Origin of the sequence: Nocardia sp. NPDC020380 (assembly GCF_044386975.1) — a bacterium.
GTDB lineage: Bacteria > Actinomycetota > Actinomycetes > Mycobacteriales > Mycobacteriaceae > Nocardia.
The window spans coordinates 56167-113837 of the sequence record NZ_JBIRVQ010000023.1 but is presented as its reverse complement, the minus strand read 5'-3'; the positions used below and the strand labels follow the sequence as shown (position 1 = coordinate 113837).

43 protein-coding genes and 1 tRNA gene (2 of these 44 only partly in view) are annotated in these 57671 nt (G+C 67.4%); 15 read left to right on the top strand and 29 right to left on the bottom strand.

All coding sequences use genetic code 11. From position 1 onward, the window contains the following. The 12 genes from ACH438_RS42380 to ACH438_RS42325 all read right to left on the bottom strand — a co-directional run. Positions 1-3897 carry part of the coding region annotated (locus ACH438_RS42380; protein WP_397016194.1) for a type I polyketide synthase on the bottom strand (this coding region is incomplete at its 3' end). The annotated region extends 5586 nt beyond the left edge of the window, so 3897 of the 9483 annotated nt are shown. Continuing rightward, positions 3894-10394, bottom strand: a complete 6501-nt coding sequence (locus ACH438_RS42375) for an SDR family NAD(P)-dependent oxidoreductase (RefSeq protein ID WP_397016192.1) — start codon at positions 10392-10394, stop codon at positions 3894-3896. The genes ACH438_RS42375 and ACH438_RS42380, both read right to left, overlap by 4 nt. 47 nt (positions 10395-10441) lie before the next feature. Continuing rightward, positions 10442-15928 carry an SDR family NAD(P)-dependent oxidoreductase gene (locus ACH438_RS42370; protein WP_397016190.1) on the bottom strand — a complete coding sequence of 1829 codons (5487 nt, stop codon included), beginning with the start codon at positions 15926-15928 and terminating at the stop codon, positions 10442-10444. A gap of 319 nt (positions 15929-16247) precedes the next feature. Next, positions 16248-16550 carry an Lrp/AsnC family transcriptional regulator gene (locus tag ACH438_RS42365; protein ID WP_397016188.1) on the bottom strand — a complete coding sequence of 101 codons (303 nt, stop codon included), beginning with the start codon at positions 16548-16550 and terminating at the stop codon, positions 16248-16250. A 177-nt stretch (positions 16551-16727) separates the two neighbouring features. After that, complete coding sequence (locus tag ACH438_RS42360) at positions 16728-18194, bottom strand: aldehyde dehydrogenase family protein (RefSeq protein WP_397016186.1); 1467 nt, start codon at positions 18192-18194, stop codon at positions 16728-16730. Between the two features lie 50 nt (positions 18195-18244). Then, positions 18245-19411 (bottom strand): DUF711 family protein, encoded by a 1167-nt coding sequence (locus tag ACH438_RS42355; protein WP_397016184.1) that lies wholly within the window; start codon positions 19409-19411, stop codon positions 18245-18247. Next, complete coding sequence (locus ACH438_RS42350) at positions 19408-20592, bottom strand: cytochrome P450 (RefSeq protein ID WP_397016182.1); 1185 nt, start codon at positions 20590-20592, stop codon at positions 19408-19410. Before ACH438_RS42350 ends, ACH438_RS42355 begins: the two co-directional genes overlap by 4 nt. Further along, positions 20589-21323 carry a thioesterase II family protein gene (locus ACH438_RS42345; RefSeq protein WP_397016180.1) on the bottom strand — a complete coding sequence of 245 codons (735 nt, stop codon included), beginning with the start codon at positions 21321-21323 and terminating at the stop codon, positions 20589-20591. The genes ACH438_RS42350 and ACH438_RS42345 overlap by 4 nt, the downstream gene beginning before the upstream one ends. Further along, positions 21320-23101 (bottom strand): non-ribosomal peptide synthetase, encoded by a 1782-nt coding sequence (locus ACH438_RS42340; protein ID WP_397016178.1) that lies wholly within the window; start codon positions 23099-23101, stop codon positions 21320-21322. The genes ACH438_RS42345 and ACH438_RS42340 overlap by 4 nt, the downstream gene beginning before the upstream one ends. Further along, positions 23070-23777, bottom strand: a complete 708-nt coding sequence (locus ACH438_RS42335) for a ubiquinone/menaquinone biosynthesis methyltransferase (protein WP_397016176.1) — start codon at positions 23775-23777, stop codon at positions 23070-23072. The genes ACH438_RS42340 and ACH438_RS42335 overlap by 32 nt, the downstream gene beginning before the upstream one ends. Before the next feature lie 37 nt (positions 23778-23814). Then, complete coding sequence (locus tag ACH438_RS42330; RefSeq protein WP_397016174.1) at positions 23815-24801, bottom strand: UbiA family prenyltransferase; 987 nt, start codon at positions 24799-24801, stop codon at positions 23815-23817. 10 nt (positions 24802-24811) lie between these two features. Then, on the bottom strand, positions 24812-26119 hold the full coding sequence (locus ACH438_RS42325) for a cytochrome P450 (RefSeq protein ID WP_397016172.1): 1308 nt from the start codon (positions 26117-26119) through the stop codon (positions 24812-24814). Between the two features lie 245 nt (positions 26120-26364). Between ACH438_RS42325 and idi the strand changes: the two genes are divergently transcribed. The 6 genes from idi to ACH438_RS42295 are packed head-to-tail and all read left to right on the top strand — an operon-like array spanning position 26365 to position 33156. Continuing rightward, positions 26365-27867, top strand: a complete 1503-nt coding sequence (gene idi, locus ACH438_RS42320) for an isopentenyl-diphosphate Delta-isomerase (RefSeq protein WP_397016169.1) — start codon at positions 26365-26367, stop codon at positions 27865-27867. Between the two features lie 55 nt (positions 27868-27922). Continuing rightward, entirely contained in the window at positions 27923-28981 is a 1059-nt protein-coding gene (locus ACH438_RS42315; protein WP_397016167.1) for a hydroxymethylglutaryl-CoA reductase, read from the top strand. Then, positions 28978-30153 carry a hydroxymethylglutaryl-CoA synthase gene (locus tag ACH438_RS42310; RefSeq protein ID WP_397016165.1) on the top strand — a complete coding sequence of 392 codons (1176 nt, stop codon included), beginning with the start codon at positions 28978-28980 and terminating at the stop codon, positions 30151-30153. The genes ACH438_RS42315 and ACH438_RS42310 overlap by 4 nt, the downstream gene beginning before the upstream one ends. Continuing rightward, positions 30150-31106, top strand: a complete 957-nt coding sequence (mvk, locus tag ACH438_RS42305; RefSeq protein WP_397016163.1) for a mevalonate kinase — start codon at positions 30150-30152, stop codon at positions 31104-31106. The genes ACH438_RS42310 and mvk overlap by 4 nt, the downstream gene beginning before the upstream one ends. Continuing rightward, positions 31103-32104 carry a diphosphomevalonate decarboxylase gene (mvaD, locus tag ACH438_RS42300; protein WP_397016161.1) on the top strand — a complete coding sequence of 334 codons (1002 nt, stop codon included), beginning with the start codon at positions 31103-31105 and terminating at the stop codon, positions 32102-32104. The genes mvk and mvaD overlap by 4 nt, the downstream gene beginning before the upstream one ends. After that, the gene (locus ACH438_RS42295) at positions 32101-33156 is read left to right on the top strand and encodes a phosphomevalonate kinase (RefSeq protein WP_397016159.1); all 1056 of its coding nucleotides are present in this window, start codon (positions 32101-32103) and stop codon (positions 33154-33156) included. The genes mvaD and ACH438_RS42295 overlap by 4 nt, the downstream gene beginning before the upstream one ends. Here ACH438_RS42295 and ACH438_RS42290 read toward each other — a convergent pair. From ACH438_RS42290 to ACH438_RS42275, 4 genes are all read right to left on the bottom strand, one after another. After that, positions 33115-33426 (bottom strand): hypothetical protein, encoded by a 312-nt coding sequence (locus ACH438_RS42290; RefSeq protein WP_397016157.1) that lies wholly within the window; start codon positions 33424-33426, stop codon positions 33115-33117. The genes ACH438_RS42295 and ACH438_RS42290 overlap by 42 nt on opposite strands. A 1059-nt stretch (positions 33427-34485) precedes the next feature. After that, positions 34486-34562, bottom strand: a tRNA-Pro gene (locus ACH438_RS42285). A gap of 93 nt (positions 34563-34655) precedes the next feature. Continuing rightward, the gene (locus ACH438_RS42280) at positions 34656-34937 is read right to left on the bottom strand and encodes a hypothetical protein (protein WP_397016155.1); all 282 of its coding nucleotides are present in this window, start codon (positions 34935-34937) and stop codon (positions 34656-34658) included. Positions 34938-35147: 210 nt separating this feature from the next. Further along, positions 35148-35693, bottom strand: coding sequence for a hypothetical protein (locus tag ACH438_RS42275; protein ID WP_397016153.1), 546 nt, complete (start codon positions 35691-35693; stop codon positions 35148-35150). A 96-nt stretch (positions 35694-35789) separates the two neighbouring features. Here ACH438_RS42275 and ACH438_RS42270 point away from each other — a divergent pair, with 96 nt between their 5' ends. Further along, positions 35790-36176 carry an acyl-CoA thioesterase gene (locus tag ACH438_RS42270; protein WP_397016151.1) on the top strand — a complete coding sequence of 129 codons (387 nt, stop codon included), beginning with the start codon at positions 35790-35792 and terminating at the stop codon, positions 36174-36176. Further along, positions 36176-36544, top strand: a complete 369-nt coding sequence (locus tag ACH438_RS42265) for an acyl-CoA thioesterase (RefSeq protein WP_397016149.1) — start codon at positions 36176-36178, stop codon at positions 36542-36544. Before ACH438_RS42270 ends, ACH438_RS42265 begins: the two co-directional genes overlap by 1 nt. A 23-nt stretch (positions 36545-36567) precedes the next feature. Here the strand turns inward: ACH438_RS42265 and ACH438_RS42260 are convergent, their stop codons facing one another. The 3 genes from ACH438_RS42260 to car all read right to left on the bottom strand — a co-directional run bounded on the left by ACH438_RS42260 (position 36568) and on the right by car (position 41189). Further along, positions 36568-37089 (bottom strand): ester cyclase, encoded by a 522-nt coding sequence (locus tag ACH438_RS42260; RefSeq protein ID WP_397016147.1) that lies wholly within the window; start codon positions 37087-37089, stop codon positions 36568-36570. A gap of 29 nt (positions 37090-37118) precedes the next feature. Continuing rightward, entirely contained in the window at positions 37119-37574 is a 456-nt protein-coding gene (locus tag ACH438_RS42255; protein ID WP_397016145.1) for a DUF6636 domain-containing protein, read from the bottom strand. Between the two features lie 114 nt (positions 37575-37688). Then, positions 37689-41189 carry a carboxylic acid reductase gene (gene car, locus ACH438_RS42250; RefSeq protein WP_397016143.1) on the bottom strand — a complete coding sequence of 1167 codons (3501 nt, stop codon included), beginning with the start codon at positions 41187-41189 and terminating at the stop codon, positions 37689-37691. A gap of 478 nt (positions 41190-41667) precedes the next feature. Between car and ACH438_RS42245 the strand changes: the two genes are divergently transcribed. Together ACH438_RS42245 and trpS are read left to right on the top strand one after the other, a co-directional pair. Continuing rightward, complete coding sequence (locus ACH438_RS42245) at positions 41668-42972, top strand: MFS transporter (protein WP_397016141.1); 1305 nt, start codon at positions 41668-41670, stop codon at positions 42970-42972. Positions 42973-43170: 198 nt separating this feature from the next. Further along, complete coding sequence (trpS, locus tag ACH438_RS42240) at positions 43171-44211, top strand: tryptophan--tRNA ligase (protein ID WP_397016138.1); 1041 nt, start codon at positions 43171-43173, stop codon at positions 44209-44211. Here trpS and ACH438_RS42235 read toward each other — a convergent pair. Both ACH438_RS42235 and ACH438_RS42230 read right to left on the bottom strand, forming a co-directional pair. Further along, positions 44208-45422, bottom strand: coding sequence for a serine hydrolase domain-containing protein (locus ACH438_RS42235; RefSeq protein ID WP_397016136.1), 1215 nt, complete (start codon positions 45420-45422; stop codon positions 44208-44210). The two genes, trpS and ACH438_RS42235, sit on opposite strands and share 4 nt — an antisense overlap. Positions 45423-45541: 119 nt before the next feature. Further along, positions 45542-46543 (bottom strand): AraC family transcriptional regulator ligand-binding domain-containing protein, encoded by a 1002-nt coding sequence (locus ACH438_RS42230; RefSeq protein WP_397016134.1) that lies wholly within the window; start codon positions 46541-46543, stop codon positions 45542-45544. 95 nt (positions 46544-46638) lie between these two features. Between ACH438_RS42230 and ACH438_RS42225 the strand changes: the two genes are divergently transcribed. Genes ACH438_RS42225 through ACH438_RS42215 form a run of 3 tightly spaced genes read left to right on the top strand, consistent with a single transcriptional unit; the run spans position 46639 to position 48354 of the window. Further along, positions 46639-46770, top strand: coding sequence for a hypothetical protein (locus tag ACH438_RS42225; protein ID WP_397016132.1), 132 nt, complete (start codon positions 46639-46641; stop codon positions 46768-46770). Positions 46771-46792: 22 nt separating this feature from the next. Continuing rightward, entirely contained in the window at positions 46793-47455 is a 663-nt protein-coding gene (locus tag ACH438_RS42220) for an NADPH-dependent F420 reductase (protein ID WP_397016130.1), read from the top strand. Positions 47456-47499: 44 nt separating this feature from the next. After that, positions 47500-48354 (top strand): LysR family transcriptional regulator, encoded by an 855-nt coding sequence (locus ACH438_RS42215; RefSeq protein WP_397016128.1) that lies wholly within the window; start codon positions 47500-47502, stop codon positions 48352-48354. Positions 48355-48422: 68 nt separating this feature from the next. Here the strand turns inward: ACH438_RS42215 and ACH438_RS42210 are convergent, their stop codons facing one another. Next, a complete protein-coding gene (locus ACH438_RS42210) occupies positions 48423-49559 on the bottom strand; it encodes a lipase family protein (RefSeq protein ID WP_397016126.1) in 1137 nt (378 codons plus the stop codon). A gap of 121 nt (positions 49560-49680) precedes the next feature. Between ACH438_RS42210 and ACH438_RS42205 the strand changes: the two genes are divergently transcribed. Next, complete coding sequence (locus tag ACH438_RS42205) at positions 49681-50298, top strand: TetR/AcrR family transcriptional regulator (RefSeq protein ID WP_397016124.1); 618 nt, start codon at positions 49681-49683, stop codon at positions 50296-50298. Between the two features lie 5 nt (positions 50299-50303). Here the strand turns inward: ACH438_RS42205 and ACH438_RS42200 are convergent, their stop codons facing one another. From ACH438_RS42200 to ACH438_RS42175, 6 genes are all read right to left on the bottom strand, one after another. Beyond that, a complete protein-coding gene (locus tag ACH438_RS42200) occupies positions 50304-51170 on the bottom strand; it encodes a GNAT family N-acetyltransferase (RefSeq protein ID WP_397016122.1) in 867 nt (288 codons plus the stop codon). Positions 51171-51248: 78 nt separating this feature from the next. Then, positions 51249-52115, bottom strand: a complete 867-nt coding sequence (locus ACH438_RS42195) for an ABC transporter substrate-binding protein (protein ID WP_397016120.1) — start codon at positions 52113-52115, stop codon at positions 51249-51251. A 34-nt stretch (positions 52116-52149) separates the two neighbouring features. Beyond that, entirely contained in the window at positions 52150-52899 is a 750-nt protein-coding gene (locus tag ACH438_RS42190; RefSeq protein WP_397016117.1) for an SDR family NAD(P)-dependent oxidoreductase, read from the bottom strand. Further along, a complete protein-coding gene (locus ACH438_RS42185) occupies positions 52896-53297 on the bottom strand; it encodes a hypothetical protein (RefSeq protein WP_397016115.1) in 402 nt (133 codons plus the stop codon). The genes ACH438_RS42190 and ACH438_RS42185 overlap by 4 nt, the downstream gene beginning before the upstream one ends. Positions 53298-53325: 28 nt before the next feature. Beyond that, entirely contained in the window at positions 53326-54735 is a 1410-nt protein-coding gene (locus ACH438_RS42180) for an acyl-CoA synthetase (RefSeq protein ID WP_397016113.1), read from the bottom strand. Between the two features lie 12 nt (positions 54736-54747). Continuing rightward, on the bottom strand, positions 54748-56076 hold the full coding sequence (locus ACH438_RS42175; protein WP_397016111.1) for an MFS transporter: 1329 nt from the start codon (positions 56074-56076) through the stop codon (positions 54748-54750). Between the two features lie 100 nt (positions 56077-56176). Between ACH438_RS42175 and ACH438_RS42170 the strand changes: the two genes are divergently transcribed. Further along, positions 56177-56920, top strand: coding sequence for an IclR family transcriptional regulator (locus ACH438_RS42170; protein WP_397016109.1), 744 nt, complete (start codon positions 56177-56179; stop codon positions 56918-56920). Here the strand turns inward: ACH438_RS42170 and ACH438_RS42165 are convergent. Next, positions 56917-57671, bottom strand: the 3' portion of a protein-coding gene (locus tag ACH438_RS42165) for a PrsW family glutamic-type intramembrane protease (RefSeq protein WP_397016107.1). It continues 292 nt past the right edge of the window; the window shows 755 of its 1047 coding nt (coding positions 293-1047); its start codon lies off the right edge, out of view; its stop codon occupies positions 56917-56919. The genes ACH438_RS42170 and ACH438_RS42165 overlap by 4 nt on opposite strands.

Sequence of the window (57671 nt, the reverse complement as noted above, 5' to 3'; positions counted from 1 at the left end):
CAGCCACTGCTGGAGCAACGTCAGCGTGTTCTCGGCGACCTGATGCGCCGCCGGCACGGGGTCACCGGACGGGGTCGCAAGCGAGGCGACGACCACCTCGGGTACCGCGGCGCCGCCGGCGACGGCCTCGTCCAATGCCGCCAGATTCGCATAACGGTTGTCGCCGCCGGTTTCACCGCCGCCGAGGTGGGCGATTCGCACCGGCTCGGTGGGGGGCTCGGTCGCGACCTCGGCCCACTCGAGGGCGAGCAGGGATCGACTGCTCGCACCGGGTGAACTCGCGAGGTGCTCCCGCTCCACCGGGCGGACGACCAGGGAACCGACCGACACGACGGCCGCACCGGCGTCGTCGACCGCATCGAGGCGCAGTGACGACTCGCTGGTCGCGACGGCGCGGACGCGCAGGCGAGAGACACCCCGCCGATCGAGCCGAACGCCGGTCCAGCTGAACGGCATTCGATGCCCGCCGTCGACCCGATCGGTCAGCAGAATGACCCCGCTCTGCAGAGCAGCATCGAACAACGCCGGATGGACCCCGAATCCGTCGCCTCCGGCACCATCGGGCAGCGCCACCTCGGCGTAGGTCGCGTCGCCGTCGCGCCAGGCGGCCTGCACGCCTTGGAAGACGGGACCGTAGTCGTAGCCGAGCTCGGCCAGGCGGGAGTACAGCGCGTCGACGGCGAGTGGTTGCGCGCCGGCGGGCGGCCATTCGACCGGCCAGGGCACCGCGAGTTCGGTGTCATCCGCGAGTGTGCCGCGGGCGTGGCAGATCATGTCCTGTGCGCCACCGGTTTCCGGGCGCGAGTAGATCGCCACCGTGCGGCGACCGCTATTGTCCGGCTCGCCGAGCATGACCTGCAACAGGCGGGTGATATCGGGCTCCAGCAACAGCGGCGCGGCGAGTACCAGCTCCTCCAGCGCGGGGCTCGCAGCATGGCGTCCGGCTGCCAGCGCCAGCTCCACCAGCCCCGTACCCGGCACCACGATGGTACCGAGCAACATGTGCTCCTCGGCCCAGGGATGGGTGTCGGTGGACAGTTTGCCGGTGAACAGCCATTCGTCGCGATCACCCAACCGGACGGCACCGGACAGGATCGGGTGGTCGATGGAGGCGAGACCGGCCGCACTCACCTCACCCGCACCGGTATTCGGCGACAGCCAATACCGCTGCCGCTGAAACGCATACGTCGGAAGGGGAACGCGTTCGGCACCCCGACCGGCATAGAACGCCGGCCAATCCACCACTACGCCCGCCGCCTGCAACCGGCCCAGGCAGCCCGCAAAAGTCTCCGCCTCGGAGAACCCCGTCCGCAATGCCGGCACGAGCAGCACACCCTCGCGCCCTTCCAGACACTGACCTGCCAACGCCGTCAACACCGCATCCGGACCCAACTCCACAAAACGCCGAACACCCAACTCGAACAACACATCCACGCCCGCGGCAAAACGCACCGCCCGTCGCACATGCTCGACCCAATACCCCGGATCCGCATGCTCACCGGTCCCTGCGACCGCACCGGAAATATTCGATACCAGCGGAATTCGCGGCGGCGCATAGTTCACAGACTCCGCCACCGCCCGGAACTCGGTCAGCATCGGCTCCATCAACGGTGAATGAAACGCGTGGCTCACCCGCAGCCACGACGTCTTGACCCCCTCCCACAACGGCAGCCACTCCCGCAGCGCCTCTTCATCTCCCGAAACCACCACCGCGGCAGGACCATTCACCGCGGCAATATCCAGACGACCCTCGAAGCCGGTCAGCGATGCCACCACCTGCGCCTCGCCCGCTTGTACGGCGATCATCGCCCCACCCGACGGCAGAGCACCCATCAAACGACCACGCGCCACCACCAAACGAGCCGCATCCCCCAGCGAAAACACCCCCGCCACACACGCAGCAGCAATCTCACCCACCGAATGCCCCATCACATAATCCGGACGCACCCCCAACGACTCCACCAACGCGAACAACGCCACCTCGACCGCAAACAACACCACCTGAGTGAACTGCGTCGACCCCAACAACCCCGCCTCAACAGAACCCTCCCCCGCCTCCAGCAAACCCCGCACCGAACGACCCACCAACGGATCCAACTCCGCACACACCTCATCCAGCGCCCGACCGAACACCGGGAACACCCGCGCCAACTCCACACCCATCCGAACCCGCTGCGAACCCTGACCACTAAACAAAAACGCCGTCTTACCCCCCACCACACCCACACCCACAGCCACACCACCGGCCAACGCCGACAACCCCTCCAGCAACTGCTCACGATCAGCAGCCACCACCACACCCCGACGCTCCAACAACGCCCGCGACATCACCTGCGAAAAACCCACATCCCGCACCGAAACATCAGGCCGCCCAACAACAAACGACCGCAAACGCGCCGCCTGCTCCCGCAACGCCACCTCACCACGCCCCGACAACACCACCGGAACCGGCACCGAAACCGCCACCGGCACCGGCACCCGGTCCTCGCTCGGTGCTTCTTCCAAGATCACGTGCGCATTCGTCCCACTGATCCCGAACGACGACACACCCGCACGACGCGGACGCTCCGAAACCGGCCACGCCCGCGCCTCGGTCAGCAACTCCACCCGCCCCGACTCCCAATCCACATGCGGCGACGGCGCATCCACATGCAAAGTCGCAGGCAACATTTCGTGCCGCAACGCCTGCACCATCTTGATCACACCCGCCACACCCGCAGCCGCCGACGTATGCCCGATATTCGACTTGATCGACCCCAGCCACAGGGGCCCGTCCATCCGCTCCCGCCCGTAGGTCGCCAGCAGTGCCCGCGCCTCGATCGGATCACCGAGCTGTGTTCCGGTACCGTGCCCCTCGACCGCATCGATCTCGGCCGCGCTCAGTCCGGACCCGGCCAGCGCCTGCCGGATCACCCGCTCCTGAGACGGACCATTCGGCGCAGTCAAACCATTACTCGCACCATCCTGATTCACCGCACTACCGCGCACGACCGCCAGCACCCGATGCCCATTACGCTGTGCATCCGAAAGACGCTCCAGCACAAGCAGACCGAGACCATCGGCGAACCCGGTGCCGTTCGCGGCCGCCGCGTACGCCTTGCATCGGCCGTCGGGCGCGAGCCCCCGCTGCCTGCTGAACTCGACGAACAGGAACGGGCCGGCCAGCACGGTTACGCCGCCGACCAGTGCCAGCGAACATTCGCCCGCACGTAATGCCTTGGCGGCCAGATGCATTGCCACCAGCGACGACGAGCACGCGGTGTCCACCGTTACCGCGGGTCCTTCCAGGCCTAGGCTGTAGGCGATCCGGCCGGACACGACGCTGCCCTGGGTGCCGGTGAGCCGGAAGCCCTCCAGCTCCGGCAGCATCGTGCCGCCGTAGTCCGAGGTCACCGCACCGGTGAAGACACCGGTATCACTGCCCCGCAACGAGGTCGGGTCGATGCCCGCGTCCTCGAACGCCTCCCACGCCGCCTCCAGCATCAGACGCTGGGCCGGATCGATCGCCAGCGCCTCACGCGGGCTGATTCCGAAGAATTCCGCATCGAAGCGATCGACGCCGTCGACGAAGCCGCCGTGGCGCGCGGTCGAGGTCCCGAGCCGGTCCGGGTCGGGGTCGTACAGGCGCTCCACATCCCAGCCGCGGTCCTGCGGCAGTGACGTCATCGCGTCGCGACCTGCCGCCACCAATTCCCACAGCTCGTCCGGTGAGGTGACACCGCCGGGGTACCGGCAGCTCATGCCTACGATCGCCAGCGGTTCCGTATCACGCTGTTCCAGCTCACGCACGCGTCGATTCGCGGTACGCAGCTCCGTGGTCACCTTCCGCAAATAGGTGCGGAGTTTCTGCTCGTCGTTCATCGATCGCTCCCGCGCAGCATCGGTGTTGTCGGTCATGCGGATCCGAGCTCCTTGTCGATCAGGTCGAACATGTCGTTGTCGGAGACCAGGTCCAGGTCGTCGCCGACCGGGTCGTCCGGGTCGTTCGGGGTGCCGCTCGTGCCGCTGAGGACAGTCCGCAGCCGATTGCCGAGCGCGCGTAGACGGGGCTCGATCTCGGCGAGTTGCCGGTCGTCGCTCGCCACCGTGATCAGCAGGGTCTCGAGCATCCGCAATTCGTCATCGAACGGCGTACGGCTGACGTCCCCACCGCTGCTATCGATTTCGGTGAGCAGCAACCGTGCGACCGCCAGCGGGGTCGGATGGTCGAAGACCAGCGTCGCGGGGAGCCGCACGCCGGTGGCCTGTGTCAGTCGGTTCCGCAGCTCGACCGCCGCGAGGGAGTCGAACCCGAGTTCCTTGAATGCGCGCCCGGATTCGATCACCGCACCGGACTCGTGTCCCAGCACGGCTGCCACCTGCGCCTGCACCACTGTGAGGACGGTCTGCTCCCGATCGGCCGGATCCACGCCCGCGAGCCGCTGCGCCAGCGACGCACCGCCGGTTCCGCGGCGGCGCACCGGTTCACGCACCAGGCCGCGCAGCAGTGCCGGCAGCGTACCCGCCCGCGCCTGGGTCCGTAGTGCGGCGAGATCCAGCCGCACCGGGGCCAGCAGGGCCGAGTCCGATCCGAGAGCCTCGTCGAACAGCTCGAAGCCCAGTTCGGTGGAGAGCGCGCCCACGCCGGTCCGCTCCATGCGGGCGATATCGGCCGCATCGAGTTCGCTGGTCATGCCGGTGGCATCGGCCCACAGGCCCCACGCCAGCGAAATCGCGGGCAGACCTGCGGCGCGCCGCCGGGTCGCGAGTGCGTCCACGGCGGCGTTGGCGGCGGCGTAGTTGGCTTGGCCGGGGTTGCCGAGCAGTGCCGCCGCGGAGGAGAACAGCACGAAGGCCGACAACTCCATGCGCGCGGTCAGTTCGTGCAGATGCCACGCCGCGTCGAACTTCGGGCGCATCACCTTGTCGACCTGCGCTGCCGTGAGTGATTCGATCAGGCTGTCGTCCAGCACACCGGCGGTGTGCACGACCGCCGTCAAAGGCCGCGGCAGTGAGCCGATCAGCCTGGCGATCTGATCGCGATCACCGACGTCGCATGCCACGACGGTGACGTTCGCACCGAGGGCTTCCAGCTCGGCGACCAGCTCGGCGGCGCCGTCCGCGGCCGGACCGCGCCTGCTTACCAGCACCAGCTCTCCGGCGCCGTATCGCTCGGCCAGATGTTTCGCGAAGAGTGCACCCAAACCGCCTGTACCACCGGTGATGAGGACTGTGCCCCGCGGATCCAGTGGTGCCGGCACCGTCAGCACGACCTTGCCGACATTGCGGCCCTCCCGCAGGAACCGGAACGCCTCGCCGCCGCGGCGCACGTCCCACGTCCGGATCGGCGCGGGAACGAGCACGCCCTGCTCGAAGAGTGCGGCAATCTCGCGCAGCATCTGCTGGATTCGCGCCGGCCCCGCTGCCGTAAGCATGTCGAACGACTGATAGCGGACGCCCGGATACTGCTGTGCGACAACACCGGCGTCGCGGAGGTCCATCTTGCCCATCTCGATGAACCGGCCACCGCGTGGCAGCAACTCCATGGTGGTGTCGATGAACTTTTCGGTGAGCGAGTTCAGCACCACATCGACTCCGGCTCCACCGGTCGTCCCGAGGAACGCGGTACCGAATTCGAGATCTCGTGACGAGGCGATCCGCTCGTCGGGGATGCCGAGTGCCCTCAGCACGTCCCATTTCGACCGGCTCGCCGTCGCGAGCACCTCGGCCCCGAGGTGGCGGGCCAGTTGGATCGCAGCCATTCCCACACCGCCGGCCGCAGCATGCACCAGCAGTCGCTCACCCGCGCGCAGATCCGCGAGGTCGACGAGACCGTAGTAGGCCGTCAGGTACACCACCGGCACGGCGGCCGCCTCCACGAAGGTCAGGCACTCCGGCATCGGGGCGATCAGCTGCCGGTCCGCAACCGCCACCGGACCGAACGAATCGATCACCAGTCCGAACACCCGGTCACCCGGGACGAGATCCGTTATGCCCGAACCGACTTCGAGCACGATACCCGCCGCCTCACTGCCGAGTGGCGCCTCGCCCGGATAGAGACCGAGCGCGATCAGGACATCGCGGAAGTTCAGGCCCGCCGCCCGCACCCCGATGCGCACCTCACCCACGCCCAAGGGGCGGTTCCCCTCGGAGGCAACGATTGTCAAGCCCTCCAGCGAGCCCTTCCGCGTGGTCGACAATCGCCACGCCTCGCCTCCCGGTCCCGCCTGGACCCGCCCGAGCCGCGGCGCGAACAGACGGCCATCGCGCACCGCGAGCTGTGGCTCCTCGACATCGGCCAGCGAACCCCATTCCAGCGCAACGGCTTCGGCGGCAGCATCGACATCGACCAGCACGAACCGACCGGGGTGCTCGGTCTGCGCACTGTGCACCAGGCCCCATACCGCGGCCTGCGCCACATCGAGCGCTGCGTCACCGAGAGCGACCGCATTGCGGGTCACCACGATCAGCCGCGCTTCGGTCAGCCACTCGCTCGCGAGCCAGCTCTGCACCAGCTGGAGCGCTGCTCCTGCGGTCGCGCGCGTGTTCTCCGGTGTTACCCCGCAAGGGGTTTCGAAGGTGACGAGTACCGCACCGGGGACCGGCGCGCCGCCGGCCAGTGCCTGTTCCAATGCCGCCAGATCGGCGAAGCGTGGACCGGTGGCCACCGGCTCACCGAGGCTCACCACCTGCACCTGCCGCGCCGATTCGACGGTCACCGCAGCCCAATCGACCTGGAACAGCGAATTGCCTCCGCCGCGCTGCGCGCCGCCGAGCCGTGACGGCTCGACCGGACGGACGGCGAGCGCACCTACCGCGGCGACCATCGCGCCCTCCGTATCGGCGATGTCGATGCGGAGCGCGGACTCGCCCGCCGTGCCGATCCGTACCCGCACCTGTGAGAGTCCGGTCCGCCCGAGATGCACGCCCGTCCACGAGAACGGCAGGTCCGGAACGGATTCCGCATCTTTGTCCAGCATGGCGCCGTGCAGCGCGGCGTCGAACAGCGCCGGATGGATCGCGAAGTTCTCACCGCCGACGTCGTCGGGCAATGTCACCTCGACGTACACGTCGGTGGCGGTGCGCCACGCGGCCTGCACTCCTTGGAACAGCGGCCCGTAGTCGAGGCCGATATCGGCCAATCGCTCGTACAGTGCGTCGACAGCGACCGCTGTGGCTCCGGCCGGTGGCCAGTGCGCCGGAAACCGTGCCGGCGGGGGCACATCCGCAGTCAGCCAGCCACGCGCGTGGCAGGTCGATTCCTGTGGTCCGCCGTCACCGCGGTTTTCCGGGCGCGAGTAGACGGCGACTTCGCGGCGGCCATCGTCCGCGGCCCCGCCGACAATAATCTGAACCTGCTGTGCGACATCGTCTTCCAGGATGAGCGGCGCTTCGAGGAGCAGTTCGTCGATCACCGTGCAGCCGACCTCACGACCCGCTGCCAGGGTCATCTCGACCAGGGCTGCTCCGGGCACGATCACGGCGCCGAGCACCACATGGTCACGGGTCCACGGCTGGGAGTCCCGCGCCATCCGGCCGGTGAAGATCCATTCGTCACGGCTACCGATCTGCGCCGCCGCGGCCAGGACCGGATGCTCGACCCGGCCCAGTCCGGCCGCTGCCACGTCACCCGTGCCGGAAGTCGGCAACAGCCAGTACCGCTCTCGCTGAAAAGCGTAGGTGGGCAAGGCCACCGGCCTGGCACCGGTCTCCGAGTAGAGCGGCTCCCAGTTCACCCCGATGCCGGCCACATGCGCCTCGGACAGCGAGGTCACGAACCGTGGCAGACCGCCCTCGTCCCGGCGCAGGGACCCGACCACCCCGACCCGATCCGCGTCGGACTCGGCCGCGATCGTCTCCGCCACCGCCATCGTCAGCACCGGATGCGGTGACACCTCGATGAAGCAACCCACACCGTCGTCGATCAATGCTCGTACGGCAGGCTCGAAACCCACCCGATTACGCAGATTTCCGTACCAGTACCCGGCGTCCAGCAGGGCCGTGTCGGCATACCCTCCGAGTGCGGTGGAGTAGAACGGGATTCGGCCCGAGCGCGGCGCGATCGGCGCGAGCAGCTCCAGCAGCTCGGCTTCGATGATCTCGACGTAAGCCGAATGCGACGCATAATCCACCGCAATCCGGCGCGCCCGGAGTCCCTCTCGCTCGCATTCCGCCACCAGGTCGTCGAGCGCTCCGGTTTCACCGGCGACCACCACCGAAGCGGGACCGTTCACCGCCGCGACGGAGACCCGCCCCGCGTACGGGGCCAGCAACTCCTCGACCCGATCCACCGGCTCGGCTACCGACACCATGCCGCCCAGGCCGGCAAGGCGTTCCGCGATCAAACGCGAACGCAGCACGACGACCCGGGCCGCATCGTCCAGCGACAGCCCGCCCGCCACGTAGGCCGCCGCGATCTCACCCTGCGAATGACCGATCACCGCCACCGGTTCCACACCGAAGGACCGCCACAAACCGGCCAGGGACACCATCACCGCGAAGAGGACCGGCTGTACCACCTCGACCTGTTCCAGCGACGGTGCACCCTCCACCCCGCGCAACACGTCCTCGAGCCGCCAGTCTGTGTATTCGGCCAATGCCGCACCGCAGGCGGCGATCTCGGCAGCGAAAACGGGTGCGGACTCGAGCAGTTCGACCGCCATGCCCACCCACTGCGCACCCTGTCCGGGAAAGACGAATACCGCCCTGCTGTCTACGGCGTGCCCCTCGAACACGTTCACAGCCGGCTCCGCCGCACTCAGCGCGCCCAGTCCGGTCAGTAGCGCCCCGCGATCGGTGGCCACGATTGCCGCGCGGTGGCCCAGATGCGCCCGTGTAGTCGCCTGCGAGAGTCCGAGGTCGAGCAGGGAGATCTCCGGTTCGGCGATCATGTGCGCCCGTAGACGATCGGCCTGTTCCCGCAGGGCCGCGTCGCTACGCGCCGAAATCAGCACCGGCACAACGGCGGGCTGGGACGGCACGCCGCCCGTGGTGGGCGCCTGCTCCACCACCGGTGCCTGCTCGAGGATCACGTGCGCATTCGTGCCGCCGACACCGAACGACGACACACCCGCACGACGCGGACGCTCCGAAACCGGCCACGCCCGCGCCTCGGTCAGCAACTCCACCCGCCCCGACTCCCAATCCACATGCGGCGACGGCGCATCCACATGCAAAGTCGCAGGCAACATTTCGTGCCGCAACGCCTGCACCATCTTGATCACACCCGCCACACCCGCAGCCGCCTGCGCATGCCCGATATTCGACTTCACCGACCCCAACCACAACGGAGCACCATCCCGCCCCTGCCCATACGTGGCCAGCAACGCCTCCGCCTCGATCGGATCACCCAATTTCGTTCCGGTGCCATGACCCTCGACCACATCCACCTCGGCCGCGCTCAATCCCGCGTTGACCAGCGCCTGCCGGATCACCCGCTCCTGAGACGGACCATTCGGCGCAGTCAAACCATTACTCGCACCATCCTGATTCACCGCACTACCGCGCACGACCGCCAGCACCCGATGCCCATTGCGCTGTGCGTCCGAAAGACGCTCCAGCAGAACGAGACCCACGCCCTCGCCCCAGCCGACACCGTCGGCGGCCGCCGAATAGGCCTTGCACCGGCCGTCCGGCGAGATGCCGCGTTGCCGGCTGAACTCGACGAAGACATTCGGCTGAGCCAGTATCGTCGCGCCGCCGACCAAGGCCAGCGAGCACTCCCGCGCGCGGAGGGATTTACCCGCCGCATCCATCGCCACCAGGGATGAGGAGCACGCGGTATCCACCGTCACCGCCGGCCCCTCGAACCCGAACGTATAACTGATCCGGCCCGACGCCACACTGGGTGCGGAGGAAATCGCCAGGTAGCCTTCGACCTCGGCGCGCCGGCTGCTACGCCCCGCCACGAACTGGTAATCGGAATACATCACACCGCAGAAAACACCGGTATCACTGCCACGCAACGACATCGGATCGATCCCCGCATCCTCCAACGCCTCCCACGCCGTCTCCAGCAACAACCGATGCTGCGGATCCATCGCCGCCGCCTCACGCGGACTCACACCGAAAAACTCCGCATCGAACTCACCGACACCGTCGACGAACCCACCCTCACGGGTGTAGGCGGTACCGGGATGATCCGGATCCGGGTCGTACAACCCGGCCAGATCCCACCCGCGATCATCCGGAAACGCGGAAGTTCCGATACGACCGCCGATCACCAAGTCCCACAACTCATCCGGGGATGTCACGCCACCGGGATACCGGCAGCTCATGCCGACGATCGCCAGCGGCTCGCCCGCACGATCCTCGAGTTCTCGCAGCTGTGCGCGGGTCTTGTTGAGGTCGACCGCGACTCGCTTCAAGGACTCGACGAGCTTCTTCTGTTCCACGTCGTTACCAGCACTGCTCATAGCCAAGTTCTCCCTGGGGTATGTCGGGCTCACCGGAGCGCTCGACGTCATGCCTCGCCGAACTCGGCGTCGATCAACTGCAGGATCTCCATCGCGGTGGTAGCCGCTTCGATCTGTGTTTGTTCGCTCTCCCGCGCCGGCCCACCGTCGGTAATCGCGACGAGCAGCGCACGCAGACGTCCTGCCGCACGCTGCTTTTCGGAGATCTCCGCCACGGCGAGCAGATCCTCGAGCTTGTTCAGCTCCTGCTCGATCGGCGGCTCCGCAACGCGACGCTCGACCCGCGACAACATCAGTTGCGCCACCGCCCCGGAAGTCGGGTGGTCGAAGACCAGCGTCGACGGCAGCCGCACGGCGGTCGCCTGGGTGAGCCGGTTGCGCAACTCGACCGCGCCGAGTGAGTCGAAGCCGAGTTCTTGGAATGTCCGGCCCGGATCGATTGCGCCGGAAGAGCTATGGCCGAGCACCGCTGCCACATGGGTCTGAACCAGCTGGAGCACGATTCGCTCCCACTCGGCCTCCGCAACACCGGCGAGCCGTTCCGCCAGCGACACGTCGGTGGTCTCGGTGCGGCGGGCCTGCACACGCACCAGACCACGCATCAGAGCGGGCAGCAAACCGGCCCGCGCCTGGACCCGCAGGGCAGCCGCGTCGAGCCGCACGGGCGCGACCAAGGCCCTGTCCAATTCGAACGCCCGGTCGAACAGTTCGAGCCCGAGTCCGGCCGGCAACGGGCCTACGCCCATTCGCTCGAGTCGGGCGAGTTCGGCCTCGTCGAGCTCGCCCGCCATACCTGACGAGTCGCCCCACAGTCCCCAAGCCAGCGAGTTCGCCGGCAGCCCGGCCGCGCGCCGCATATGCGCCAAAGCGTCCAGAACCGCGTTCGCCGCCGCGTAATTGGCCTGACCGGGGGTACCGATCAGCGACGAGACCGACGAGAACAGTACGAACGCCGACAACTCCATGCCCGCTGTCAGTTCGTGCAGGTGCCAGGCCGCATCGACCTTCGGGCGCATCACCCGATCCACCTGCTCCGGGGTCAGCGACTCGACCACACCGTCATCCAGCACGCCCGCCGCATGCACCACGGCCGCCAGTGGGCGGTCCAATGACTCGAACAGAGCGGCCAATTGGGCGCGGTCGGACACATCACACGCGGCGACCTGTACCCGGGCGCCGAGCGCCTCCAGCTCGGCCACCGACTCCGCCACGCCGGCGGCGGCAAGACCACGCCGGCTCACCAGCAGCAGCTGCCCGGCACCGTGCCGGGTGATCAGATGTTTGGCCAGCAACGCCCCCAAACCGCCTGTGCCACCGGTGATCAGGACAGTCCCGTCCGGATCCAGTGATCGCAGCGCCTCGGTTGCCGGTGCATCGGCCCGCCCCAGCCGCGGCGCCAGGAATCGGCCCCGACGGATCGCCAGCTGCGGCTCGTCGAGATCGATGAGCGCGTCCCATGGCGGCTCCTCGTCGCCGTCGACATCAACGAGCACGAACCTGCCAGGATGCTCGGACTGGGCGCTGCGCACCAGCCCCCATGCCGAGGCCTGGGCGATATCCGGTCCGTCGTCGCCGACCGCGACGGCATTGCGGGTCATCACGATCAACCGTGTGTCGGCGAGCCATTCGCTCGCGAGCCACCGCTGCACCAATGCCAGCACGCCGGCGGCGACCAGCCGGGCGGCCCCGGGTGCATCGCCGACGGGCGTTCCGATCGCGACAACGACCACATCCGGCGCGGCGGCGCCGTTGGCGAGTGCCAACTCCAGCGCGTCCAGATCTGCGAGATGTTCACCCGCAGTAGTCGATTCACCAAGAACCGCAATCTGCCGCTGACGCTGTGGCGTGCCGGTCACGGTCGTCCAATCGACCTGGAACAGCGAGTTCTGTCCGCTCGTCCGTGCCATCCCGAGTTGGGCCTGTTCGACCGGCCGGGTGACGAGAGTGTCGACACTCGCCAGCGGTTCGCCGTGCCGGCCGGCGATATCGATACGCACCGCGGATTCGCCCACCCGGTCGATCCGCACCCGCGCAGGCGTCGCGCCGCCCTGCCCCAACCGCACGCCCGACCACGAAAACGGCAGTTCCAGTGCGGACCCGGCCTCCTTGTCCAGCAACAGACCGTGCAGGGCGGCGTCGAGCAGTGCCGGGTGCAAGGCGAATCCCGCACTGTCATCGGCGGTGTCGGGCAACGCCACTTCGGCATAGATCTCGTTGCCCACGCGCCACGCCGCGCGCAGTCCCCGAAAGAGGGAGCCGTAGTGGTAGCCGACGTCGGCCAGCCGCGCATACATCCCGTCGATCGACACCGGCTGCGAGCCGGTCGGCGGCCATTCGATCGGCAGCCACGACGGCGCAATCGACTCTGCGGTGGCGAGCGTTCCACGAGCGTGGCAGCTCACCGCCGGCTGTTCATCATCGGTCTCGGTCTCCTGGCGTGAATAGATCGCGATCTCCCGGTCACCACCCGCGCCCGCCGAGCCCACGATGACCTGAATCTGCTGGGCCACACCGTCTTCCAGCGCTATCGGCGCTTCCAGGACCAGCTCGCCGAGGACCGGGCTCCCGATCTCCCGACCTGCGGTGATCGCCAGCTCCACCAAGGCGGCGCCCGGCACGAGCACCATCCCGAGCATGGCATGATCACGAGTCCACGGCTGGTTGTCCTGTGACATACGCCCGGTGAACACATATTCGTCGCGGTCACCCACCTGCACCGCCGACACCAGGATCGGATGATCCAGCGGGCGCTGGCCCGCAGCGGCCGGATCACCGGTGCCGGCGTTCGGCGTCAGCCAATACCGTTCCCGCTGAAACGCATACGTCGGCAACGACACTCGCCGCGCATCCAGGCCGGCATAGAATGCTGCCCAGTCCACGCCCACACCGGCGACCTGCGCCTGCCCCAGGAACCTGGCGAACGCCTGGGCCTCGGGTTGCCTGGCACGTAACGCCGGCACCAACACCACATCATCGAGTTCGTCGTCGAGGCACTGCCGTGTCATCGAGGTCAGCACCGCGTCCGGACCCAACTCCAGGAAACGCCGAACTCCCAACCCCCACAAGGTCTGGACTCCATCGGCGAAACGCACCGCCTGCCGCACGTGCCCGACCCAATACTCCGGATCCGTCACCTCCGACGACACCACCCTGCCCGTCACATTCGACACGATCGGGATGTGTGGCTCCTCGAACCGCAGCCCTGCCGCCACCTTCCGGAACTCCGCCAGCATCGGCTCCATTCGCATGGAGTGAAACGCATGCGACACCCGCAATCGAGAGGTCTTACGATGCTTCCACAGTGCCGACCATTCCTCGATAGCGTCCGCATCACCCGAAACCACCACCGCCAGCGGCCCATTCACTGCCGCAATCTCGAGCCGGCCCGCATACCCGGTCAGCGACGCAGCGACTTCGGATTCCCCGGCGCGCACCGCAACCATCGCTCCACCCGCAGGCAGAGCACCCATGAACCGGCCACGCGCCGCCACCAGAGCACACGCGTCCGCCAGTGACAACACACCCGAGACATGAGCGGCCGCGAGCTCACCGACCGAATGCCCGATCAGGTAGTCCGGGCGCACACCCAGCGATTCGACCAATCGGAACAGCGCCACCTCGACGGCGAACAGCGCCACCTGCGTGTATTCCGTCGCATCCAGCAATGCCGCCTCGGCCGATCCTTGTTCGGCGGACAACAACTCCCGCACCGACCGGCCCACCCGCGGGTCCAGCTCCGCACATACCTCGTCCAGGGCCTGGGCGAACCGCGGGAAAGCCTCTGCCAGTTCAACACCCATTCGCGCCCGCTGCGCACCCTGACCGGTGAACAACAAGGCCGTCTTACCGCCTACCGGACGACCCTCGAACACGCCCGCCGCAGGCTCACCATCCGCGAGCGCACCCAGCGCGGCCAGCAGTTCCGCGCGATCCGCAGCCACCACCGCGGCACGATTCTCCAGCAAGGCGCGTGAAGTCATGGCGGAGAAACCGACGTCCCGCAATGAAATGTCCGGCTGCGCAAGCAGATGCGACCGCAGGCGCGACGCCTGTGCACGCAGCGCCGCCGTACCGCGAGCGGACACCAATACCGGCAGTGCCGACAGCCGGACAGGCCCGGCAACGACGGGTGCCGGATCCTCGCTCGGTGCTTCTTCCAAGATCACGTGCGCATTCGTCCCACTGATCCCGAACGACGACACACCCGCACGACGCGGACGCTCCGAAACCGGCCACGCCCGCGCCTCGGTCAGCAACTCCACCCGCCCCGACTCCCAATCCACATGCGGCGACGGCGCATCCACATGCAAAGTCGCAGGCAACATTTCGTGCCGCAACGCCTGCACCATCTTGATCACACCCGCCACACCCGCAGCCGCCTGCGCATGCCCGATATTCGACTTCACCGACCCCAACCACAACGGAGCACCATCCCGCCCCTGCCCATACGTGGCCAGCAACGCCTCCGCCTCGATCGGATCACCCAATTTCGTTCCGGTGCCATGACCCTCGACCACATCCACCTCGGCCGCGCTCAATCCCGCGTTGACCAGCGCCTGCCGGATCACCCGCTCCTGAGATGGACCATTCGGCGCAGTCAAACCATTACTCGCACCATCCTGATTCACCGCGCAGCCACGCAGCAGCCCGAGAATCCGATGCCCGTTCCGCCGCGCATCCGAAACACGCTCCAGCACAAGCAGACCCACACCCTCGCCCCAGCCGACACCATCCGCGGCCGCGGCGTACGATTTGCATCGGCCGTCCGGCGAATTCCCCCGCTGCCGGCTGAACTCGACGAAAATGTTCGGTTGGGCCAATACCGTCGCGCCGCCGACCAGGGCCAACGAGCACTCGCCCGCGCGTAATGCCTTCGCCGCCGCATCCATCGCGACCAGCGACGACGAGCACGCGGTATCCACCGTCACCGCCGGCCCCTCGAACCCGAACGTATAACTGATCCGGCCCGACGCCACACTCGCCGCGGAGGAAATCAGCAAGTAGCCCTCGACCTCGGCGCGCCGGCTGCTACGCCCCGCCACGAACTGGTAATCGGAATACATCACACCGCAGAAAACACCGGTATCACTGCCACGCAACGACATCGGATCGATCCCCGCATCCTCCAACGCCTCCCACGCCGTCTCCAGCAACAACCGATGCTGCGGATCCATCGCCGCCGCCTCACGCGGACTCACACCGAAAAACTCCGCATCGAACTCACCTGCCCGGTCCAGGAATCCACCGTCACGGGTGTAGGCGGTACCGGGATGGTCCGGATCCGGGTCGTACAACCCCGCCAGATCCCACCCGCGATCACCCGGAAATCCGGAAATCCCGGTGCGGCCCTTCGCAACCAGGTCCCACAGGTCGTCCGGTGACATCACGCCACCCGGATAACGGCAACTCATGCCGACGATCGCCAGCGGCTCCGCCGCACGATCCTCGAGCTGCTGGTTGAGACGCCGCAGGCGCTCCGTTTCTTTGAGCGACTTCCGCAGTGCCCCAACGATGTCGTTCTTCTCGACGGCCATGTCCATTCCTCCACGTCCGGGCGCGTCGTGGCGACCACGTTCTCGACTGTTCTCACGCCATGCCAGTTGGGCCGATACGGGTCGTAGTTGCGGCGCCTGCTTCGATCACAGGCAGCGCGGCAACGTATCCGACCCCGACTTCACAACAGAGCGCGCCGGTCCCGGCGTGGATACAGTTACCTCGGGAAGGCGCCACGCCCGGCAGGCGGAATCCGGATACGTGGTCCGCCACCAGTGACACGACCACCACAGACGCAGCAGGCGCGACCGACGGTATCCCGCCGGTCGCGCCTGCTGATCCGCAGTGCCGGAAGATGTTTCAGCTCCCGGCCGGCACCGGCTGCTCCGCGAAGCCGATCGAGAAGGCGCCGATTTCGAACTCGGTCGAGTACGCGCGGAACGCGATATGAGTCGAGGTCCGGGAGATACCGCGCACCTTGGCAATTCGCTCGACGACAAGGGAGGGGACCTGCTCGACCCGCGGCACGCGCACGATGGCGATCAGGTCCACCTCGCCGCCGCAGGAGTAGACCTCGGAAACGCCGTCTATATCGGCGACGGCCTGCGCGGCCTCGGTGAGGTGGTCGGGCTCGGCGGAGATGAGAATTATGGCCGTGATCATTGCATCACCCACTGTTCGAAGTACCGGCGGCGAGTATGCCGGCCCCCGCAGCACCGAGGAGGCCGGCATCATTCCTCGAGAGCGCCGTTGACCTCGATGACAGTGATCCGAAATACGTGACCCTGCGCTGGAATGATCTCCGCACCACCCGCCTGGATACAGCGGAGACCGCTGTAGCTAGGCTCTGGCTCGCACGGCCCGGCCACCCGCCAACGGATAGTGCAGTGCTTGCAGCTCACAGAAGGCGTCGATACCCGCTGCGCCGCACTCTCTTCCGATGCCGGAATGCCGGAACCCGCCGAAGGGGGCAGCGGGATTGAAAGGGGCGCCGTTGATCTCGAGCTGGCCGGCCCGCACCCGCCGCGCGACGGCGCCGGCCCGCTCCTCGTGGCCCGACCACACCGCACCGTGCAGCCCGTAGCGCGTGGAGTTGGCCAGGCGGACAGCATCATCGTCCCCGTCGTGGGTCATGATCGAGACCACGGGCCCGAAAATCTCCTCCTGCGCCAGATTCATCTCCTCGGTCACATCACTGAACACGATCGGCGCGAAGTACAGGCCGTCCATCTCCGGCCGTGTAACCACCGGCCGGGCGCCGCGGGCCACGCCGAGTTCACACGCGCGAACGACCCGGGCCTTGGCCGATGCGCTGATGAGCGGACCCAGATCGGTTTCGGGCGCAGCGGGATCGCCGACGACATACTTGGCGGCCATCATCCGCGCGAGTTCTTCCACCTCGCGTACCACCGCGCGCGGCACGATCAGCCGACTCCATTGCAGGCACGCCTGGCCGCTGTTGAACATCGCCTGATCGATGGACGCCGCGACCGCTTGCTCGAGGTCTGCATCCTCGAGAATTATGGAAGCGCTCTTACCGCCGAGCTCCAGATGCACACGGCTGAAGTTCATCGCGGCGGCGGTCGCCACCGCACGCCCGGCACGCACCGAGCCGGTGAACGAGATCAGGTCTGCGGCCCGCGAGGACGCCAGCGCCGCTCCCACTCCGGGCCCGTCGCCGAACACGACATTCAGTACACCGGACGGTAATTCGCTACGCTCGGCCGAGTGTGCGAGATACGCGGCATGCAGTGGCGTAAGTTCGCTCGGCTTGAGTACCACCGTGCACCCCGCGAGGAGAGCGGGCACCACTTTCTGGAGCGCGAGGATCAGCGGCACATTCCACGGTGTGATCGCCACTACCACACCCGCCGGCACCTTACGGACGATCGAGTTGCCATACCGCTCGTCGTCCAGTACGGCTGCGGCGTCGAGGCAGGCCTCGGCGATGTCAATTGCCAGGCCCACCTGTACATTCCGGCTCGCGGTGCGCGGTGTGCCAACTTCGCGGGAGATCAGCTCGCCGAGGAATCCGGCGTCGGCCTCGATCATCGTCAGCCAGCCGCGCAACGCGGTGAGCCGGTGCTCGCGCGGAGTCGCACCCCAGCCGGGCAGCGCTGCCGCCGCGGCGGCAAGCGCCGCCTCGGCATCGGCCGCGGCGCCGCGCGGGACACTGCCGATGATGCTGCAGTCGGCCGGATTGTGCACCGGATCGATGTCCGGGCCGACCGAGGGAATCCAGGCACCACCGATCCAGTGTTCGCGGTAGTCGAAGCAGAAGTCGGTGCGAGTGGGTTCGAACGGCATTGACCGTCCTTCCATGAAGTTTCCGAGATGGTCAGCCGGCGGAGGGCACATCAAGTCCCCGGGTAGTCGATGTTCACGATCTCGTCCGCACAGAATTGCGTGCGCCGGGGATCGGAGCCGGGCGCCGCGAGCATCAGGCGGGCGGACAATGGTTTCGCCCACCGTGCGGACAGTGCCGCCATATCCCTGATCATGGCGACGATCTCGGCCTCCGAGGTCGCACCGGGCAGGGGGATGGTGTCCAGTCCGGCGCCACACACGGACGAGTAGGCGAGTACCGAATCGGCATCGATCCGGCCTTCCTGCCAGGCGAGTGCGAGCACCTTGTCCTCGAGCACCGGCAGCATAAGACCCGCGTATCCGACGGTCCGCCGGGCGGCCGACCGAATGCCGGCGGTGACCGCGGCACAGGTCGCGAGCATGCCGCGAACACCGAATCGGATGCCACCCACGGCTTCCAGAAACTCTCCGATGCCGGCTTCCGGCGTGCAGGCCGGCGACGGATCGAAACCGTTGAACAGCAGGCCGTGTCGCTCACAGGCCGGTCGCAACGAGTCCTCCAGCAGCGCAAGCTGATCCCGCAGGCATCTCTGGGTGAGCACCGTGACTTCGGCAGGGTCAGCGGGTGGATTCGCGCGGGCCCATTCGAGCAGCAAGCCGGCGGATTGCAGTCCCGCGCTCACGCCCGCCGGGCCACCGTCGCTGAACGAGCCCGGAAAAAGGGGTGCGCCGGGGCCCAGATTACCGATCGCCGCAAATCGAAAGTTGTCGTGCACATTGTGGTTCGCCAGCTCACGGACCACCGCGGCACTGAATCCGACTGCGGGGTCGCAGATCTCACTGCCCGCCGCGACCTGCACGGCCAGGAACAGCGATGGGTACTCGGCCAGCACTGCCGCGAGATCGGCCGGTTCGAGCCCGGTCAGGGCGGCGGGGCGGAATACGCCCAGCGACGCGCTGCCCACGCCCGCTCGCCGGCAGCCTTCGGCGAGATCGGCGGCACGCGACAACAGTTGATCGTGGCGCAGTGGGTCACCGAGGGCGGAGGCGGACAGACGGATCGTCTGCACATCGAACCCGTCACGGACGAGTTCGTCACCGACTTCCCTTGCCTGCTCGCCCAATTCGCGGATACCGTTCGGTCCGCCCCGGAGTACCGCATCCGGCAGGCCGACGGTCACGGCGCGCACCGGAGCAGCCTTCTTCGCCGGTATCATGCGTGCAACACCACCGGAAGTCTGTCGAGGCCCCAGGTGAAGTTGGACCCGTTGTAGTGGGGTACGCCCTCCAGCGTCATGGTCCGGACCATGCGGCGCAGTGTCCGGAGGTACGCAGTAATTTCCAGCCGCGCAAGGCGACTGCCCAGGCACATGTGGCGACCCGCACCGAAGGAGAGGTGCCGGTTGCCGGACCGGCCGACATCGAACGTATCCGGGTCGTCGAATACCTCCGTGTCCCGGTTGGCCGAGCCGATCCAGGTCACGATGCGCTGGCCGGGCGCGATCTCGACCCCGCCGACCTGGACCGCCTCGGTCGCAGTCCGCATGACGTGCATCCCGGGCACCGACCAGCGCAGCCCTTCCTCGGTGGCGACCGCGGGGTCCGCGTGGCCCGCGCGCAGGCGATGCCACTGGTCCGGGTGCTCGGTCAACTGCAGGGTCAGCGCCGCGAGCGTGTATCTGGTGGTTTCATTGCCACCGGCCAGAATTCCACTGAAATTGAAGACCAGTTCCTCAGCGGTCAGTTCGGGTTCCCCGGCCGTCCGGGCGGTGAGTCCGCTGATGAAATCGTTCGCCGCGGCGCCACGGTTTCCGCCCACCATGTCATAGAAGTATTTGAAGATCTCGCTGTGCGCCGTCACCCGGCGGATTTCCGACGGGGATTCGAATGCGTCCGTCGTCTTCTCACCGATCCATCGCCAGTCGGAGCGGGGAATACCCATGACCGCGCAGATGACATCGCTCGGGATGCGCGCAATATGCGCGAGCAGATCCGGTTCGGGCTCCCGGAGGGCGGTGGCGACGACGTCGGCCACGACCTGCTCCACATGCCGTTCCGCCCTGACCAGCGCGTCGTTCGAAAACGGTTGAATGAGTGCACGTTTCATCCGAGTGTGAGCGGGCGGATCGGAAACGATCAGCATCTTGTCCGCCACCGCCTCGACCGCGCGCTCGGCCGAGCCGAGCCGCATGCCTTTCGCCGAGCTCATTCGTGTGCTGTCCCGGTGCACGGACACCACATCGTGGTACTTGGTTACGCTCCAGAACCCCTCCGGCTCGCCGGGCGGCTGCTGCCAGGAGACCGGGTCGTGTGCCCGATACCAGGCGAAGACCTCGTAGAACCCGGTATCGCGGAACAGGCCCGGAGCGAACAGATCCGGTGCGGTCGACTGCTTCATACTCGCCCCTCCCGACCGGTGACGATCTCGGACGCGACAGCGGAAAGAAGCTCCCCGAGAACATCCCGGTCCATGAATTCGTGATGATCCGCATCGATCACCCGATGGCCCCGGTAATCCGTCGATCGATCGCTCCATCCGGACATCTGCGCGGTGGTGACGACACTGTCGCGGTACCCCGACACCGACCGCAGGGCGGTGCTGGTCAGCGGTGTGTCCGAAATTCGATAGCCGGCCATGAGTTTCAGATCCGAGCGCATCGTTGCGACGGCGTAAGGGGCGGATTCGGACGCGCGGACCGATGGGTGCAGCAGCGCCGACAGCTCCCCGGCAGGCGGGTTCGCCGCCGGGAAGGTGCGCCAGTGCTCCGGCGAGCGGGCAGCGACCACCACCAGCGTGCGCGGCGCGACAGCGTCGTGTTCGAGTTTCCGTGCCACCTCGTAGGCAATGACGGCGCCGAGGCTGACGCCGAGAAGGATCATCGGCTGCCGCCGCGCCGGAGCGGCCAACTCGGCGCCGATGCCGTCGACCACTTCGGACAAGTTGTGCGCCGGTGCATCCCGCAGCCGGTCCTCGCGGCCCGGCAACTGCACGCCCAGCAGATTCAACCCGGCAGGCACCGACGGCGTAATCGAGTGCAGGCGCAGGCAACCCGCGCCCGCTTGCGGAAACAGCACAACTGTCGCCGAAGCAGATCCACCGTCCGCGGTGAAGGAGCGCAGATACCTCACGCGGGCCTCGTTCCATCGATCTGTCTCGCCATCGCCGCCGGAGTTCCGGCGGTGAGGACATCGGTGATCGACATGGTGACCTCGAGCTCCTTTTCCACCCTGGCGGCCAGTTGCGCGGCAAGCAGTGAATGTCCGCCGATGGCAAAGAAATCGGCGTCCGCCGTGACACTGCGCCCGAACACATCGCTCCACGCCGCCAGGACGCGATCGAGCACCAGGCCTGCCCGCGCCGACCGGCCCCTGTCGGCCATGCCGAGCGCAGCCACCTCCCGGCGCGACACCTTGCCGGTGGGCTCGAGTGGAACAGCGGCGATCGAATGAAGGAAGGTGGGGCACAACTGCCGCGGCAATCGTGCGTGGAACATGGCGGCGAGCCGTGTGCGCAGAACGTCATCGAGCTGAACGCCGGAGGCCAATCGGACGCCAAGCGCCAGCGTGCGCGGATCCTCACGCACGTAGGCCACCGCTGCCTCGATATCACGCACCTGGCAGGCGAGGCTCTCGATCTCTTCGAGCTCTACGCGGAAGCCGCCTATCTTGACCTGATTGTCGACCCGGCCGAGGATGCTCAACTGCCCGTCGGTACGCAGTGCCCCGAGGTCACCCGTCCGAAAGTGCCTGGCGCCCTTCCACTCGATGAACCGATCGGCGTCCGGCCCGGTCGCGCCGACGTACCCCAGGGCCACCCCGACGCCGCCGATCAGAATCTCGCCCGTGACACCCGCCGGTACTTCGTTCAGGTCGGCATCGACGACATCGACGGAATAGCCGGGCAGCGGCCGGCCGATGGTGCGCAGGTCCTCTCCGCGCGCGGTATCGGACATGGTGGCGGCGATGGTGGTTTCCGTCGGTCCGTACACGTTGATCACGCGGTCGGCGTTCTCCCGCAGGCGTTCCGCGAGGGAGTCCGGGCAGCGCTCGCCCGCGACCACCGCGACCTCGACCCGCGGCAGCTCCCGGATCACGGCGTACAGCGAGGGCGTCATGCACAGGTTGTCGATGCGCTGTTCTGCCAGCGCCTGTTCCACCTTGCCGAGCCCGGTGTCGATGGCAACGCAGGTGGCACCGTTCGCAAAAGGCGTGAGCAGCGACCACAGCCACCCATCGAAACCCGGCGACACGACAGAAACGGCCCGGCTGCCGGGCCGGTATCCCAGTGACTCGGCAGTGGCCAGAAAATTCTCCACCCCGGCGACACCGACGCGCACGCCTTTCGGGCGGCCGGTGGTTCCCGAGGTGTACACCACATACGCCTCGGCGCCGGGTTCCCGGCGGACCCATCCGGCGCCTCTGGACCCGGTGAGCAACAGGCCGCCGGAGTCGATCTCGGAACCGGCTGTCTCGACCACCTCGAGCTCGAGAGCCGCGGCCTCCGGTTCCGAGGACACCACGACCGAACACCCTGCGTCCTGAGCCACCCAGCGCAGTCGCTCGAGCGGATGCCGTTCGTCGAGCAACACCGCCGACGATCCGTGTGCCCAGATCGCCAGCAGGCTGCTGAGCGCATATCGCGACCGGCCGGCCATGACGGCCACTCGATCACCCGCTGAGGCACCGGCTCGCTCCAGCCGGTGCCTCAGGATCCGCGTGGACGTGGCGACCTCCCGCCAGGTGGCCCCACGACCATCGATTCCGATCGACCCCAACCGCTCGGGGTATTCGTCTACCCAGCGTCCCAGCGCCTTTTCCGCGTACACACTGTGCAGAGCGACCGGCCGAGCCCGCGGATACACGAATCGATGCGCATCAACTCGATTTCGTCGCCCACAGAATGACATTCGTGCCGAAGAACCTCTTGCGCCATCCGATATCTCGAAATCCCAGTCCGCGAAGAACATCCGCGACCTGTTCCGGCGATTCGAAAGCGAGCGTGCTGGATTCGAGATAGGCGTAGGAGGACCGGTCGCGGGCCACCACCTGCCCCAGCAGCGGAACAATTGTCCGCACCCCCCACTCCACGACCGGCTTCACCGGCCCACTCGGAGGGCAGGTTTCGAGAATCACGACCCGCCCGCCGGGCTTGAGAATCCGGTGCTGCTCACCCAGCACTCCGGGCAGATCTTCGACATTGCGGAGGAGATAGCCTTCGGTGATACCGTCGAAAGACTCGTCGTCGAACGGCAACCGCGCCGCATCGGCCTGTTGCCAGCGTATCGCCTCCGCCCCGGGCTTGGTCCGCGCCCGAGCCAGCATCTCTTCGGAGAAATCGACTCCCGTAACGGTGACAGCCGGGTATCGCTGTGCCGTCGCCAAGGCGATCACGCCTGTGCCGGTTGCGATATCCAAAACCTGTCCCGCCGTCGGCGGCGCGACGCGCGCCGCGACTTCACGACACCAGCGGGCATGGCGGCCCAGGGTCATGACGAAGTTCATCCGATCGTAGTATCCGGCGATCTTCTCGAAGATCCGGTGGACATCGGAGCCCTTGTCACGAGGCGTACGGTCGGTCGTCATCTATCGGGCCTCTCTTCATCGGTAGGTTTCCGCTCGATTACCGGCGGTCCGGCCCGGTGAGATGACGGCTCGCGCGGGAGTCTCGTCCGGACACATCCGACCAGACCATGACGGCCACGGCGCCGAGACCGAGCGCCGCGGTGCCCGCAGACGGCCGCAACCCGAACAGCAGCAGGGCCAGGAACACCACGGAGACATACATATCCCGCTGCCCGACCCGGTTGTACTCGACAAGGGTTCGCGCCCGGACCATGGAAGCCATATTAGCCACTGCGGGCAGCGCCATGAGCCCGGCGCAGACCAGCCGATCCGGGATGTCTGTCACCATGACAAGGACCGGGAACGTAAGGTAGACAACCGTTGTCGCGGTCGCGGCCGCCCACGCTGCGGCGCGCTGTGACGACATCAGTGCCGGAATCGTCCGCAGCCCGGCCGCCCTGTCGCCGGCATAGTCGGGAACATTCTTCATGATTCCCTTGGCGAAGTACCAGCAGAACAGGAATATCCCGAGCGCCAGCGGCCACCAGGACCCGTATCGAGGAATCCGCCACCAGGAGTCCGAGAGGAGCGCACCCGCGATATATGGTTCCGTGACGGCCATGGAGAATACGGCCATGCCGATGATCGGACGGCCCTTCAACCGGAATCTCGGCGCCGAATAGCCCAGCAGGAGAAAGATGCTGGCCAACCAGACGACACTCTGGGCGAACGATATCGCCAGCGCCAGCAGGGACATGATGCTCAGGCCCACATAGACGATCCGCCCGAGCAACGCCTCACCCGCTGTTTCCACCAGCTGCAAGCGGCCCGGCACATTCTTCGCGTCCTCGACGAGATCGGTGACGGCATTGTGGGCGTTCGCGACCAATGGCACAAGAATATGAAAGACCACGCCGAGCACCACGACGAAGTCGAAACGGTGGTCCGCCACAGCGATTCCCACACAGTAGGACAGCGGGCTGACCAGAAGTGTACGGGGACGCAGCAGCTGAACGACCGCGTTGAATCGCGCCGAACGAGACATGCGCCGGCCCTCAGATCCGTGTGAGAGTCAGTTCGAACCCATCGCGAGGCCGGAGGGTGATGAGCGCCCTGGGGTCGGGCCCGGTGGCATCTCGCAGCGAAATCTCGAATTTGTCCAGCATCTCGGCCAAGAGCATGCCCATCTCCATGAGGGCGAACCCCTTGCCGATGCACATGTGGGCCCCGGCGCCGAAAGGAAGGAACTTCGCTTTCCCCGGCACACCGTCCAGGAAACGCTCCGGAATGAATGCATCGGGCAGTGCCCAGACGGCCGGATCTCGGTGGATCGCAGCGACATTGAGCATGACGAGCGACCCCGCCGGGGCCTCGGCCGATCCGATCAGCGCATCCTTCTTGGTCTGTCGCGGAATGGTCGGCGACGGCGGGAACAATCGCATGCTCTCGTACATGACGCATTCCAGATACGCACCGTACAGCGGACCGCGATCACGGGCCCCGGCGGCCGTACGGGCCTGCTCACGAGCGCGCTGTTGAATGTCCGGATAGCAAGCCAGCAGGTAGAGAGTCCAGGTCAGCGCGCTCGCCGTCGTCTCGTAGGCGGCAGCGAATGTGGTCAGCACCTCGTCGCGCACCTCGAGATCGGTCAGCCGATCCGCGGCCTCCCCCACCCTGACCTCCAGCAACATGTCCAGCAGATCGTCGTGCGGTGCACCGGTTTCCCTCCGTTCCGCAATGAACCGATAGACCAGCTCGTCCAGGGCGCTCAGCGTCGAAGCGAAATCACGGTTCCGCCGGGTCGGTACACCGACCGGCAACGAGAACGGGCCCCGCAGTCGCCGCTGCACGAAGTCGAGCAGCAGGGAGACCCTCGCCGGAGTGAACACGGCAGCTACGGTGTCGCCGGATCGGCTGAACATGCACCTGGATACGCTGTCCAGGGCAAAGGCCATCATGTCCTCGTAGACAACGAGATCCGTGCGGTCGTTCTGCTGCCAGCGGCCGACATGCTCGCCGATCACACCGGCCATCCTCTGGTGCATGCTCGCCAGGCTCGCGCGGCCGTACATGGGCTGCAGGGACCGCCGCCGCTGCAGCCAGACATCGTGGTTCGGATTGCTGATCAGGCCGTCTCCGAGCACAAGACGCAAGGGATTCTCCGCCCCCGGCTTGCCGAAGGTATGAATGTCGGAGAGAACGACATCCGCGGCGGCACTGCGATTGACGAAGATCAGATTCTTCGGGCCGACCGTGAAGCGGGAGACTTCGCCGCCGGACGCCGCAGCGTGCTGGATGGCATTCAGCAAGTTGGACCGCAACCGCAACAGGTCCCCGAGTACCGGAACACGCGCAGGCGGCACGACCGGCGCCGAGAGAACACCGCTATCGTGCCGTATCGTCCTCGTGGGCAATGCTTTTCGGAGAGTTTCCGCCATCTGTGCTTCCCAAGATCAGCCGACAGGACACCGGTAAGAGCACCCCTCCGCCCGACCGGATACAGGCGAAAACGATCCCGCTCGCACCGCCGCCCCCGTGTATCCGCCGAAGCCACCGGGTGATCGTGCATTCGAACCCGTGTATCCGCCAGCGGAGAGGTCCGATACAGATGCACATCATCGACACCCATGTGCAGGTGCGGTTGGTCGACGAGGCCGGCGCGGATGCCGGCGCAGCCGACAAACTTGCCGCACACAGCGCCGGTGGGCGACGCCATCGCGCGTTTTCCGCCTTCCTGTTCACTCCCGACGGGCGGCTGCTGCTGCAGCAGCGCGCGACGGTGAAATACCATTGGCCCGGCGTCTGGTCCAACAGCTGCTGCGGGCATCCGGCCACACGCGATACCGCCATAGACGATGCGCGCGTACGGATCCGGGAAGAGCTGGGCCTGGTCGTGTCCGATCTGCGGGAAGCCGCGATCGTGGAGTACCGCTTCCAGGACCCCGATACCGGGTTGACCGAATGGGAGGTCAACCATGTGCTGTTCGGCGTCACCGACGCCGTGCCCGACCCCGACCCTGACGAAGTCGACGCAGTACGCTGCGTGGACGCCGCCGAGCTGGCTGAGCTCATGCGCGAACTCGGAGTCTCGGCCTGGTTCCCCAACGTCTTCGGCCCGCTGGTCAGCAGTGCGGCCTTCACTGCCACCGACCTTGCACCGCAATGGGATTGGTGGACCTGCCGGGTCCGTGCCACCGATGTCGCCGACTTCGTCGCGGCGGTGGATCGGGTGATCGCCGAACAGCTGGACGACTCGCGGTGGGCGCACATTCCCTATGCCGACTCCCCGATCAGCCCCGCCGCCCTGGCCCGCCGCCTGCACGCTGCCGGCGGGAAGAGGATGCGACCGTTGCTGGTGCTCTACGGAATGCTGCTCGTCGGCGCCGATACCGATGATCTGGAGCGGGCCGTACCCGTCGCGGCGGCAGTGGAACTGCTGCACCTGTTCGGCTTGCTGCAGGACGACATCATGGACAACGCGACACTGCGGCGCGGACTGCCGACGGCCACCATCCGGGTCCTCGAACATCGCGGCGACCGCATCGACGATGCCGCCGCCCGCCGCCACGGCGATGCGCTGGCGATGCTGGCCGGTGACCTGTGCGCGGGCGTCGCCGACGAACTCGTCGATACCGAGCATCCCGCCCTCCGCGCCCTCTGGGCGAAATCGCTCCAGGAATTGGTGGTCGCCCAGTACGCCGACATCACCGCGGCGACGGTCGCCGAGAACGACCCATCGATCCTGCGCCGCATCGCCAGCCTCAAGAGCGGCCGCTACTCGATCTACCTACCGCTGGTCCTGGGCGTACTGCTGGCCCGGCCCGATACCTGCACCGCCGCGTTCGACCAGGCCTGCGAGGACCTCGGCGTGGCCTTCCAGCTGGCCGACGACCTCCGGGATCACCACAGCCCCGAAATCACGGGCAAAGACCAGCATCTCGACACCGGCAACGGCCGCACCACCTACGCCGACGTCGTGGCCGATCCCGCCGCGGTCCGCGTGGTGATCAACACCTCGATCGCCACGGGACTGAAACGATTGCGCGATATCGGTTGTGATGCCCAGCGTGTCGAGGAGCTGCGCCAGCTACTGATCAAGGTGACGGCATGACGGCGACCACGCATTGCAATCGGTGCGTACAGCGACTGTCCGGGGAGGGACTGCTGTGAATCAATATCAAGAGGCAGCGGCCGTGCCGCTGCGCTGGGTCGGGCCGATCGCCCTGTCCGGCAATGCGATCACCGGCGAGGTCGACGTACCGCTCGCCACTTATGAATCACCATTGTGGCCATCGGTCGCACGGGGCGCGAAGGTGTCACGATTGTGCGAACGCGGCATCGTTGCCACCGTCGTCGACGAGCGGATGACCCGGTCCGTGCTGTTACAGGCGCCCGACGCGGGCGCAGCGCTGGCCGCCGTGCGATGGCTGACCGAAGGGCGCGCCGAACTGGAAGCGGTGGTGGCAGCCAGGAGCCGCTTCGCGCGGCTGCTCGAGATCCGCCACCAGATCGTCGGTGATCTGCTGTTCCTGCGTTTCGAGTTCGCGACCGGCGACGCGTCGGGCCACAATATGGCCACCCTCGCCTCCGATGCGCTGCTGGACTACATCCTCACCGCCCTAGCCCAGTTGCGGTACGGCTCGGTGTCGGGCAACTTCTGCACCGACAAGAAGGCCACGGCGGTCAACGGGATTCTCGGCCGCGGCAAGAATGTGGTCGCCGAAATCGTCATTCCCGCACACGTGGTCGGATCGACACTGCACACCACCGCCGCCGCGGTCGCGGAGCTCAACGTCCGCAAGAACCTCATCGGCACCACCCTCGCGGGTGGAATCCGTTCCGCCAACGCCCATTACGCCAATATGTTGCTGGCGGTCTACCTCGCGACCGGCCAAGACGCCGCCAATATCGTCGAAGGCTCCCAGGGCATCACCCATGCCGAAGATCGCGACGGCGCTCTGTACTTCTCCTGCACATTGCCGAACATCATCGTCGGCACCATCGGCAACGGTAAGAACCTGGACTTCGCCGACGCCAACCTGATCCGCCTGGGCTGCCGGGCCACGGCTGAACCCGGTGCGAACGCACGCCGGCTGGCCGCGATCATCGCCGCCACCGTGTTGTGCGGCGAATTGTCCCTGATGGCCGCGCAGACCAATCCCGGTGAGCTGATGCGGTCGCACATTCGTTTCGAAAGGTCCATGGAAGAGGTGGTCGGGCAATGACCCAGCACATCGGTATTCACGACATCGCCTTCGCGACCGGCCATTACGCACTGGATCTGGCCGATCTCGCCCGCGTGCACGGTGTGGCGGTGGACAAGTTCCGCATCGGTCTCGGTCAGCAGGTGCAGACCGTCGCCGCGCCCGATGAGGACATCGTCACCCTGGCAACCGCCGCCGGGCAACAGATTCTGGCGCGGCACGGCTCGGACGGGATCCAGACGATCCTGCTTGCCACCGAGTCGGGTATCGACGCCTCCAAAGCGGCCGCGATATATGTACAGGATCTGCTGGGTCTGCCGAATGCGGTGCGGGCCGTGGAACTCAAGCAGGCCTGCTACGGCGGCACCGCCGCACTGCACCTCGCCGCGGCGTTGGTGGCACGTGATCCGAACCAGCGGGTGCTGGTGATCGCCTCCGACGTCGCGGCCTACGACCTGGATTCCGGCGGCGAGGCCACTCAGGGCGCCGCCGCGGTCGCCATGCTCGTGACCGCCGACCCCGCCGTCGCGGTACTCGATCCGGTATCGGGGTTGTTCACCTCGAACGTGATGGACTTCTGGCGCCCAACCTACCGCTCGACCCCGCGCGTGGACGGAAAACTCTCGGTCGCAATCTATTTGGATGCAGTCGAGCACGCGTGGAAGGACTATGAGGCACGCGGTGGACACCGGTACACCGATTTCGGCGCCTTCTGCTATCACCAGCCTTTCACCCGAATGGCCTACAAGGCGCACAGCCGTCTGCTGGAGATCAACGGCTGCGCGGCGACCCCGCAGCAGCTCGACGCCGATCTGCTGGCCACCACCCACTACAACCGGATGATCGGCAACAGCTATACCGCATCGTTGTATCTCGGCTTGATGTCCCTCCTCGACCACACCGACGATCTGACCGGCAAGCCGGTGGCAATGCTCAGCTACGGCTCCGGTTGTGTAGCCGAATTCTTCTCCGTCACACCGGTTTCCGGCTACCGCGAGCATCTGCGCGCCGAAGCCAACCGGGCCGCCCTCGCGGACCGCCGGCCGATCTCCTATGACCGCTACCGGGCGCTGCGCGAATCGGCCCAGACCGGCGCCGGCGGTGACGTGGAATTCGACGCCGTCACCACCTCAGGCTTCCGTCTGTCGGCCGTCACCGACGACAAACGGATCTACCAACCCGTCGCCCGATGACAGGTATCGGTCACGGCTCCGCACACGCGAAGGTCATTCTCCTCGGCGAACATCTTGTCCTCTACGGTAATCCGGCGATCTCGATGCCGGTTCCGGCACTGACCGTCACGGCGACGGCCCGTGCCCGGCGCGGACGGATCCGGGTGGACTTCACCGGCGCGGGCCCGATCTCGGCCGTCGATCACCTATCGGTGTCGAGGCTGGATGCCTGGACGATTCCGCGTCTCGCCGCATCGTTCGCATGCGAGCATCTCGGTACACCCGCCGAGGATCTGGCCATCGAGGTTCACAGTGAGATCCGGCCGGGCCGCGGCCTCGGATCGAGTGCGGCGCTTGCGGGCGCCATCATCGACTCGGTCGCCGATCTGCACGAGGCGCCGTTGACGATGGACGAGCGTTACGAGCTGATACAGCATTGCGAGGCCTTCGCGCACGGCAGGGCGAGCGGTATCGACGCCCGCACCGTCACACACTCGTCCGGGCTGCTGTGGTTCCAAGACGGCGCAGTGCACCCACTCGAAGTGCCCTCCGCTGCCGACGCAGTCCTGACGGTGGTCGACACCGGCGTCTTCGCCGGCACCCATCGCGCGGTGTCACTGGTCGCCGAGCGCATCGCGGCCCTCGGCGCCGACGCCGATACACTGCTCAAACGGGTCGCGACGATGACCGAGGCCGCCGTCGAGGATCTGGCCACAGCACAATTCCGCGCGTTGGGCGCGAAAATGGCGGAGTCCCAGCATATTCTGGCCGACCTGGGGGTGAGCTGCCCTGCCATCGACCAGGTCGTCGCGACCGCGGCGGCCGCGGGCGCATGGGGGGCGAAATTGTCCGGTGGCGGCATGGGCGGGTGCGTGATCGCTCTCGGCGACGCCGGGGCGACCGAGCGACTCACCACCGCACTGGCAGCTTGCACCGCGACGGTCGTCGCACGTATTCCACTGGGGCAAGTATGAATTCCGTATCGCCGGTGCCCCGTACGGCCAGGGCGTACCCGAACATCGCGTTGATCAAATACTGGGGTAAACGCGACGAACTCCTGCACCTGCCCACTACCAGCAGCCTGTCGATGACCCTGGACATCTTCCCGACCACGACCACCGTCACGGTGTGCGACCGCGAATTCGACGAAGTCATCCTCGGCGACGAACCGGCTCCGACAGACTTCGCCGGGAAAGTCTCCCGCTTCCTGGACCTGGTCCGCGACCGAGCACACGACACACGCCATGCGTATGTCCACACCTGCAACACCGTGCCGCTGGGCGCCGGATTGGCCTCCTCCGCCGCCGGTTTCGCCGCCCTGACCGTCGCAGCGACCGCCGCCTACGGGCTCGACCTGAAGGAACCGGCGCTGACGCGGCTGGCGCGCCGCGGCTCCGGCAGCGCGTCCCGTTCGATTTGCGGCGGGTTCGCGCAATGGCATCGCGGCGAGGGCGACGGCACGGCCGGCGACGAGTCCAGCTTCGCCGAAACACTGGACGCGACTCGTTTGAATGTAGCGCTGGTGGTCGCCGTCGTCAGCGCGCGTGAGAAGCCCATCTCGAGCCGTGCTGCCATGCGCCGCACCATGGAGACCTCCCCCTTCTACCTGCCGTGGGTGAAGTCCTCCGCTGAAGATCTCTACCGGATGCGCAAGGCCATCTATGCCGGAGACCTGCCCGTCGTCGGAGAGGTCGCCGAACGCAATGCACTGGGCATGCACGCGACCATGCTCGGCGCGCGCCCCGCGGTCCGATACTTCGCACCCGGCTCGATGCAGGTCCTCGACCGCGTTCTCGGGTTGCGCGACGAGGGCGTCCCGGCCTACGCCACCATGGACGCCGGTCCCAATGTCAAGGTTCTCTGCGACCGCTCCGACAGCTCGCGGGTAGCCGCGGACCTCGCCGAGATCGTCGGCACGGAACAGGTTCTCGTCGCGCATCCCGGCCCGGCTGCCACGCTGGAAACAGCATGATCGAGGTCCGGGTTCCTGGAAAACTGTTCATTGCCGGCGAGTACGCGGTACTCGAGCCGGGCGGTGCCGCAGTTCTGGTCGCGGTAGACCGGTTCGTCACCGCCCGCCTCATCCCCCGCACCGACCATCGCATCACGGTCATCAGCACTGTCACCCATCACAGGCCCGTCGAGATCACTCACGGCCACCCCGACCCGCGCCTGGCGTTGGTCCTCGCGGCGATCGACGTCTGCCACCGGCTCGTCACCGAAACAGGCTCTGGCACCACCGGTTTCGATCTGACAATCGAGTCGGAGCTCGACGACATCACATCCGGCATCAAATTCGGCCTGGGCTCCTCCGGCGCCGTCACCATAGCCGTCGTGCGCGCCCTCAGCGAACTCTACGACCTCGGTTCCGACACCGATCGGACGCTGAAACTGGCCCTGCTGGCAGCCATTTCGGTCGACCCATCCGGCTCCGGCGGTGACCTCGCCGCATCGCTGTTGGGCGGCTGGGTCGCTTACACCGCCCCGGACCGCGACCATTACGCCGAACAACTCCATACCGGTCGACCCATCGCGTCACTACTCGATACACCCTGGCCACACCTGTCGGCTGTCCACGTACCCGCTCCTCGCGAACTGCACCTACTGGCCGGCTGGACCGGCAGCGCGGTCAGCACCCGAAACCTGGTCGCAGACTTCCGTTCCCGCATGAACGAAGCCCATCACCGTTTCGTCGCCGACAGCAACACCTGCGTCGCCGCCCTCGTGACCGCCCTCCGCTCCGGCGACGACACTGCAGTCTCCCACTGCATCGAACAGTCGGCCCGCATCCTCCACACCTACACCTCGAGCCTGAACTTGGACCTGCAAACCCCCGTTCTCACCGCCCTCCGACACCTGGCCCACAATCTCGGCATCGCCGCCAAAAGTTCCGGCGCCGGCGGCGGCGATTGCGGCATAGCCCTCGCCCCCTCCCCCCTCATCCCCGCCCTCGCCGCCGCCTGGCACACCGCCGGCATCCACTCACTGAACCTGACAGTGGCGGACCGCAGAAGCTCGTCGTAGTTTCGCGCGGCCGAATTTCTGCCGTTTCAGTATTTTGATCCGGTTGACATGGCCTTCGACCGCTCCGCTACTCCAGGACAAGGTGAGACCAGCGGTGACCGCGCCCTGGTCGCGGCGCAAGCCACGGACGAAAGAGTGCAGCGCAGGTTGGTCATCGGCATCGACGCCGCTCATCCATCCTTCGAGGTCTCGGCCGCGCAGCTCGGTCATGATCGAGGCGAAGGTGCCGACTTGACCGGCAAGGCAATCGAGTTCGGGACCGACAGCCATGCTGGTCGTCGGGGTCGAGGTGGACGGGATCGACCATGAGCCAGGCGGTGACCCGACGAACGGCCGGTGGCTTGGATGGCGGTGTCGGGATGTGGGCGGTCGCGTGCGAATCGGCGGGTCGTGCCGTGTGCCAATCCGAGTTGAGTACCGATGTTGCGAATGCTCTTGCCTTCAGCGAGCAACGCCTGGACCTGGGCAAAACATGTCCGGGTTCGGACGGCGACCCGGTCTTGGCGCAGCGGCGGATCGACCGGGCCGCGGGGCATGCCTGCCGCGAGCTCGGCAATGTCCGATCGTTGCGGTGCGCCTTCCGGATCTGTTGCTGCGACGGTCAGATGGTGTAACCAGGCGGCCAGCCCGTCGGCGCTGCGATCGGTGAGCACGTCGATCAGGCGGCGACCGACTCACCTCGCCGCCAGATGTCCGGTCAACCGGGCACTGGCGCGTCCGCCCAACGCAAGCCCAACCGCACACAATACTTGCTACAGCAGTAGTGTTCGCCGCCCGTAGCGGCAGCCAGTCCAGGCACCCGCTCGGCGAAAGTCCTTTTGCCGCAGTCGAATTTGTCACAGAACAACCGGCGGATCACCAAGTGTGTGCCGGAGCCGGTGTTCAGGAGTTGCCGACAGAGCCGTCCGACGCTGCGATTCCCAGCCCGATTCCCAGCCCTCCGGCGCGACGGGGCCATGGATCCCGCCGCCGGTGCAGAGCGCACGAGTGAAGGTGGACCCCGGAGAAACGGAATATGAGGCACACCGAAACCCCGGGGACCCTGCCCGGTTGAGCCCTACCGGACCTTGGCATAGTCTCCGGTCCGGTTATCGGGCACAAACTTGGTCCCGTCATCGGGGACCGGCCAATCCGGCAACCACCATATGGGATATGCCCAAACAGGCTGAAAAACGGCGCACTGCACACCGAAGTTCCTGTTGCCGATGGATGCGACGAACCTGTTGAATACATCTGTGCCCGACAGTCCCGTAGGTCCTGCGGATGGTGCTGTGGTCCACAACTGGTCCACAAAATAAGACCGGTCAGAGGCGGAAACCGCCTCTGACCTGGTCGGGCTGACAGGATTTGAACCTGCGACCACTTGACCCCCAGTCAAGTGCGCTACCAAGCTGCGCCACAGCCCGTTGCAGTTGCTCTCGCTCGTGCTCGACGAGATTACCCCAGTACCCCCCTCAGTCTCCAAATCGGCTGGTAGGGGGGCTTGTGGGGTGGGTGGGTCAGTGGGGGCGGAGGGGGTGGGTGGGGTTGAAGATGGAGAGGGGTGGGGTTTCGCCGGCGGGGTGGACTTCCAGTTTGCCGGTGTCGTTGAGGAGGATGCGGCGTCCGGGGTAGGTGCGTTGGGCGATGGCTACGTCTCGGTCGTCGAACTGGTCGCGACCCGTGAAGACGAGGACTCCGTAGTGGAGTTCGGTGGCGTAGACGCTCGCCGGCCACCTGTGCAGCCAGACGTCGAGGTCGAACAGCGTTTCGGGTTTTGGTAGGTCCGTGCCGACCGTCATGCGGGGATAGTAGTCCCGGCCACCCGCTAGCAGGACGGATTCCATGCTTGGAGGCGGGAAATACTTACGGGATGACTACGGGGGCTCGGCCTGCGGCCATCGGGCGTCTTTGGTGGAGAAGACGATTCGGGGGCTAGGGGACGAACGGGATTTGCTGGGCGGGCGTCGAGACCTCAGAAGTTGTGGCATTTCCGGAGTGGTCAAGGCGGGTTACGGTCGGCGGCGGTTCGAGCTTCGGGGTTGGGGAAATTGAGGAGGAGTGCCCCTTATGTGGGAGATTCGTGTGCGGCGACGAGCCCTTGCCGGGGTGGCGGTGCTGGTGATGACGCCGGTGATCGGGCTGGTGACGGGGTGCTCGTCGGGGTCGGGGTCGCCGGCTACCACCACGATCAAGGGGACGCCGAGTAGTTCGGTGGTGGCGTCGACGGTGGCCGCAACGACGACCAATTCGCCGGGGCCGGCGGGGAATCCTGGTGGAACGGCGGGTGGGCCGGGAGCGAATCCCGGTGGACCGGTGGTGAATCCGGCGAATCCGGGGCCGATTGCGGATCCGGGTGGGCAGCCGGGGAATCCGCCGGGGACGGACAATCCTGATCCGGGCCCGGTGGTCACGAGCTCGGCGCCCGACACCACGGTGACGGTGAGTCCGACGGCGACCACGACGGATGCTCCGGTCACGACGTCGGTCGCGGCTTCCGCGGTGCCGACGACCACTGTCGCGGCGCCGGTGACGACTTCGGCGGCGCCGGTGGTCACTTCGGTCGCGCCGGTGACGTCGGCGCCCGCGGCGAACTAGGCGCTGTGCGGGGGTCGCCGCGAGGTTGCCTGCGCACGGCTTGATAGGAATGCGGTGTGTCTCGTCATGTCTATTTGTGCCCGTTGCGGTGGTCCGATATGGATGCCGATGGGCATGTGCACAATTCGGTTCATCTGAGGTATCTGGAGGAGACGCGTATCGATCTGTTCCGGACCAGGGAGTTCTTCGGGTCGGGTGTGGTGGCGCAGATGGATATCGACTATCTGGCGCCGTTGCGGTATCGGGCGGCGCGGCCGGTGCGGGTGGAGACCTGGGTGACGAAGGTCGGGACCTCGTCGTACAGCTTGGCGCACGAGGTGCTCGACGAGGACGCCGTGTACACGCGGGCCGAGTGCACGATGGTGGCGTTCGATCCGGCGGCGCAGCGGTCGCGAAAGTTGAACGAGCGTGAGCGGGCGATGCTCGAGGAGATGCGGTACTGATGCACAGTTACGACATCCAATTGCGGCGCGCCGATATGGATGCGCTCGGGCATCTCAACAATGTGGTGTTCGCGCAGTACCTCGACGAGGCGCGGGCGGATCTGCTGGCGGGGCATGAGCCGTGGCATCTGGTGGTGGCGGGGCATCGGCTGACGTACCGGATGCCGCTCACCTTCGGGCCGGATCCGGTGACGGTGACCAGCGTGGTGGAGCGGATCGGCGATACGTCGTTCACGCTGGCGCACGAGGTGCGCGATGGCGAGCACGTCTATCTGTCGGCCACGTCGACACTGGTTGCCATGGCGGACAACGCACCCCGTTCACTGACAGCCGCCGAGCGCACCTATCTCGGCGCACTCGGCGGCTGACACCCGCAGGGCGGCAACGGTTTTCAGCGGTTCGCGCGCCGGGCCCGGCGCGTCGCCATTTGCATGCGGAACAGGTAGATCGGGCTCGGTGGGGCCCAGCCGAGCTGGCGGGCCTGGCCGAGGTCGTCGCGGTTGGCCCAGTGCTCGATCAGGCGGCCGTCGGCGAAGCGGCACCAGTGGGTCTGGGTGACCGCGAAGGTCTTGCCGGTGGCCGGGAAGACCTGTTCGACCTTGCCGTCGGCGTCGTAGACCACGAACGGGCCGGTCTGGCGGCCGGACATGATGGTGTGCAGCACCACGATGTCACCGTCGGACACCAGATCGTGGACCTCCCAGTGCATGTCGGAATATGCCGAGCGCAGCCATTCCGCGGTGGAGAGAAACGCGGCGGGACCGGTGCCGCGGGAGGCCGGTGGTTCGGCCACGGCTTCGCGGTTGGTCGCTTGCGGATGGATGTACTTCGCGAAATCGGTGTAGTCGCCGTCGGCGATCATCCGCACGGTGTGCACGGCGATTTCCTCGGCCGACAGTTGCATATCGGGCATGATCGTTTCCTTCGCGTCCGGCACCGTGATCAATGTAGTTCGTAGGATTCGCGAGCGACCCGGAAATAGTGGCCGGTCGAGGTATCCGTGCAGGTGATGCCCTCGGCCTCGCTCAGGCAGGTGATATTGCCCGAGGTGGTCGAGTGGCTGAAATACAGAATGGGCAGACCGTCGGAACTGAACCCTTGCCCCTGGCAGCCGAAGGCCGGAGTGCCGCCCTCGGCCAGGAAGAACGAACTCCCCCAGTTTCCGTCCTTGCACCAATCCGGGCGCTGCGGCGGGGTGTAGGTGTAGTCGGCGATATTGCAGACGATGCCGGGCTTGCCGCCGATCGCGGTGGTGAATTCACACGCGATATTGCCCGATGGCGAGCGGAATTGCAGCAGCTGCCCGGGCGCGTCGGCCTGGGCGGTGCCGCTGACCCCGAACGCCGCGAGCACGGCCGCCCCCGCGACCAGCACCCGCGCTGTGGTTCCGATTTTCATGTAGTTCCCCCTACTCGTGTGAGCACGGGGTTCATGGTGAGCGGAGCCGGTTTCAAACGCCTTACAAGGTGCTTCGACCGGCTCCGCCCGGGCCTTCTCGCGGGCGCCGGAGGATTACAGGAGGCCGCGCAATTTCAGGTCGCTGACGTACTTGGTGATGAGTTCTCTTGTCAGGTGCGGGATGTCGGCGTCCGGGCCGAGCTCGGCCTCCTGGACCGCGTTGTGGAACTTCTTGGCGGGCAGGGCCGCGCCGGCCACGGGTTGGGACGGATAACGGTAAGCGTGCAGCAGGGGCAGGACCGAGTGCTGACGTTGCTGTTCGGGCAGGGCACGCAACGCGGTTTCGAAGCGGCTCAGCCATTCCGCGTAGTCGTCCAGCCGCTCGATGGGGTGGCCCGCCTCGATGAGCCAGTCGACGAACTCGTCCAGGGAGATGCCGTCGTCGTGCGGGTTGAGGACGTCGAAGGTTTCGTAGCCGTCGGTGACGCGGGTGCCGAGGACGGTGATTGCGGTGGCGGTGAAGTCGGCGGGGAGGCCGTCGTAGTGGGCGCGGCGGCGGTTGCCGGCGGAGTCGGTGCGGTAGAAGGACTTCGGTGCGACGCCGGTGGCCAGGACGCTGAGCAGCAGGCGGGTGAACATGTCGGGCAGGTTGAACTGGCCGGCGTAGCGGCTGTGCGCGAGGATCATGTCGGAGCGGAAGACCGCGACGGGGAGGCCGCACAGGTCGTGGGCTTCGCGGAGCAGGACCTCGCCTGCCCATTTGCTGTTGCCGTAGCCGTTGGCGTACCCGTCGTCGAGGCTGCGGACGGCGCTGATCTCGCGGATATCGCCGTCCTCGTCGAAGACGGCGGGGTCGATCTGCGAGGCTACCGCGACCGTGGACAGGTAGGTGACGGGCTTGCGGCGGGTGGTGAGGGCCAGGCGGATCACCTCGGCGGTGCCCACCACGTTCGGGCCGAAGAGCTGGTCGTAGGGCAGCACGTGGTTGACCAGCGCGGCCGGGTGCACGATCAGGTCCACGGTGTCGGCCAGCTGCTGCCAATCCTGGGGTGTGAGGCCGAGATTGGGTTCGCCGATGTCGCCGGGCAGCACCTGTAGCCGCCGGTCGGCGAGTTCGCGGTAGTGGCGCAGCAGTTCCGGGTCGCCGCTGTCGAAGACCTCGTCGAGGCGCTTGCGGGCGGCTTCGGCGTTCGAGCCGCGGATGATGCAGATCAGGGTGCCGTCGGATTCCTCCAGTCGTTCCAGCCATTCCAGGCACAGGAAGCGGCCGAGGTAGCCGTTGGCGCCGGTCAGCAGGACCGTGCGCGGCGGTTGCGGGGCGAGCGGCAGCGCGGGGGCCGCGGCCAGGGTGGCGGCGTCGATGAACTTGCCGAGGGTCAGGTCGGCCGCGCGGATCTCGGCGCCGCTGCCGTGTACCGAGGTGACGGTAGGGCGCTTGCCGTCCGAATCCCGTTCCGCCTCGATGTATTTCGCGAGTCCACCCAGGGTTTTGGCGGCGCTGACGATCACACCGACCGGCACCTCCACGCCGATGAGCTCACGCAGCAACGTCGAGTAGGACAGCGCCGAGAGCGAATCACCGCCCAGGTCGGTGAAGTGCGCGTCCAGTCGCAGATCCGTTGCCGCACAACCCAATATCGCCTGCGCCGCCCGGATGACCACGTCGGACACCGGCAGCTCGGCCGACTCGTGGCGCAGCGCCCGCAGTTCACTGTCCTGCTGCTCGGCGAGTTCGGCATACAGCCGTTCGAGCCGCTCACCGTAGTGTTCACGCAGCTTGGGCCGCAACAGTTTTCCGATACCGGACAGCAGCCCGTTGTCGATGGTGAACGGCTCGGGTTCGATCAGGAACGCGCGCGGCAGCTCATAGGATTCGAGCTGGTTGTCCTTGGCGACACGCTGCAGCGAATCATTGAGCGCCGCAGTCAGTTCCGCCGGATCCAGCGCGCGGGCCTCGGCGGTGGGCACGATGACCGCCAGCAGGTAGGCGCGTTCACTGGACCCGTGTACGAAGATCTGCCCGACCAGCGGGCTGGTGGCGTACATGGCCTCGAGTTTGGCGATGGCCACGAACTCGCCCTGCGACAGCTTCAGCACATTGTTGCGGCGGTCGACGTAGACGAGGTGGTCCGGTTCGAGCTCGGCCACGATATCGCCGGTGCGGTAGAAGCCGTCCGGGTCGAAGATCTCGGCGGTGACCTCGGGCCGCCGGTAGTAGCCCGGGATCATGAGCGTCGACTTGATGAGCAGTTCCCCGCGCGGATGCGGCTGATCGGTGCCGTAGTAGCCGAGTTCGGGGACGTCGACGAGCTTGTAGTCGAGGACCGGTGGGCGCCGGATGTGATTGTCCATCAGGATGCCGCCACCGGCCTCGGTGGAGCCGTAGCCGTCGTGCAGCGGTTCGTCGAGGATCGATTCCATGAAGGTCTTCATCTCCGCGGAGATGGGCGCGCTGCCGACCATGGCGCGCACCAGGCGCCCGCCGAGGAAGTCCTCGCGCAGTGAGGTTTTCACCTCGGTATCGGCCACGTCGCGGGGTACGCCCGCGGCGAGGCGCTGTTCGAGTTCGCCCTGGTAGCGCTGGAACACCATGTCGCACACGCGCGGCACGAAGAACAGCTCCGTGGGCCGGATGAGCGCGACATCCTCGAACAGGGTCGACATATCGCTCGCGGCAGCGAAGTACGCGGTGCCGCCGCGCGCGAAGGTGCCGGCGAGCACCATGCGGCCCGCGACGTGGCTCATGGGCATGTAGCTGAAGTTGATCACCGGTGCGGGAATCACGGTGGGCCCCAGCCACTTCGCAGCCACCAGCCGCTCGGGGTACATGGCGCCCTTGGGGGTGCCGGTGCTGCCGGAGGTGTAGATGAGCAGTGCCAGCTCTTCGGTGCTGCCGGGCCCGCGCGACGGGGCGGGCGGCAGTGCGGCGCCGCGCTCGAGCACATCCTGCAATGCATCGATGGTGACGGTGCTACCGGACTGTGCCAGTTCGTGTTTCGCCGTCTCGAAGGCTTCGCGCTGATCGTCGTCGGCGGGTTCGTAGTCGATCACCACGACGGTCCGCAGCGTTGCCGAGGCGAGCACCGCGTCGACCGCGGCACCGAGCAACTCGAGGCTGACCGCGAGCACCGTCGCGCCCGTCTCGCCGAGGATCGAACTCCATTGTGCCGCCGAGGCACTCGATTGCAGGGGCACGTTCACCGCGCCGAGCCGCACGCCCGCCAGATCGGCGACGGTGAAATCGCAGCTGGTGAATCCGAGCGTGCAGACGAAGTCGCCGGCCTGGGCGGGGTTGTGCGTGTCGTGATGCCAGGCCGCGGCGAGCGCGCCCGCGCGCTGCCACAGTTCGCCGTAGCTGACGGTTTCGTATTCGGGTAGCAGCCGGCGGTGGCGGCGGCCGGTCTCGTCGGCGACGAGTTCGGTGGCGCGTTGGCCGATGGCGGGCCGGTCGGCGTAGCCCAGCATGACGGTCTCGACGATTTCGGCCAGTCCCAGTCCGGGCTGCCGGGCCGCCGTCGCGATCTCTTCGAGCGGCATGGCCGCCCGGATCTGCGGATCCGCGCTCAACGCCGCGATGCGTTCCTCGCGTACCTGCCCCCGGACGTCATCCACCATGATCAGCCTCCCTTGTTTGACACCATCGTCCGCCCGTAGCGCTCGCACGTCACGAGACTCCCATCGCAATTTAGCTACGCTAACTATCAGGTTCTGCCCCACCCCGGGCAATGTCAAGCGCACCGATCCGCGACCACGAAAACACCGCGGCCACACCGACTTCAGCACGCACAATGCCGCTACATCGGGTGCCGGTCAGGCTCGTACGGGCCACCCGAAACCGGGCCGGGACCTGCGATGCATGTGACGCAAATCCCACATTCCGGGCCGTGTCGGGACCCGGCGCGCCGACTGAGTTAGGCAACCCGAACAAAAAGATTTGGTGTAACGTAAGACGGGTCGGATCGTGTACCGACAGCCACAGTGGTCCCGCGCCCTTCACCCAGGCGCGGGACCACCCCGGCGCCGATCCCCAGCAGCCTCGGCCCGATTAGGTCACACTCGTACAGGCACATACCGAAGACCTGTTCGAGGAATAATGCAGGACCTACCGTCCGACGCCCTGAGCGTCGAAACCCCGGCGCGCTACCGCATGTCGAACAGCTCGGCCTTCTGGCTACTGTCGATCGCGCTGGGCCTGTTGCTGTTCGCGTCCGCGGCCCCCTCGCCGATGTACCCGGTGTATCAGCAGATGTGGCACTACTCCTCGCTGGTGTCGACCGGGGTCTATGCCGCCAACGCGATCGCGTTGCTGGTGACGCTGCTGTTCGCGGGCTCGCTGTCCGATCACATCGGACGCCGGCCGGTGCTGCTGGCCGCGGTGCTGGTCGAACTGCTGGGCACCCTGGCCTTCGCCGAAGCGCAATCGGTGGCTTGGCTTTTCACCGCGCGCATCGTGCAGGGCATCGCCACCGGATTGGCGACGGGCGCGATCAGCGCGACCCTCATCGATCTACAACCGGCCGAATCCCGGCTCGGCGCGCTCATGACGAATGTCGCGGCCGGCGGGGGCCTGGCGGTGGGCGCCATCAGTTCCGGACTGCTGGTGTCCTACGCGCCCGCGCCGACCCGGCTGGTGTACTGGCTGCTGGCCGCGGCGTTCATCATCATCGTCATCGGCGTGCTGGTGATCCCGGAGACCGTGGCGCCGGACGGGCGCGCACTCGAATCGCTGAAGCCGAAAGTGTCGGTGCCGCAACCGGTCCGGGCCGCCTTCCTGACCCTGTTGCCGTCCATCTGCGCCACCTGGGCGCTGGGCGGGCTGTATTTGGCGCTCGGCGGGGCGCTCATGCATGTGCAGTTCCATCAGACCAGCGCGCTCGCGGGCGGGCTGGTGGTGGTTGCGCTGCAAGGCACCTCGGCGATCACGGCCGTACTGGCCCGCGACTGGACCATCGATCAAGCCCTGCAACGCGGGCCGGTACTGCTCATCACCGGGGTGGCGCTGGCGCTGGTGGGCGCGGCGACGCATTCGGTGTGGCTGTTCTTCGCCGCCAGCATCGTGGCGGGGATCGGCTTCGGGCCGTCCTTCTCGGGCGCGCTGCGCATGCTCACCGGCCTCTCCCCCGCCGCGGCCCGCGCCGAAGTGGTGACGGCCATCTATGTGGTGTCGTATCTGGCCTTGAGCATTCCGGCGGTGCTCGCCGGACTCAGCGTGAGCCGGTTCGGGCTGGCCGCCACCACGTACGTGTACGGGGCGATCGTGATCGTGCTCGAGACCGTCGCCATGCTCGGCTCGCTGCGGCATCGCACGCCGCACACCGCACTGGCCGGGGCGCTGTGCCCGGCGCCCTGCCCGGGGACTGTCGCACCCATGCCACGCGTCGTGTCCGCGCACCCGTGAGACACGACCTATCGGGTTGACATCTCGCCCGCGGCCGCTGCTACCGTGGGCGGGTGACTTCCCTTCCCCGGACATGGTGGCGGCTGCAGCAGCGGCCCGTCTGACCCATGTTCACGGGCTGTACGCGGCCCGTGAAATCACCCCGAGCGGTAACGGTTTTCGTACAGCCCTCCTCGTCCAAGATCAGGAGCTGTTCCGATGGATTCCTTCTCAGCCACCCGCGAGCGCAGCGATGAACTGCATGCCGCCATCACCGCACATCCCGAGAAATTCCGTGTCCTCACCGGTGAACGACCCACCGGCGCACTGCATCTGGGCCACTACTTCGGCACCATCAGCGAGCGGGTGCGACTGCAGCGCCTCGGCGTGGACCTGTTCGTCATCCTCGCCGACTACCAGGTCATCACCGACCGCGACGGCATCGGGCCGGTCCGCGAGAACGTGTACAGCGCCGTGCTGGATTACCTTGCCGCGGGCATAGATCCGAGCCGCGCGACCATCTTCACCCACTCCGCGGTGCCCGCGCTGAACCAGCTCATGCTGCCGTTCCTGAGCCTGGTGACCGAGGCCGAACTGCACCGCAATCCGACCGTCAAGACCGAGGAAGCGGCCTCCGGGCGGGCATTGAGCGGGCTGCTGCTCACCTACCCGGTGCATCAGGCCGCCGACATCCTGTTCTGCAAGGGCAATCTGGTGCCGGTGGGCAAGGATCAGCTGCCGCACCTGGAGCAGACCCGGGTCATCGCGCGCCGGTTCAACGAGCTCTACGCGCCGGTCTTCCCGGAACCGCAGGCCCTGCTGACGGCGACACCGCACGTGCCCGGGCTGGACGGGCGCAAGATGTCCAAGAGCTACGGCAATGCCATCCAGCTGCGCATGACCGCCGACGAGACCGCCGCGCTCATCAAGCGCACGGCCACCGACTCCGAACGGCGCATCACCTTCGATCCCGATGCGCGCCCGGGTGTTTCGGCGCTGCTCACCACCGCGGCGCTGTGCCTGGGTACCGACGAGACCACGCTGGCCGAGCAGATCGGCGACGGTGGCGGCGCGGGACTGAAGAAGCTCGCCACCGATGCGGTCAACGAGTTCTTCGCCCCGCACCGCGCGCGGCGGACCGAGCTGGCCGCGAATCCCGATATCGTGAAATCGGTGCTGCGCGAGGGGAATCGGCGAGCCAACGAGATCGCCGAGACCACCCTCGACGAGGTGCGAGCGGCCATGGGCACGGTGTACTAGTCGTCGATGGCCTGGTAGGTGAGGGTGAGGAAGTCGTCGCCGAGGGGGTGCTGCCATTCGGCGGCGATGATGATGTTCTGCGATTGCACGAACAGCAGGCCCACCAGATCCTCCTGCGGATCGGCGAACCAGGACGTGCCCAGGCCACCGGGCCAGGACAGGGTGCCGGCGCCCGGGCCGATCCCGGTGCGGCGGGTACGAACCTGCACGCCGTAACCGAAACCGGCGTCATCCCAGATCGTCTGGCCCAGTGGCGGATTGAACGGGGTGACGTGCTGTTCGGGCGTCAGGTAATCCGTCGACAGGGCCTGCACGGTGGGACGCGACAGAATGCGCACCCCGTCCAGGGTTCCCTGATTCGCGAGCATGCGGGCGAAGCGCGAGTAGTCCGCGACGGTGGACACCAATCCCGCGCCGCCGGAGGCGAACAGCGGCTCCTCGGCCCACCGGGTGCTGCTCGGATGGTCGATCACGGCGTATTCGGGTGCGGGGCCGTACAGCACGGTGAGCCGATCCCGATCCGCCTCGGGCACAACGAATCCGGTGTCCTTCATGCCGAGCGGTTCCAGCACCCGTTCGCGCAGTGCGGTACCCAGCGGCTGCCCGGTGACGCGGCTGATCAGCACGCCGAGAATGTCGGAGGCGGTGTGGTAGCGCCACAGTGCGCCGGGCTGCGCGATCAGCGGTAGTTCGCCGATGCGCCGCATCCAGTCGTCGGGCCCGAGCTGTTCCGCGTTCGGCACCGCCAGCGCGGACGCGATCGGGCCGGCGGTCAGCGAGAACAGTTGCGGCGCCAGGCTGGAACGGCCCCAGCCCAGGCCCAGCCGGTAGGTGAGCAGATCCTCGAGGGTGATGGCGCGTGCGGCGGGGACCACGTCGTCGGGTGTGGCGAGCGGGTCGCGCAGGACCTTGCGGTCGGCCAGTTCGGGCAGCCATTCGTCCACCGGATCGAAGAGCCGCAGCGCGCCCTCCTCGACCAGCGTGAGTGCCGCGACCGCGGTGATGGGCTTGGTCATGGAGGCGATCCGGAAGATGCTGTCCTGCTCGATCGGCAGCCGTGCCTCGCGGTCGCGCCATCCCACGGTATCGAGCTGTACGAGCTCACCGTGCCGGTAGATCGCCGCTACTGCCCCGGCCACCTCGTCACGCTCGACGACCTGTTCCAGCCGTCCGCTCAATCGCTTCAGCCGCTCGACCGAAAACCCGTTCACCACATCTGCTCCTCACACTCGGCAGCTGGTACCAACCGCCCCGTGCTGCCGCTATTCCCGTCTCGGGCAAAAACCTCGGGCCCCCAATAGTGCGGGCGCATCGCCATCGATGCCGTGGATCAGGAGGCGAGCGAGTCGGTATCCGTGGCGTTCCAGCGGCGGGCGGCGCGACGTAGCGCGCGGGCGTCGGAGTAGCCGAGGCGGTGTGCCAGTGCGGATTTCGTGGCGGCCGGGGTGCGGTCGGCCAGGGTGCGGCGGGCGAGGTCGAGTTCCTGGCGCCAGGTGGTGCCGGATTCGGCCAGGCGACGTTGCAGGGTGCGGGGACTGACGGTCAGGCGGCGGGCCACCGTGGCCAGGGACGCCTCACCGGTGGTGAGGACTTCCAGGAGTGCCGTGTGCACCTGCTCCGCCCAGCGCGGGCGATCCAGGAAGGGTGTGGGCAGCGAATCCGCGTGCGCGCGAACGATATCCGCGAGCACCGGATCCGCGGTGCGCAGTGGGAGCGCCAGATCGGCCGCCCGCAGGGTGAGACTGTTGGCGGGGGCGCGGAACTCGATGCGGTCGGTGCCGAACGCGTCGTGGAAGGCGCCGGTCCGCCGGGGCGGCCCCTGTCGCAACGTGATCCGGATGGGCGTGACCGGCTGCCCGGTGGCGTGGCGAATACGCGCCACAGTGCTGGCGTAGGCGGCCTGCACGGTGAGATCCGCGCCGCGGCCCTCGGACTCGGCCATGTCCAGCACGGTGGTGCGCTCGTCCTCGCGCGTATCGGCGCCGGGGCGATACCGGTGGTTGGTGGCCATGGTGGAACCGCTGTTGCGCACCGCCGCCAGACCATCCGCAACCGTGGCCGCGGTGGTGAACAGGTAGTCGAAGATCCCGAACCTGCCGATGCGGTAGGTCTCGGCGATCCGCAACCCCACCTCCGGTGCGTCCTGCGCGAATTCGGCGCGCTCCCACAGCCGCAGGTAGGTAGGCGTGGTCACCATCCCGTGCTCGCTGCTGAGCAGGGCTTCCGGTGCGGAGGCATCGCGTAGCAGCTGCCGGACGTCCACGCCCTCCCCCGCGGTGTGGATCACGCAGCGCGCCAGTACGGCGCTGTAAGCGGGATCGAGCTCGGTCACCGTTCCATCGTAGAGACGCACAATGACATGTTCCGTCCCCTGCGTGACGCGAACAGGCCTCCCCACACCCGCCTCCGATCCGCGAGTCTTGAGTGGTGACAGAAGGAAAGACCCACATCAAGAGCCTGCGCGAGGCAACAGCGGCGCGTCGGAAGATCGGTGCGCCCGCACCGCTGCCCGCCGATTACGCCGACAGCGGACTCCGCCCGCACTACGCCTACCAGTGAGACGCGAACAAGGAGGACGAGCATGAAAATCGGCATCATCGGCGCCGGGCACATCGGCGGCAATGTGGCACACCAGGCGGTGCGCGCCGGACACGAGGTGATCGTGAGCTTCTCCCGGAATCCGGAAACCTTGCGCGCGTTCGCTGCCGAGCTCGGGGACCAGGCCGCGGCCGGGACCGCGCGGGATGCGGTGACGCAAGCGGAGCTGACCGTGCTGTCCGTGCCGTGGAACACCATCGGCAATGCCCTCGAGCAGGCCGGACCGCTCGACGGTCATCTGGTCGTCGACACCACGAACCGGTACGGCGGCGGGCCGGGACCGGTTGCCGGGCAGACCGCGGCGGCGTTCAATGCCGCGCGCATGCCGGGGGCCCGCTACACCAAATCGTTCAATACGCTGACCGCCGGCTTCCAGGCCCAGGTCGTGACGCGGCCGCCGGAACAGCGTGTGGTGCAGTGGATCAGCGGTGACGATGCCGCGGCCAAGGCGGTGGTGGCGGCCTTCGTGAGCAGCCTCGGCTACGAGCCCATCGACCTGGGCGGGCTCGCCGACTGCGCGGTCATGGAGTCGCCGCGGCGTGCCGGTGCGGTCTACGGCGAGGAGTACCGGCGTGCCGAGGCGGAGGCCGTGGTCGCCGCCGTGCATGCGAGCCGGCCCATTCCACCGACCCCGGCCTACCACTGAAAACCGTTGTGTACCCGATCTGTTCGAGCGAGGACGCGGCAGGAGTGCGGCAGGACGCGCCGATCGATTTCGGCGCCTTGCGCGTCTTCCTGACGCTCTCGGAGGAATTGCACTTCGGCCGGACCGCCGAGCGGCTGTCGCTGTCGCAGCCGCGGGTCAGTCAGCTGATCCGGGAGATGGAACGGCATATCGGCGGAGAACTGTTCCGGCGCACCAGCCGTCGCGTACGGCTCACCCCGCTCGGGGACGAGCTGCTGCGCGACATCACGCCCGCGGTGCAGCGCATCGACCGGGCGGTGGTCAGCGCGCGGGCCACCGCGCAGGGGCTGCGGATCGGATTCCGGGGGCCGTTCGCCAGCTCCTTGGATGCGGCCATCGGTGAATCACGCAGCAGGCGAACCGAATTCGCGGTGACCATGGTGCAGTTGCCGTGGACCGACCTGTTCGGGGCGCTGCGGCGGGGCGAATTGGATATGCAGGTGTCGCAGCGGCCGGTGCTGCCGGACGATCCGGAACTGCCCGATGATCTCGTCGCGGGCCCGATCGTGGGCCGGTACCGGCGGGTGGCCGCCATTGCCCGCGATCATCCGCTGGCGGCACGGTCCGAGCTGACCACGGCGGATCTCGTCGATGTTCCGGTGCTACGGTTCGCGACCGACGTCCGCACCGAATCCGAGATGCTCAGCACCGTGGCGCAGGGCGGGACGGCCTACCTGACGTCGACCGCGATGGCGGCACACTTCGCGCACCCGCGGGTGATCTACATCCCGCTGTGCGGCATGCCGCCCGCAGAAGCGATGTTGTTGTGGCACAAGGACTGCCGTTCCGCGAAGGTGCGTGCCTTCGCGGAGATCGCCCGGACGGCGCTGCCCGCCGAACCACCCGGCGCGCGACCGTGACTACGCGAACAGGCGGGCCACGTTCCGCGACGGCCCGCGCGGCAAGCGCTGGGCGGGCCGGATCCCGGTCAGGCGAAGAGACGCGCCACGAACGGCACACTGTCCGCGAGCGAGGCCAGCATGGCGCCGCTGTGGTCCTTGCCCGGGTAGACGTGTACCTCGGGGTGATTGCCATTGGCCACCAGGTCGGCGACCAGTTTCGCGGTGAGCGGGGCGGGCACATCGGTGTCGTTGGTGCCCTGGCCGATGAACAGTGGTCGGTCGTAGCCGGTCGGCGGCACGTCCATGACCGGTCGCGCGGTGGCCACGAAGTCACCCTCGGATAGTGAGCGGGAGAACAACTGGTTCAAGGTGATTCCGTTGGCGGCCTCGGCCAGCGGGGTGAAGCAGAGCGTGCGCGCCTCGGTGACGAGCTGCTTGCCCAGCGGGGTCAGGTAGCTGTCCAGGTCGAAGTCGGGGCGCGCGGCCTTCAGGCCGTTCATCACATAGGTGGCGTAGGCGGTGATGTGCGAGGACGGGATGGGCGGCAGTTGCGGGCCCACGAACTGCGCGGCGTCCACGATATTGGAGGCCGGGCCGGTCGCGACCGCGCCGCGGTAATCCAGTTCGGGCGCATAGCCGGTGGCGAGCGAGGCGGTGAAAACCGTTGCGCCGCCGCCCTGGGACTGGCCGATGGCCACCCATTTGGCCGCGAGGGAATCCTCGGCGGATCGTGCGGCGCGCACCATGTCGATGGCGGCGTGCGCTTCGGCGCGGCCGTCCAGGTAGGCGTGCACGCCGGGGGTGCCGAGCCCGATGTAGTCGGTGGCCACGATGGCGTAGCCCTGCTTCATCCAGGTGGCGAGGAAGCCCATATCGCGGTCGGCGCGGCCCGCGGTCGAGGGTGCGCAGTCGTCGCCGATGCCGACGGTGCCGTGCTCCCAGGACAGGACCGGCCAGCCGCCCGGCGGCGGGGTGCCGGCCGGAATGAAGATGGCGCCGCTGGACAGGGCGGGCTGTCCGGAGGCGTCGAGGGTCCAGTAGGTGAGCCGGCGTGCCGAGCCCGTGCCGTCGATCCAGAGATTCTGCGGCAGCGCCTCATCGCTCACCACCGTGCCGGGTGCTCCGGCGGTCGTGGCGGGCGGGTCGGCGAGCGCGGTTCCGGCCAGCGGTCCGGTCGCCAGGAGTGCGGCCGAGACCAGGGTCATCACCGTGCGTCGAGTCATCGGGGTTCCTCTCGTACAGCGTATGCGCATTGGTGTCACATTGAGACACTTCGAACAGACTATCCTGGAAAGTGTCACTTTGAGACAGCAAATCATGTGACCTGAGCTACGAAGGGGAGGCATGACCGAGACCGCCGGATTGCGCGAGCGCGAAAAGTCGCGAGTACGCCGGGAATTGATCGACGCCGCACTACGCCTGTTCGACCGCCAAGGTTTCGAGCACACCACCGTGCAGCAGATCGCCGACACCGCACAGGTCTCCCGCCGCACCTTCCACCGGCACTTCCCGTCCAAGACCGCCGTGGTCTTCGCCCACGAGGAAGACGTCATGGAACTCCTGCTCACCGCCCTCGACCAGCGCCCCACCGGCGAACGCGTCTTCACCGCCCTGCGCGCGGCCCTGCGCGACTTCCTGGTCGACACCCACGACCTGGAAGAGCGCTACCAGCAAGCCGACGCCGTCCGCCGCGCCCGGCTCGTCCTGATCACCAATCCCGAACTGCGCAGCGAGAACTTCATCGGCGCGGTCGGCCGCCGCGAAGCCCTCGCCCGCAACTTCGCCCGCCGCGCCCGCCTCCCCGACACCGACCTGACCCCGAAACTCGCAGCCGCGACCTGCTTCTCGGCCTTCGGCGTCGGACTCGACCACTGGGCGGAAAGCGACGACCACTCCCTCACCGGCCTCTACACCATCCTCGACGGCGCGGTCGCCGCCCTACAGCACGGCATCGATATCTGAGTCGGCTACTTCTGCACGCTGGAGGGGGTGCGAGCGATTCGGCCGCCGAGGCGCTCGTTGACGGCGAAACCGTGTTTGCGGCACCACTCGGCGAGCATGGGGACCGCGGAGTCGTCGTCGCGGAAGGTCGGGACCAGCTGGCCGACGATGTAGAGGTGCTGGGCGTCGGCGGCGCGGCACAGGTGTTGCAGGGTGGCGGTGCCCAGGCCGGCGCCGCGCAGTTCGGGGTTGACGGTGATGCCGTCGAGTTTGATGGTGTCGGCGTAGATTTCGAAGTCGACCTCGGCCAGGGGGGTATTGCGGCGCAGGGCTTCGATATCGGCGGGGAGGGGGCGCAGCACGCCGGGCAGATGGTCCGAAAGTTGTTGGCGGGCGGCATCATCGGGGGCGGTGCGGGTGACCGCGAGGACCTGTTCGGTGAGTTCGACGACCGCGGCCCGATCACCGGTGGCGGCCAGGGGGCGGACGCGCTCGACCCCGGCATCGACCACGCGCAGTTGCCGTACCCAGTGCGGGGCGGTGGGCTCGTAGCGTTCGATCAGCTCGGCCAGGGTGACTTCGAGGCATATCGCGGTGCCGAGGCTGCGGACATAGGCACCGGACAGGACACCCCAGCGGTGGTCGTCGGCGCCGACGCCGTGCACGGCCAGATCCCGTTGCAGCGCATCGCGCCGATTCAGGGCGGTGGCGACCGGTGCACCGGGGAGGTGGTGGAACCAGCGCTTCCATCCGGTGAGGTTGGCGCGGATTCGCGTGGACGCGATATCGGCGCTGGCGTCCAAGTATTTGCACAAGGCTTGCTGGCGTCTTTCCAGCAGTTCTTGCGCGCGCTCCGGCCCCGTCGCAGACCCGGGCGTCCCAACCTCACCCATGTCCGTAAACACTAGCGTTTGAGATTGGCGGGGCCTGTTATCGCCGCGCACGAACTTCTGACAGTCGACAGCCGAGTATTAGCCGGTTTGATAGAACTCGGCGGCGGGGAGGACGGCGGGGACACCGAGTTCAGCGATCACCGCTTCGATCGCCGCGGTGGCCACCGCGCGATCCGGTTGGCCGTCGGTGGTGAAATACGGTGCGATGTAGGTCTTGTAGTGGGCTCGGACCTCGTCCGGGGTGTGCCGCCCGAGGAACGTCCGCAGATAACGCACTGTGATGTCGGGGTCGTCGTGGATCAGCTGTAGTGCGCGGCGGTGGGCTCGGACGACGGCTTGCACCGCGGGAGCGGCCGGGTCGATGTAGGTGGGATCGACCGCCACACCGACCGTGGGGATCCGGAAAAGGTCGCCGACCCAGCCCAGGACCCGCCAGCCGTGCTCGGCGGCAATCGCTTCCGGGGCCATGGTGGTGCCGACGAAGGCGGCATCGATCTCACCGGCCTGGAGCAGTCGCAGGTCCATGCCGTAATCGCCGGGCGCGCGCACGATCGAGTGGATATCGCGGTCCGGGTCGAGACCGGCCCGGCGCAATGCGATCCGCGCGAAGCAGCCGGGTGCGGTGTGCGGCGCGTGCACCGCCAGCCGCTGACCGGCCAAGTCGGTCAGGGAGGTCAGGCCGGCGCGGCCGAGGAACCAGAACAACGGGCGGTCGGTGTTGACATTGAGTGCGACCCAAGGGGTTCCATCGACCAGCCGGGACAGCAGTGCCCGGCCCAGGCCGATGGTGGCGCAGTGCCGCAATCGCTCGTCGTCCCAGGCCGTGCCGTCGCGCAATGAGACGCGCGCCCCTTCGTCGGCGTAGTAGTCCTGCTGGTCGGCGATGTAGGCGACCAGTTCCTCGTGAAATCCGCGCCCGACGTAGGCGAGATCGATCGTGTCCATGAACGTTCTTCCTAACCTCGTGGGCGGCAAGCCGTCAGTACATGAGCATTCCGCCGTTGACCGCGGCCGTGGAGCCGGTCATGAACGAGTTGTCCTCGCTCGCGTAGAACGCGATCGCCTGCGCCACATCGCCGGTATGCGCCAGCCGGCCGAGGGGCGTGGCGGCGACCTGGCGCTGCCGGTTCGCGTCATCGAGGACGCCGCTCGCGATGCGGGTGTCCTCCACCGGCCCGGGCTCGACGATATTGACCGTGATGCCCTGCGGGCCCAACTCCTGGGCGAAATAGCGGGCGAACTGTGCCAGTGCGGCTTTCGACGTACCCAAAGCGATCATGCCCGCGCGGGGCTGGCGGCTGAGTCCGGTGCTCATATAGATGAGCCGTCCCCAGCCCTGTGCGGTCATGGCGGGCAGGACCGCCTTGGTGACCGTGAAGGCGGCACGCAGCTCGTCATCGAGCTTGCCGCCCAATTCTTTCCAGGTCATGTCCTGGAACGATTTGACCGCGTACGGGGTGAGCGCATTGTGCACGAGGACGTCGATGCCGCCCCATCGCTCCTGTACCTGTTCCAGCAGCGCCTCGACCGGCGCGGTCTCGCGCACGTCGGCCTGTACCGTCATGGCCTGGCCGCCCGCGGCTTCGATCTCGGCCACGACTTCCGCGGCGGCCGCGCCACTGTGCAGGTAGTTGACGACCACGCGCATGCCGCGTTCGGCCAGCAGGCGCGCGGTGGCCGCGCCGATGCCGCTGCTGGAACCGGTCACCAAGGCGACCCGGGCGGTCATGATTCCGCCTCCGAGTCGTCGCCCATCGGTTCGACCCATTGCGCGCGCGACGGCCCGGGCGGGAAGGGATCGCCGAAGTACTGTGTCTCCCGGACCACTTCCACGCCTTCGAATTCCATGACACTGACGACGTAATACGGTTGTGCGTCGTAGGTGAGCACCAGTTCGCTCACCCACAGACCGCCACTGCCGAGGATGCGGCGCACCGTGAAGCGTTTCGCGTTGGGTTGCGCGGTGCGCGAGGCCTGAATGTTCTTGCGGCCGCGGAGGCGTTCGCCCGACTGCGGGTATTCGAGAACCGCGTCGGCTCGGTAGATTTCGTGTTCGGTCTCGAATTCGTCGGCGGCCGAGGCCGCCCAATGGCGTTGCAGCGCGGTCCGTATCTCATCGTCGTGCATGGCGAATTCCCCTTCCGAGTGGTCGGCGTTATCCGGTCAGCAGCTTCTTCTGCACCTTGCCCATCGCGTTGCGCGGCAACGCATCTACGAAGTGGATCTGGCGCGGGCGCTTGTGAAAGGCGAGATGATCGGTCACGAAGGCCGAGAGTTGTTCGGGATCATCGATATCGCCGACCACATAGGCGACGATACGCTGCCCCAGATCGGGATCGGCGATTCCGACGACAGCCGCCTCCGCGACTCCCGGATGCGAGAGCAAGGCATGTTCGATCTCGCCCGCGCCGATGCGATAGCCACCCGATTTGATCATGTCGACCGATTCCCGCCCGGCGATCCGATGGAAACCGGTGGACTCGACGGCGACGATATCGCCGGTGCGGAACCAGCCGTCGGCGGTCATCGATTCCGCGGTCTTCTCCGGTAGCCCGAGATAGCCGTCGAACAGGGTGGGGCCGTTGATCTGCAACTGGCCCAGGCTGACACCGTCGCGGGGCACGTCATCGCCGTTCTCGTCACGAACCCTGGTGCGGACTCCCGACAGCGGCAAGCCCACCCAGCCCGGACGCCGCTCACCGCGGAAGCGGGTGCTGACCGTGATGAGGGTTTCGCTCATGCCGTATCGCTCGATCGGGCGGATGCCGGTCAGGGCGGTGAGGCGGTCGAAGACCGGGACCGGCAGGGGCGCGCTGCCGGAGACGAGCAGGCGGGCCGAGCGCAAGGCGCGCGCCGCCTCGGGCTGCTCGCAGACGCGCGACCAGACGGTGGGGACACCGAAATACAGTGAACCGGCCGCTGCGGCATAGGATTCCGGCTTCGGCCGGACGGTGTGGATCAGCGGGGAACCCAGCCGCAAAGCCCCGAGCACGCCCAGGACCAGGCCGTGCACATGGAAGAGCGGCAGGCCGTGCACGAGGGTGTCCCCGGCGTTCCACTCCCAGGCCTCGGCCAAAGCGTCGATGCAGGCGGCAATCGCCTTGCGGGACAGCAGCACACCCTTCGGGGCGCCGGTGGTGCCGGAGGTGTACATGATCAGCGCGGTAGCGGATTCGGGCGGTTCGGCCGGTGCGGGGGAACTGGTGCGAGCGCGGCGATCGACCGGGATGACGGGCATTGGGTGCTCGTCCGGCGCGGTGCCGACCCAGTATCGGGCGGCCGAATCGGTGAGGATGTGCTCGCGTTCCGCGTGGCCCGCATCCGGGGGCACGGGCACGACGGTGACACCGGCGAGCAGGCACCCGGCCATCGCGATGACGGTCTCGACGGTGGCGTTCGTGATGATCGCGACGCGGCCGGCGCCGGTGACGCGCTCGGCGAAAGCCATTGCGGCGTCATAGAGATCGGCGCGGGAGATGCTGTCCGCGCCGATCGTCACCACGGCCGGATGATCGATGCGGTCAGGCGCGGACAAGGCGGTCAGCAGCGGGATATGAGCGGTCATAGCGGAACTCCTTCAGTCCGGCAGGACGGAATCGCGGGTTTCGGGAACCAGGGGAAGCAGCAGCAGGCCCAGCACGAAGGCCAGAGCGGTGGCCGCCAGCGGTAGTGACAATGACCCCGCCGCATGGATGGCGAAGCCGAGCAGGAAGGTGCCCGCCGCCGCGAACCAGCGCGAAATCGTGGTGGTGAAAGCAAAAGCCGTGGCGCGGACGCTGGTCGGATATTGCTCGGGCAGCCAGATGGTGAAGACCGCGAAATTCGCGCCGCCGAACCCGAGTATCGGCAGGACCGCGAAGACCATCGTGATACTGCCCAGCGGATAGGCGATGGCGTACAAGCCGATGATTCCGATCATCATCAGCACGAAAAGCAGTGCCAGCGCGCCCTTCCGGCCGAGCCGGTCGACCAGTCGCGGCGTGCACAGGCAGCCGACGACGGTGAAGATCGCCGACAGCGCGGCCGAGGCGCCGGCCAGCATGGTGATCGAGGAGTGCTCCCAGCCCGCACGTTTGGCCATATCGGTGACCGCGGTCGGCACGTAGGTCGCCGTCGCCCACAGGCCGATCACGCAGACCACCAGCAGCAGCAGGTTCCCGATGGTGCGACGCCGGTACTCGCCGGACAGGATCGCACGCATCGGCGCGAGCAGTGATTGCCGTTGACGCTGAGCCGATTTCGCCTGCCAGCGAGCGGGCTCCTCGGTATTGCGGCGGATGAACAGCACCATGAGCGCCGGCACCAGCCCGAGCAGGAACAGCCCACGCCAGCCCAGCAGCTGACCGAACGCGAGATAGATGACCGCGGTGGCGAGCTGGCCGATGTAGTTGGCGGAGTGCAGGATTCCACCGAGCTTCACACGCAGGCGCTCGGGGACCGCCTCGGCGACCACGGTGCCGGCCATGGCCCATTCGCCGCCGATGCCGACCGCGCACAGGAATCGGAACGCCATCCATTGCCAGACGTTCGTCGACAGACCGGCCAGGGCGGTGAAGAGCGAGAACAGCAGGATGCTGCCGATCATGGCGGGCTTGCGGCCGAAGCGGTCGGCGATCGGGCCCCAGAGGAAGGAGCAGCCCCAGCCGAGCAGGAAGACCGCGCCGCCGAGCTGGCCGTAGAAGCCCACGTTCGCGGTCGTGGGCTCGACGCCGGTGCGGGGCAGCAGGTCGGTCAGGGTCGGGGCGAGGACCAGGCCGAAGGTGGCCAGGGTGAAGCCGTCGACGGCCCAGCCGCCGAACGAACCCAGGAAGGCGTTGCGCTGTGCCGGGGTCATGGGGGTTTCGGGGTCCGGGGGTGCGGGGTCGTGGTGTCCGCCGGGTGCGACGGGTTCATTGAAAGCGGTCACGGTCACCATCTCCCTTGGTCCATATAGTGGACCGATGTGCTACGATGCGGTCCACGAACCATATGAGGCGGCTCACACCGAGTCAAGAAGAGGAATCAGCGTGAACAGCGTCACCACCGCACTGCGCGTGTTCGAAGAGGTCGCCGCGGCCCAGCCCGCCGGTCTCAGCGACCTCGCACGCAGGCTCGATACCCCGAAAAGCACCGTGCAGCGCTGCCTGAAGACCTTGGAGTCGGCGGGCTGGGTGCGGACCGCGCCCGACGACTCGGGCCGGTGGGTGATCACCGGTAAGGCGTTCAGCATCGGCAGCGCGGTCGCCTCGGGGGCGGATCTGCGGGCCGTCGCCATGCCGATCCTCAGCGAGCTACAGGCGCAGACCGGCGAGACGATTCACCTGGCCCTGCCCGACGGTGACGAACTGGTCCTGATCGAACGGCTCGACAGCCCACACCAATTGCGCGCGTTCCTGCCGCTGGGCACCCGGCTGCCGCTGCATGCCGCCTCCAACGGCAAGGCGTACCTGGCCTCGCTGCCCGACAGCGAGATCGAGGACGTCCTGCGCCGCGACCTCGATCGGCGCACCCCGCGCACGATCACCGATCCGGACGCACTGCGCGCGGAGCTCGCGGAAATCCGGGGGCGCGGCTACGCCATCACCGAACAGGAACTGCACGACGGCATCACGGCCATCGCGGTCGCACTACGCCCGGGCGGCAGCGGGCGCACGGCGGCCAGCTTCAGCATCTCCGGGCCCAGCGTGCGCATCACGCCGGACCTGTACGAGGACTACGGACGCCAAGCGCTCGAAGCGAAAACCCGCATCGAGCGCTTCCTCGGCGTCTAACCCTGCGACTGTTCCGCGAAGGGCAGGGCCTCCAGGCGAGCCAGCAGGTCACGCTCGTAGCGTCTGGCCTGACCGCGGTCCATGCGCAGTGAATAGCGCAGGGCGGCACGCGCATTGCGGCGGCCGCCCGCGGTGAGCAGGGCCGAGAGGTTGGCCTCCGGGCCGAGCGCGCGGGCCGCGGGCAGGGCGATCACGCCGCGGAACCATTGGCGTTCGGTGCCCAGCACCCAGCGGTAGGCGATAGTGAAGATCGCCGCGTCGACCAGGACCGGCAGGAAGATCACCAGCAGGCCCGGGCCCGGCGGATGCGGGGCGTCGAAGATGACATGCATGGCCACCGCCAGCAGATAGAACATGGCGAACATGCCCAGCCGCCACGACCAGGGCCGATCGGTGCGCGACAGCAGCACCACGATGCCGACACCGGCCAGCGCCGACATGGCCCAGTGCGACGTGAACGCGGTGATCAAGCGCAGCAACGCCACGATGATGGTGTCCGCGGCCGGATGCTGCGGCGACAGCAGCGCGGTCTGCGTGCTGTACAGGCAGTCCTCGGAAATCTGTGCGCCCAGCCCGACGAAGCCACCGAGCAGCAGGCCGTGCATAGGGCGGGTCAGCAAGGGCCGGAACAGGACCGCGACGATCGCGATACCGATGGCCTTGATCAACTCCTCGTCAATGGGCGCGGAAATCGCCGCCTGCCAGTTCACGGCGAAGGCATCCCCGCCGAGATTCGTCACCACCCGCGTCA

What these genes read in the sequence shown, in the direction of transcription:
- ACH438_RS42375 (WP_397016192.1), bottom strand. Translation starts at nt 10,394, where the DNA reads ATGAGCAGTGCTGGTAACGACGTGGAACAGAAGAAGCTCGTCGAGTCC.
- ACH438_RS42370 (WP_397016190.1), bottom strand. Translation starts at nt 15,928, where the DNA reads ATGGCCGTCGAGAAGAACGACATCGTTGGGGCACTGCGGAAGTCGCTC.
- ACH438_RS42365 (WP_397016188.1), bottom strand. Translation starts at nt 16,550, where the DNA reads ATGATCACGGCCATAATTCTCATCTCCGCCGAGCCCGACCACCTCACC.
- ACH438_RS42360 (WP_397016186.1), bottom strand. Translation starts at nt 18,194, where the DNA reads ATGCCGTTCGAACCCACTCGCACCGACTTCTGCTTCGACTACCGCGAA.
- ACH438_RS42355 (WP_397016184.1), bottom strand. Translation starts at nt 19,411, where the DNA reads ATGATACCGGCGAAGAAGGCTGCTCCGGTGCGCGCCGTGACCGTCGGC.
- ACH438_RS42350 (WP_397016182.1), bottom strand. Translation starts at nt 20,592, where the DNA reads ATGAAGCAGTCGACCGCACCGGATCTGTTCGCTCCGGGCCTGTTCCGC.
- ACH438_RS42340 (WP_397016178.1), bottom strand. Translation starts at nt 23,101, where the DNA reads ATGTCATTCTGTGGGCGACGAAATCGAGTTGATGCGCATCGATTCGTG.
- ACH438_RS42335 (WP_397016176.1), bottom strand. Translation starts at nt 23,777, where the DNA reads ATGACGACCGACCGTACGCCTCGTGACAAGGGCTCCGATGTCCACCGG.
- ACH438_RS42330 (WP_397016174.1), bottom strand. Translation starts at nt 24,801, where the DNA reads ATGTCTCGTTCGGCGCGATTCAACGCGGTCGTTCAGCTGCTGCGTCCC.
- idi (WP_397016169.1), top strand. Translation starts at nt 26,365, where the DNA reads ATGCACATCATCGACACCCATGTGCAGGTGCGGTTGGTCGACGAGGCC.
- ACH438_RS42310 (WP_397016165.1), top strand. Translation starts at nt 28,978, where the DNA reads ATGACCCAGCACATCGGTATTCACGACATCGCCTTCGCGACCGGCCAT.
- mvk (WP_397016163.1), top strand. Translation starts at nt 30,150, where the DNA reads ATGACAGGTATCGGTCACGGCTCCGCACACGCGAAGGTCATTCTCCTC.
- mvaD (WP_397016161.1), top strand. Translation starts at nt 31,103, where the DNA reads ATGAATTCCGTATCGCCGGTGCCCCGTACGGCCAGGGCGTACCCGAAC.
- ACH438_RS42295 (WP_397016159.1), top strand. Translation starts at nt 32,101, where the DNA reads ATGATCGAGGTCCGGGTTCCTGGAAAACTGTTCATTGCCGGCGAGTAC.
- ACH438_RS42290 (WP_397016157.1), bottom strand. Translation starts at nt 33,426, where the DNA reads ATGGCTGTCGGTCCCGAACTCGATTGCCTTGCCGGTCAAGTCGGCACC.
- ACH438_RS42280 (WP_397016155.1), bottom strand. Translation starts at nt 34,937, where the DNA reads ATGACGGTCGGCACGGACCTACCAAAACCCGAAACGCTGTTCGACCTC.
- ACH438_RS42265 (WP_397016149.1), top strand. Translation starts at nt 36,176, where the DNA reads ATGCACAGTTACGACATCCAATTGCGGCGCGCCGATATGGATGCGCTC.
- ACH438_RS42260 (WP_397016147.1), bottom strand. Translation starts at nt 37,089, where the DNA reads ATGCCCGATATGCAACTGTCGGCCGAGGAAATCGCCGTGCACACCGTG.
- ACH438_RS42255 (WP_397016145.1), bottom strand. Translation starts at nt 37,574, where the DNA reads ATGAAAATCGGAACCACAGCGCGGGTGCTGGTCGCGGGGGCGGCCGTG.
- car (WP_397016143.1), bottom strand. Translation starts at nt 41,189, where the DNA reads ATGGTGGATGACGTCCGGGGGCAGGTACGCGAGGAACGCATCGCGGCG.
- ACH438_RS42245 (WP_397016141.1), top strand. Translation starts at nt 41,668, where the DNA reads ATGCAGGACCTACCGTCCGACGCCCTGAGCGTCGAAACCCCGGCGCGC.
- trpS (WP_397016138.1), top strand. Translation starts at nt 43,171, where the DNA reads ATGGATTCCTTCTCAGCCACCCGCGAGCGCAGCGATGAACTGCATGCC.
- ACH438_RS42220 (WP_397016130.1), top strand. Translation starts at nt 46,793, where the DNA reads ATGAAAATCGGCATCATCGGCGCCGGGCACATCGGCGGCAATGTGGCA.
- ACH438_RS42210 (WP_397016126.1), bottom strand. Translation starts at nt 49,559, where the DNA reads ATGACTCGACGCACGGTGATGACCCTGGTCTCGGCCGCACTCCTGGCG.
- ACH438_RS42205 (WP_397016124.1), top strand. Translation starts at nt 49,681, where the DNA reads ATGACCGAGACCGCCGGATTGCGCGAGCGCGAAAAGTCGCGAGTACGC.
- ACH438_RS42200 (WP_397016122.1), bottom strand. Translation starts at nt 51,170, where the DNA reads ATGGGTGAGGTTGGGACGCCCGGGTCTGCGACGGGGCCGGAGCGCGCG.
- ACH438_RS42195 (WP_397016120.1), bottom strand. Translation starts at nt 52,115, where the DNA reads ATGGACACGATCGATCTCGCCTACGTCGGGCGCGGATTTCACGAGGAA.
- ACH438_RS42190 (WP_397016117.1), bottom strand. Translation starts at nt 52,899, where the DNA reads ATGACCGCCCGGGTCGCCTTGGTGACCGGTTCCAGCAGCGGCATCGGC.
- ACH438_RS42185 (WP_397016115.1), bottom strand. Translation starts at nt 53,297, where the DNA reads ATGCACGACGATGAGATACGGACCGCGCTGCAACGCCATTGGGCGGCC.
- ACH438_RS42180 (WP_397016113.1), bottom strand. Translation starts at nt 54,735, where the DNA reads ATGACCGCTCATATCCCGCTGCTGACCGCCTTGTCCGCGCCTGACCGC.